This window comes from Vibrio penaeicida (assembly GCF_002933855.1).
GTDB classification, from domain to species: domain Bacteria; phylum Pseudomonadota; class Gammaproteobacteria; order Enterobacterales; family Vibrionaceae; genus Vibrio; species Vibrio penaeicida_A.
Genome location: NZ_BFAQ01000004.1, coordinates 1,050 through 58,720, shown reverse-complemented (window position 1 = coordinate 58,720; position 57,671 = coordinate 1,050). Strand labels below are relative to the sequence as shown.

Annotated in this window: 51 protein-coding genes (1 of these 51 only partly in view); 18 read left to right on the top strand and 33 right to left on the bottom strand. The window is 43.7% G+C overall.

Annotated elements, in window-relative coordinates:
* Positions 1-585: the 3' portion of a LysR family transcriptional regulator gene (locus VPNCDNU1_RS00555; protein ID WP_104398547.1), read on the top strand. It extends 303 nt beyond the left edge of the window; only the last 585 of its 888 coding nucleotides appear in the window; its start codon lies beyond the left edge, outside the window; its stop codon occupies positions 583-585.
* Positions 586-696: 111 nt separating this feature from the next.
* Here the strand turns inward: VPNCDNU1_RS00555 and VPNCDNU1_RS00550 are convergent, their stop codons facing one another.
* On the bottom strand, positions 697-2,544 hold the full coding sequence (locus VPNCDNU1_RS00550) for a sigma-54-dependent Fis family transcriptional regulator (protein ID WP_104398546.1): 1,848 nt from the start codon (positions 2,542-2,544) through the stop codon (positions 697-699).
* Positions 2,545-2,791: 247 nt separating this feature from the next.
* Here VPNCDNU1_RS00550 and exaC point away from each other — a divergent pair, with 247 nt between their 5' ends.
* Both exaC and VPNCDNU1_RS00540 read left to right on the top strand, forming a co-directional pair.
* Positions 2,792-4,312 carry an acetaldehyde dehydrogenase ExaC gene (gene exaC, locus VPNCDNU1_RS00545; protein WP_104398545.1) on the top strand — a complete coding sequence of 507 codons (1,521 nt, stop codon included), beginning with the start codon at positions 2,792-2,794 and terminating at the stop codon, positions 4,310-4,312.
* Between the two features lie 217 nt (positions 4,313-4,529).
* On the top strand, positions 4,530-6,350 hold the full coding sequence (locus VPNCDNU1_RS00540; RefSeq protein ID WP_104398544.1) for a putative bifunctional diguanylate cyclase/phosphodiesterase: 1,821 nt from the start codon (positions 4,530-4,532) through the stop codon (positions 6,348-6,350).
* 49 nt (positions 6,351-6,399) lie between these two features.
* Here the strand turns inward: VPNCDNU1_RS00540 and VPNCDNU1_RS00535 are convergent, their stop codons facing one another.
* Entirely contained in the window at positions 6,400-6,708 is a 309-nt protein-coding gene (locus VPNCDNU1_RS00535) for an isoamylase early set domain-containing protein (protein WP_104398555.1), read from the bottom strand.
* 531 nt (positions 6,709-7,239) lie between these two features.
* Between VPNCDNU1_RS00535 and VPNCDNU1_RS00530 the strand changes: the two genes are divergently transcribed.
* Positions 7,240-7,725: a MarR family winged helix-turn-helix transcriptional regulator gene (locus VPNCDNU1_RS00530; RefSeq protein WP_104398543.1), complete on the top strand. Its 486-nt coding sequence runs from the start codon at positions 7,240-7,242 to the stop codon at positions 7,723-7,725.
* A 224-nt stretch (positions 7,726-7,949) separates the two neighbouring features.
* Positions 7,950-8,264 carry a Rieske 2Fe-2S domain-containing protein gene (locus tag VPNCDNU1_RS00525; protein ID WP_104398542.1) on the top strand — a complete coding sequence of 105 codons (315 nt, stop codon included), beginning with the start codon at positions 7,950-7,952 and terminating at the stop codon, positions 8,262-8,264.
* A gap of 23 nt (positions 8,265-8,287) precedes the next feature.
* On the opposite strand, the gene VPNCDNU1_RS00520 is transcribed toward VPNCDNU1_RS00525, so the two are convergent.
* The 12 genes from VPNCDNU1_RS00520 to VPNCDNU1_RS00465 form a co-directional block, all read right to left on the bottom strand.
* Positions 8,288-9,502, bottom strand: coding sequence for an NAD(P)/FAD-dependent oxidoreductase (locus VPNCDNU1_RS00520; RefSeq protein ID WP_104398541.1), 1,215 nt, complete (start codon positions 9,500-9,502; stop codon positions 8,288-8,290).
* Entirely contained in the window at positions 9,499-10,551 is a 1,053-nt protein-coding gene (locus VPNCDNU1_RS00515; RefSeq protein WP_104398540.1) for a sterol desaturase family protein, read from the bottom strand. The genes VPNCDNU1_RS00520 and VPNCDNU1_RS00515 overlap by 4 nt, the downstream gene beginning before the upstream one ends.
* Positions 10,552-10,586: 35 nt before the next feature.
* The gene (locus tag VPNCDNU1_RS00510; protein ID WP_104398539.1) at positions 10,587-12,095 is read right to left on the bottom strand and encodes a sugar ABC transporter ATP-binding protein; all 1,509 of its coding nucleotides are present in this window, start codon (positions 12,093-12,095) and stop codon (positions 10,587-10,589) included.
* A 52-nt stretch (positions 12,096-12,147) separates the two neighbouring features.
* Positions 12,148-13,158 carry an ABC transporter permease gene (locus VPNCDNU1_RS00505; RefSeq protein WP_104398538.1) on the bottom strand — a complete coding sequence of 337 codons (1,011 nt, stop codon included), beginning with the start codon at positions 13,156-13,158 and terminating at the stop codon, positions 12,148-12,150.
* 68 nt (positions 13,159-13,226) lie between these two features.
* Positions 13,227-14,267 (bottom strand): sugar ABC transporter substrate-binding protein, encoded by a 1,041-nt coding sequence (locus VPNCDNU1_RS00500; RefSeq protein ID WP_104398537.1) that lies wholly within the window; start codon positions 14,265-14,267, stop codon positions 13,227-13,229.
* A gap of 145 nt (positions 14,268-14,412) precedes the next feature.
* Complete coding sequence (locus tag VPNCDNU1_RS00495) at positions 14,413-15,369, bottom strand: ABC transporter permease (RefSeq protein ID WP_104398536.1); 957 nt, start codon at positions 15,367-15,369, stop codon at positions 14,413-14,415.
* A 125-nt stretch (positions 15,370-15,494) separates the two neighbouring features.
* On the bottom strand, positions 15,495-16,481 hold the full coding sequence (locus tag VPNCDNU1_RS00490; protein WP_104398535.1) for a TRAP transporter substrate-binding protein: 987 nt from the start codon (positions 16,479-16,481) through the stop codon (positions 15,495-15,497).
* A gap of 13 nt (positions 16,482-16,494) precedes the next feature.
* A complete protein-coding gene (locus VPNCDNU1_RS00485) occupies positions 16,495-17,766 on the bottom strand; it encodes a TRAP transporter large permease (RefSeq protein ID WP_104398534.1) in 1,272 nt (423 codons plus the stop codon).
* Positions 17,763-18,236, bottom strand: coding sequence for a TRAP transporter small permease (locus tag VPNCDNU1_RS00480; RefSeq protein ID WP_104398533.1), 474 nt, complete (start codon positions 18,234-18,236; stop codon positions 17,763-17,765). Before VPNCDNU1_RS00480 ends, VPNCDNU1_RS00485 begins: the two co-directional genes overlap by 4 nt.
* Positions 18,237-18,251: 15 nt before the next feature.
* Entirely contained in the window at positions 18,252-19,259 is a 1,008-nt protein-coding gene (locus VPNCDNU1_RS00475) for an Ldh family oxidoreductase (RefSeq protein ID WP_104398532.1), read from the bottom strand.
* A gap of 33 nt (positions 19,260-19,292) precedes the next feature.
* Positions 19,293-20,309 (bottom strand): zinc-binding alcohol dehydrogenase family protein, encoded by a 1,017-nt coding sequence (locus VPNCDNU1_RS00470; protein WP_104398531.1) that lies wholly within the window; start codon positions 20,307-20,309, stop codon positions 19,293-19,295.
* 25 nt (positions 20,310-20,334) lie between these two features.
* Positions 20,335-21,813, bottom strand: a complete 1,479-nt coding sequence (locus VPNCDNU1_RS00465; protein WP_104398530.1) for a mannitol dehydrogenase family protein — start codon at positions 21,811-21,813, stop codon at positions 20,335-20,337.
* A gap of 341 nt (positions 21,814-22,154) precedes the next feature.
* Here VPNCDNU1_RS00465 and VPNCDNU1_RS00460 point away from each other — a divergent pair, with 341 nt between their 5' ends.
* A complete protein-coding gene (locus tag VPNCDNU1_RS00460; protein WP_104398554.1) occupies positions 22,155-23,249 on the top strand; it encodes a mandelate racemase/muconate lactonizing enzyme family protein in 1,095 nt (364 codons plus the stop codon).
* Between the two features lie 87 nt (positions 23,250-23,336).
* Here the strand turns inward: VPNCDNU1_RS00460 and VPNCDNU1_RS00455 are convergent, their stop codons facing one another.
* Positions 23,337-24,017 carry an FCD domain-containing protein gene (locus tag VPNCDNU1_RS00455; protein ID WP_104398529.1) on the bottom strand — a complete coding sequence of 227 codons (681 nt, stop codon included), beginning with the start codon at positions 24,015-24,017 and terminating at the stop codon, positions 23,337-23,339.
* Between the two features lie 369 nt (positions 24,018-24,386).
* Here VPNCDNU1_RS00455 and VPNCDNU1_RS00450 point away from each other — a divergent pair, with 369 nt between their 5' ends.
* Together VPNCDNU1_RS00450 and VPNCDNU1_RS00445 are read left to right on the top strand one after the other, a co-directional pair.
* Positions 24,387-25,856 (top strand): aldehyde dehydrogenase family protein, encoded by a 1,470-nt coding sequence (locus tag VPNCDNU1_RS00450; RefSeq protein WP_104398528.1) that lies wholly within the window; start codon positions 24,387-24,389, stop codon positions 25,854-25,856.
* 17 nt (positions 25,857-25,873) lie between these two features.
* Complete coding sequence (locus VPNCDNU1_RS00445) at positions 25,874-27,493, top strand: GMC family oxidoreductase (protein WP_104398527.1); 1,620 nt, start codon at positions 25,874-25,876, stop codon at positions 27,491-27,493.
* Positions 27,494-27,617: 124 nt separating this feature from the next.
* Here the strand turns inward: VPNCDNU1_RS00445 and VPNCDNU1_RS00440 are convergent, their stop codons facing one another.
* The 7 genes from VPNCDNU1_RS00440 to VPNCDNU1_RS00410 all read right to left on the bottom strand — a co-directional run bounded on the left by VPNCDNU1_RS00440 (position 27,618) and on the right by VPNCDNU1_RS00410 (position 34,134).
* Complete coding sequence (locus VPNCDNU1_RS00440; RefSeq protein ID WP_104398526.1) at positions 27,618-28,247, bottom strand: bifunctional 4-hydroxy-2-oxoglutarate aldolase/2-dehydro-3-deoxy-phosphogluconate aldolase; 630 nt, start codon at positions 28,245-28,247, stop codon at positions 27,618-27,620.
* A 180-nt stretch (positions 28,248-28,427) separates the two neighbouring features.
* The gene (locus tag VPNCDNU1_RS00435; RefSeq protein WP_104398525.1) at positions 28,428-29,360 is read right to left on the bottom strand and encodes a sugar kinase; all 933 of its coding nucleotides are present in this window, start codon (positions 29,358-29,360) and stop codon (positions 28,428-28,430) included.
* 819 nt (positions 29,361-30,179) lie between these two features.
* Positions 30,180-31,232: a 3-deoxy-7-phosphoheptulonate synthase AroG gene (aroG, locus tag VPNCDNU1_RS00430; RefSeq protein WP_104398524.1), complete on the bottom strand. Its 1,053-nt coding sequence runs from the start codon at positions 31,230-31,232 to the stop codon at positions 30,180-30,182.
* A 274-nt stretch (positions 31,233-31,506) separates the two neighbouring features.
* Positions 31,507-32,529 (bottom strand): GGDEF domain-containing protein, encoded by a 1,023-nt coding sequence (locus VPNCDNU1_RS00425; RefSeq protein ID WP_104398523.1) that lies wholly within the window; start codon positions 32,527-32,529, stop codon positions 31,507-31,509.
* Positions 32,530-32,745: 216 nt separating this feature from the next.
* Positions 32,746-33,141, bottom strand: a complete 396-nt coding sequence (locus VPNCDNU1_RS00420) for a DUF3224 domain-containing protein (protein WP_104398522.1) — start codon at positions 33,139-33,141, stop codon at positions 32,746-32,748.
* A 137-nt stretch (positions 33,142-33,278) separates the two neighbouring features.
* Positions 33,279-33,722 carry a hypothetical protein gene (locus VPNCDNU1_RS00415; RefSeq protein WP_104398521.1) on the bottom strand — a complete coding sequence of 148 codons (444 nt, stop codon included), beginning with the start codon at positions 33,720-33,722 and terminating at the stop codon, positions 33,279-33,281.
* A 7-nt stretch (positions 33,723-33,729) separates the two neighbouring features.
* Positions 33,730-34,134 (bottom strand): DUF1801 domain-containing protein, encoded by a 405-nt coding sequence (locus tag VPNCDNU1_RS00410; protein WP_104398520.1) that lies wholly within the window; start codon positions 34,132-34,134, stop codon positions 33,730-33,732.
* 236 nt (positions 34,135-34,370) lie between these two features.
* On the opposite strand from VPNCDNU1_RS00410, the gene VPNCDNU1_RS00405 reads away from it, so the two are divergent.
* From VPNCDNU1_RS00405 to VPNCDNU1_RS00390, 4 genes are all read left to right on the top strand, one after another.
* Positions 34,371-34,670 (top strand): hypothetical protein, encoded by a 300-nt coding sequence (locus VPNCDNU1_RS00405; protein WP_104398519.1) that lies wholly within the window; start codon positions 34,371-34,373, stop codon positions 34,668-34,670.
* Complete coding sequence (locus tag VPNCDNU1_RS00400) at positions 34,667-34,978, top strand: hypothetical protein (RefSeq protein WP_104398518.1); 312 nt, start codon at positions 34,667-34,669, stop codon at positions 34,976-34,978. Before VPNCDNU1_RS00405 ends, VPNCDNU1_RS00400 begins: the two co-directional genes overlap by 4 nt.
* Before the next feature lie 245 nt (positions 34,979-35,223).
* Entirely contained in the window at positions 35,224-35,652 is a 429-nt protein-coding gene (locus VPNCDNU1_RS00395) for an MAPEG family protein (protein WP_104398517.1), read from the top strand.
* 56 nt (positions 35,653-35,708) lie between these two features.
* On the top strand, positions 35,709-37,025 hold the full coding sequence (locus VPNCDNU1_RS00390; RefSeq protein ID WP_104398516.1) for an alpha/beta fold hydrolase: 1,317 nt from the start codon (positions 35,709-35,711) through the stop codon (positions 37,023-37,025).
* A gap of 31 nt (positions 37,026-37,056) precedes the next feature.
* Here the strand turns inward: VPNCDNU1_RS00390 and VPNCDNU1_RS00385 are convergent, their stop codons facing one another.
* From VPNCDNU1_RS00385 to VPNCDNU1_RS00375, 3 genes are all read right to left on the bottom strand, one after another.
* Positions 37,057-37,719: a hypothetical protein gene (locus tag VPNCDNU1_RS00385; RefSeq protein ID WP_104398515.1), complete on the bottom strand. Its 663-nt coding sequence runs from the start codon at positions 37,717-37,719 to the stop codon at positions 37,057-37,059.
* A gap of 83 nt (positions 37,720-37,802) precedes the next feature.
* Complete coding sequence (locus VPNCDNU1_RS00380; RefSeq protein WP_104398514.1) at positions 37,803-38,573, bottom strand: class II glutamine amidotransferase; 771 nt, start codon at positions 38,571-38,573, stop codon at positions 37,803-37,805.
* Positions 38,574-38,684: 111 nt separating this feature from the next.
* The gene (locus VPNCDNU1_RS00375) at positions 38,685-39,584 is read right to left on the bottom strand and encodes a LysR family transcriptional regulator (RefSeq protein ID WP_104398513.1); all 900 of its coding nucleotides are present in this window, start codon (positions 39,582-39,584) and stop codon (positions 38,685-38,687) included.
* A gap of 99 nt (positions 39,585-39,683) precedes the next feature.
* Between VPNCDNU1_RS00375 and VPNCDNU1_RS00370 the strand changes: the two genes are divergently transcribed.
* The 3 genes from VPNCDNU1_RS00370 to VPNCDNU1_RS00360 are packed head-to-tail and all read left to right on the top strand — an operon-like array spanning position 39,684 to position 40,600.
* Positions 39,684-39,974 (top strand): putative quinol monooxygenase, encoded by a 291-nt coding sequence (locus tag VPNCDNU1_RS00370; RefSeq protein ID WP_104398512.1) that lies wholly within the window; start codon positions 39,684-39,686, stop codon positions 39,972-39,974.
* Positions 39,975-39,984: 10 nt separating this feature from the next.
* A complete protein-coding gene (locus VPNCDNU1_RS00365) occupies positions 39,985-40,224 on the top strand; it encodes a DUF2798 domain-containing protein (protein WP_104398511.1) in 240 nt (79 codons plus the stop codon).
* Positions 40,217-40,600, top strand: a complete 384-nt coding sequence (locus tag VPNCDNU1_RS00360) for a RidA family protein (RefSeq protein WP_104398510.1) — start codon at positions 40,217-40,219, stop codon at positions 40,598-40,600. Before VPNCDNU1_RS00365 ends, VPNCDNU1_RS00360 begins: the two co-directional genes overlap by 8 nt.
* Before the next feature lie 117 nt (positions 40,601-40,717).
* Here VPNCDNU1_RS00360 and VPNCDNU1_RS00355 read toward each other — a convergent pair whose 3' ends face one another.
* Complete coding sequence (locus VPNCDNU1_RS00355; protein ID WP_104398509.1) at positions 40,718-42,565, bottom strand: M3 family metallopeptidase; 1,848 nt, start codon at positions 42,563-42,565, stop codon at positions 40,718-40,720.
* Positions 42,566-42,794: 229 nt separating this feature from the next.
* Between VPNCDNU1_RS00355 and VPNCDNU1_RS00350 the strand changes: the two genes are divergently transcribed.
* The 3 genes from VPNCDNU1_RS00350 to VPNCDNU1_RS00340 all read left to right on the top strand — a co-directional run bounded on the left by VPNCDNU1_RS00350 (position 42,795) and on the right by VPNCDNU1_RS00340 (position 45,061).
* A complete protein-coding gene (locus VPNCDNU1_RS00350; RefSeq protein WP_104398508.1) occupies positions 42,795-43,277 on the top strand; it encodes a GNAT family N-acetyltransferase in 483 nt (160 codons plus the stop codon).
* Between the two features lie 197 nt (positions 43,278-43,474).
* Entirely contained in the window at positions 43,475-44,614 is a 1,140-nt protein-coding gene (locus VPNCDNU1_RS00345; protein WP_104398507.1) for a DUF418 domain-containing protein, read from the top strand.
* A gap of 9 nt (positions 44,615-44,623) precedes the next feature.
* Entirely contained in the window at positions 44,624-45,061 is a 438-nt protein-coding gene (locus tag VPNCDNU1_RS00340; protein WP_104398506.1) for a YtoQ family protein, read from the top strand.
* 112 nt (positions 45,062-45,173) lie between these two features.
* On the opposite strand, the gene VPNCDNU1_RS00335 is transcribed toward VPNCDNU1_RS00340, so the two are convergent.
* The 7 genes from VPNCDNU1_RS00335 to VPNCDNU1_RS28985 form a co-directional block, all read right to left on the bottom strand.
* Positions 45,174-49,175 (bottom strand): hybrid sensor histidine kinase/response regulator, encoded by a 4,002-nt coding sequence (locus VPNCDNU1_RS00335; RefSeq protein WP_104398505.1) that lies wholly within the window; start codon positions 49,173-49,175, stop codon positions 45,174-45,176.
* Between the two features lie 143 nt (positions 49,176-49,318).
* Positions 49,319-54,238 (bottom strand): RHS repeat-associated core domain-containing protein, encoded by a 4,920-nt coding sequence (locus tag VPNCDNU1_RS00330; protein ID WP_104398504.1) that lies wholly within the window; start codon positions 54,236-54,238, stop codon positions 49,319-49,321.
* 178 nt (positions 54,239-54,416) lie between these two features.
* On the bottom strand, positions 54,417-55,442 hold the full coding sequence (locus tag VPNCDNU1_RS00325; RefSeq protein ID WP_104398503.1) for a hypothetical protein: 1,026 nt from the start codon (positions 55,440-55,442) through the stop codon (positions 54,417-54,419).
* A gap of 19 nt (positions 55,443-55,461) precedes the next feature.
* Positions 55,462-56,013: a hypothetical protein gene (locus VPNCDNU1_RS00320; protein WP_104398502.1), complete on the bottom strand. Its 552-nt coding sequence runs from the start codon at positions 56,011-56,013 to the stop codon at positions 55,462-55,464.
* A 150-nt stretch (positions 56,014-56,163) separates the two neighbouring features.
* Complete coding sequence (locus VPNCDNU1_RS00315) at positions 56,164-56,412, bottom strand: phosphopantetheine-binding protein (RefSeq protein ID WP_104398501.1); 249 nt, start codon at positions 56,410-56,412, stop codon at positions 56,164-56,166.
* Between the two features lie 9 nt (positions 56,413-56,421).
* The gene (locus VPNCDNU1_RS00310; RefSeq protein ID WP_104398500.1) at positions 56,422-57,183 is read right to left on the bottom strand and encodes a hypothetical protein; all 762 of its coding nucleotides are present in this window, start codon (positions 57,181-57,183) and stop codon (positions 56,422-56,424) included.
* Positions 57,180-57,671 (bottom strand): beta-ketoacyl-[acyl-carrier-protein] synthase family protein (locus tag VPNCDNU1_RS28985; RefSeq protein ID WP_371410771.1); only part of this gene is annotated, 492 nt, incomplete at its 5' end. The genes VPNCDNU1_RS28985 and VPNCDNU1_RS00310, both read right to left, overlap by 4 nt.

Here is a 57,671-nt window from a genome sequence, read left to right as displayed (position 1 = left end):
GTTGGTTCGCGATTTATTGTTCGATATTTGGATGACTTCCTCACCAAGTACCCAGACATCAAAGTTCAACTGACCACAACCGTACCCGGCCAGTTACCTGAGCTGGATCTCGATGTATACATCAGCCGAGAACTTGAGCAAATGAACTCACTCAGCTTCATTGCCACTCCGCTGTTTGAATACCCATTTGAGTTCTTTGCCTCGCCCCATTACTTGGAGCAATTTGGCACACCAGAACAAGTCGAGGATTTAAAAGACCACAATATGCTGATCTGGGGAGAACAATTGGAGCGAGAGTTTTTCTTTGAAAATAAGAAAAAAGTCACCTTCAAAGGTAATTTCGCCACCACCAATCCTGAAGCCTTATACCATGCCGTTAAAGTGGGTATGGGAATCCTGATTTCCAGCAAAATGATGATTCGAGATATGCTGGATTCTGGCGAAGTAGTGCAAGTGCTACCTGGCTTAAAAACCGAAACCACCACCATATATGCCTACTACCCTAAACTCGATTACGAACACACCCGCACGCAGCTTTTTATTCAGCACCTAAAGCAAAGACTTGAACAGGAGAAAGGGCACTAGCGCATATCAGAAAGCAGCTCGTTATCGGAAAGCGGCTCGTTACCAGAAAACTCATAATTGTTAGTAAACCAATAGTTGTTAGCGAACCAATAGCTGCTAGCAAACTGGTTGCTATACGTGACCTAGTCGCTTGAGTTTTCGATACAACGTTTGTCGGCTGATACCCAGCTTTTTCGCTGTCCGACTCACGTTCTCACCTTGTTCTGCATACACATTTAAGAGCTTGGCATCGGCGAGCTCGCTCAGTGTTCCTTCTGGATTAAAATGCACATCTGGTTTGCTAGAGTTAAGCGTGTTAACTAAGTGTTCAGGCAAATGGGAAACCCGCAATTCAGCAGCTTCCTCCGAAAGCAAGGTTGCGACTTTCAACACATTGTCTAACTCACGTAAATTGCCCGGCCAAGAATAACCGTCCAAAAACGCCAGCAACTTAGCAGACAAGACTTGCTCGCCTTCAGAATAGTTTTGATGAATGCGCTGAATTAACTCGGTTCTGTCTTGTCTGTTTCGCAATGGTGGAATATTGAGGATGAGTCCATTCAATCGATAGTAAAGATCTTGTCGAAATTCACCTTTCGAAATCATGGTTGGCAAGTCTTTGTGAGTGGCAGCCACAATTCGAACATCGACAGGCACGGCTTTTGTCGCACCAACAGGCATCACTTCACTATCTTGTAAAACGTGTAAAAGCCGACACTGAGCACCGAGTGACATATCGGCAATTTCATCCAAAAACAGTATGCCTTTATCAGCAGCTCTCACCTTGCCCATCGCCCCTTTGGGGTTTGATCCGGTAAACGCACCTGCTTCATATCCAAACAACTCGGATTCGATTAACTCATTGGGTATTGCACCGCAATTCACAGCCACCAACGGTTGATGGGAGCGGAAGCTGTGTTGATGAAGCGCCTTAACCAATTCACCTTTACCTGTCCCCGTTTCTCCGTGGATAAGAAGACTGATGTCTTTATCTATGAGCTTACTCGCTTGTTGCCAAATCTTTGCCATGGCATCGTCGCCAAAGTGCAAATGAAAGCCTGGTTTCTTTTGGCTAGCAGCGCCATTTACAGTGAGTGATTTGAGGCTAGACGCAGAAGGCTTTGAATCGACAACTTGAGCACCGAGCGCTTTGAAAGGTACGGCATCAAGAGTGATGTTCTCCGTACGAAAAACCATAGGGTTCACATCATCTGAAAACGCGTCACTATTAAGTAATCCTTCCAACGGCAACCCGACGATCTCATTGGATTGCAGCATGCGACTAGCAAACTGATTGTGAGCAATCACTACCCCGCTATCGTCTGCGATAACAACACCTTGCCAGCCCGTGTTCAATAAAGATTCACTCATCGCAAATTCAAGCCGAATACGGGAATCTTGCATATTGTTCAACAACCAATTCTCAGCTAATTGACCCATGTTACGCAGCAAAACCTGAGTATCTTGCCCGTGCACCGCTTGTTCGCTGGTGATATCCAGCACCCCAAGCACCTCACCAATCCCTGATAAAATAGGGGTTGCCGTGCAGCTAATAAAGCGATGTTGGCGTATAAAGTGCTCACCACCAATCACAGAAATGGTTCGGTTTTCAGTAATGGCTGTGCCAATGGCGTTAGTACCTTTTAAGCGCTCCTGCCAACACACTCCCAATTCCAGCGCAATATTGTGTAGCCTGTCTTGAAAACTCATTTGCCCCCAAGACCCGACAATCACGCCTTCTTGGTCGGTCAAAATTAGGCGGCTATCCGTTCCCTGAAACACTTGCTGAAACAGCGGATACGCGACTGTCTCAACCGCATTGATTAGCTGCCTAGCACGGTATTTTTTATCTGATAACTGCGCACCATCCAATCGGATGTGCTGAGGTTTTTTGGTTGTAACAAGACCAGCAGATTCGCTTCGCTTCCAAGATTCCACCAACCAATTTGAACTAGGAATATTTTTTATAGAGTCGTGCATGACAACTGCTCCATATTGAGACAGTACCTGTGTTCCAAAGTGTGACAGTTCAGCAATGCCTCAGGAGGGAACCCTTATTTGCTGCTTGCCCACGCCTAAATGTTAACCACTTAACAATCATAACGTTACATTTCATTAACAACAAACTTTTCTGGATTGGCGTAAACCTTGCGATTTAAACACCAAGATACGCTTCTCATATTTCGACTTAATGCTGAGATAAACCTAATAAAAAAGGAATAGAACAATGATCTACGCTCAACCCGGAAAAGAAGGATCGGTGGTCCAGTTTAAAGAACGGTATGACAACTACATTGGTGGAAAGTGGATCAAACCCACTCAGAACGAATACTTCGATAATATTTCCCCAGTAAACGGGAAGCCCTACTGTCAGGTCGCACGCTCAACTGCTGAAGACATCGAATTAGCGTTAGATGCTGCGCACCAAGTCCGCGCGCAATGGGCAAATACCAGCGTGACGGAACGATCCAATATTTTGCTGAAGATTGCTGATCGTATTGAAGAAAACCTAGAAGCATTAGCCGTCGCAGAAACATGGGAAAATGGCAAACCCGTGCGTGAAACTTTAAATGCTGACTTACCCTTAGTCGTCGACCACTTCCGCTACTTTGCAGGGTGCATTCGTGCGCAAGAAGGAACGTCAGCTGAGTTGGATAAAGACACCGCAAGTTACCACTTTCCAGAACCTATTGGTGTGGTAGGGCAAATCATTCCGTGGAATTTCCCAATGCTCATGGCCGCTTGGAAACTGGCTCCTGCAATGGCGGCTGGTTGTTGTGTTGTGCTTAAACCCGCGGAACAAACACCCACATCAATATTGCTTTTAATGGAAGTGATTGGCGATTTGATTCCACCAGGTGTGATCAACGTAGTAAACGGGTTTGGATCTGAAGCAGGACAAGCCCTCGCCACCAGTAACCGTATCGCCAAACTGGCGTTCACAGGATCAACCGAAGTCGGAAATCATATTCTCAAATGCGCGGCAGACAACTTGATTCCTTCTACTGTCGAATTAGGCGGAAAATCGCCAAACATCTATTTTTCTGATGTTTTTGATTACGAAGACGAATATTTAGACAAATGCGTTGAAGGCATGTTGCTCGCTTTCTTCAACCAAGGAGAAGTGTGTACCTGCCCATCCCGAGTATTGATTCACGAATCTATTTACGACAAGTTCATCGAAAAAGCCACAGAACGCGCCAAAACGATTAAGCAAGGCAACCCTCTTGATACCGACACCCAAGTGGGTGCACAAGCGTCATTAGAGCAGTTTGAAAAAATCCTAAAATACATGGAAATTGGAAAACAAGAAGGGGCAGAAGTATTGATTGGCGGTAAGAGCTTATCCCAGGAAGGTGACTTAGAAAGCGGTTATTACATCACGCCAACGATGCTCAAAGGCAACAATAAAATGCGCGTGTTCCAAGAAGAAATATTTGGACCAGTCATCGCTATCACCACCTTTAAAGATGAAGATGAAGCCCTTGCCATAGCGAATGACACAGAATACGGACTAGGGGCCGGCGTGTGGACTCGCGACACTAACTTAGCTTATCGAATGGGTCGAAATATTGAAGCGGGCCGAATATGGATTAACTGCTACCACGCTTACCCTGCTCACGCGGCGTTTGGTGGTTACAAAAAATCCGGCATTGGACGCGAAACTCACAAGATGATGCTCGATCACTACCAAAACACCAAGAATATGCTCGTGAGCTACAGCGTAAACCCACTTGGCTTTTTCTAAAACCTTTCCTTTTACCAATAGCGGTCAAATATGACCGCTATTTCATAATATTCTCAATAAAGAGTCAGATCGGGATTTTTTTTACTCGTGCCACTTTTTCCATCTTATACTTCTGTTCTATAAGAATTTTATATTCACATTTTATAAAATAACGTGCGGTTTGCATGTTCATATCAGATGAATAAGTAATCACGTCAATGCTGGGTTTTGACACATCATGGAAAGAAAGGACTTCAATGATACAACCATCAGTATGAGTGACATCAATACCATACTCCTACTTGATGGAAATGAGCTTTTAGAGCAAACATGTATGTTGCTCCATAAAAAGCTGAACTCGTTTTGTACTTGTATCGTCGAATTGAACGAAATCAATCGCATTGCCGCAACCTTGGCCTATGTTCAAGAAGGCGATCTGATGGGCGATCTGGAGTACGACATTAAAAACACGCCTTGTGAACAAGCCACTAAGGCCGACAAAGAGTTCTGTTTCTATCCTGAACAAGCGTACAACCACTTCCCTAACGACCCTTTTTTAGTCGATCTCAAGCTCGAATCTTATCTGGGTTATCCACTAAAAAATCAGCAAGGGAAAACATTGGGTATTCTCATATCCACATTTAAAATCCCAGTCGGCGATCCCAAACCCATCATTCATTACCATAAACTGTTCTCTAAAATAATTATTCATCAATTGCGTGCCAAGTGGCTGGTTGAACAAACGGATACTTTGCTTAATCAGCTAAGCGAACAAACCAAACGAGACAACCTAACCAAACTCTATAATCGTTTTTCTTTGTCGCATCAATTGAAACATTTGATGGTAAATGAAGGTAATACTTCTAGCCTTGTGTTAATTGATATTGATGGATTTAAGGAGATCAACGACTTATACGGTACGCACATTGCCGATAGAGTTTTGTTACATACCACCCAATCTATTCGACGTTGCTTTGATCAAGTCGACACCATTTATCGTATCGGTGGGGACGAATTTGCTGCCATATGCAGCAGTGAAAACGTGGAAGCGTTCGCCCGCTCGCTCGTCGATGTGGTCAATGCTGGGTTCAACTACGAAGCGTTTGTTCTCAACTTCTCTATTAGTATTGGCATCGTCAGCTTTGAAGATGCCGAAAATGGCGACGACTTACTACTTAAAGCCAATCTCGCCTTGAAGCTATGTAAACAAAGCCAGCAGTGCGACCTTCAATTTTACGATAGCCACCTGAGTGCCATGCACCTTAGGCGCTCGCAAGTAATTGAAGCGCTGACACACGATCTGAGTTCAACCGTTGAGAACAGCGCACTAAGCGTTGCCTTACAACCTATCGTATTGTTAAACGGGGAAGCATGGCGCAAGTTTGAAGTGCTGGCTCGCTGGAACGACCCTAAGTTAGGCATTATCGCCCCTGATGAGTTCATCGAAGCCGCAGAGCATACGGGTATGATCAGCAAATTGGGTGAAAGAGTGTTCGAACTTGCCTGCGAGGCAAAAGTCTTTCTCGAAAATGCATTAGGGTATTCCATCGAACTCAGCGTGAACTGCTCGGCAAAAGAGCTCGCTCAACCCAAGCAATACCTAACTCAGCTGTCTAAAAGTTTAGAGCGCTACCACTTTAGCGCTCATGAATTCACCATTGAATTAACCGAAACAGTGCTCATGACTCAATCAGGTGATATTCGTTTGGCAATGAAAGGGTTACACGAACAGGGCTTTAAGATTGCTTTGGATGATTTTGGGACGGGCTATTCCAGTTTGAACTACATTCATCGATACGATATCGACTGTATAAAGATAGACAAAACATTTGTGCAAAACATGCTTACTAATTTGAAGTCTGAGCGAATCGTCAAATTGATTGTGGAGTTAGCAAAGCAGTTGCAAGTCAGCATCATTGCCGAAGGTGTGGAAACAGAGTTAGAGCTAAGCAAGTTAGTCGATATGGGGTGTTCATCAATTCAGGGATACCTTTTCTCTTGCCCTCTCTCACCGCCACAACTATTACAAAAGATTGAATACTTAAAACCCCGAAGCTGAATCAGTTCGGGGCTTTATTAGGCTCGATTTCCACCACCTATGCTGGGAATCATTTCACCGAGCGTTCTCTGGTCGAAACCAAGCAATTGTCCTGACCAAATGAGTTTGGTACATACTTGTCTGCATTGGCGTCATTAACCCAATTTGATTCATTCACAAGATACCGAAACTCAAATTCTTGGTCTTTGGGTAAACGCGTTTTGAACTTAAAGATTTTGTCTTTTTTATTGCGCTTCATTGGCTCGGCTTTCCAGTCAAGAAAATCCGCAACAATCGCAACGGAACTGGCTTCTTTCTCGTCCAGCTCAAACGTCACTTCAACCTCATTCTTAGTCTTAAAAAACTTTTTGTTAATCACAACCAACTCCATACTATTTCGTGTTTTCTAATTTTAATAACTCAACTAGTTTCATAACGCAAGACAACATACATTTTTTGTCTGTGTTAGAAATCTCGGCAGTTCAGAGTTGTTCGAATGAGAACTCGCTCAATAAACCACCAAGTTTGAGTGTAGATGGCGATCTTCCAAACGGAAACAAAGGGGCCAAATTTAACGCTCTGCACATCGATGAAACTGCGTTTATACTCATTAACTTGAAGTGGAATCAATTTGAATTTTGAAACAAGGTTGAGGATGCGCCAATGCAGTTAGATGGAGATCTTACGTAAAACCAATATGAATAAAGACCCTATTTTTTAAGAGGTGACGTTGATATGATTCTTTGATGTCAAAAGATTCAAACAGTTACATAAACTTGATCCGAATAGGTTTGAAATTGGATGCAATTTCACATAAAACCAAACGTTCATCGATCGCAAAAAAATAGTTTACTGAGTAAATACCTTTTACTTCGAACCTTGATATGCTTAAGATGTTGCAATAGATCATATGAATAAGTCGAGGGCCAACAAAGTGGCAGACAATAAAAAACCTAAACCTTACGAAACGACTGCTGGAATTAGCTGGATTGCAACGCGACAAATGCAAAACCGAATTCAATTAGAAATTCAAAAGCTCTACAAAGAAATCAATGTCGAGCAGCTTCTTGTGTTAATGGAGCTGGATTATGAAGATGGCCTTCGCCCAAGCGTGTTAGCAGAAAGACTGCAGCGCAGTAAAGGCACAATGACCAGCTTAATCCGCCACGCAGAAAAAAATGAATACATCGCCTCGACCCCAGATCCAACGCATAAAAATGCCAAAAAGATCTTCCTTACGTTAAAAGGCAAAAAAGTTCACGACGAGCTTTCAAAAATCATCAACAACGAGCTGCAAGAAGCCGTTGCCCACGTAAGTGAAGAACACCAACAGATCATTCATGAAGCGATGAAAGGTATGGTCATGCGCTACAACCCAAGTATTTTCGAATACTAAGTTGCGAATACTAAGTTTCGAATATTAAGCCTCTACTGCTTAAAATCCATCTTTTAGTGCCAGCGTAATGCTGGCATTTTTATATTCTCCATACCCAAATGACATCAAGGTGCTTAGTATTGTTTCAACCTTGAAACTCTTCCTGTTTCCGCTCAACCATTGGTGGATTTCCATCCAGATATGGTATTACCATAATATAACTTTTGGTAGTACAAGGATGCACTATGGAAGAGCAATATTATGTCTGTGATGAACAAGACATGGATCTAGAAAGCGTAAGAAGGTTTGATTTAGACAATAAAACGTACGCGATATACAGAAGTCCCGATGGGGATTTTTACGCAACTGCGGGCTTTTGCACACATGAAGAAGCGCACCTATCTGAAGGGTTAGTCGATGAGTATGAAATTGAATGTCCGAGACATTTCGGTGCGTTTGACTATCGTGATGGTATTGCGACCGTGGCACCAGCCTGTATTGATCTAAAAACATACCCTGTTGTCGTTAAGGATAACAAGGTATACATAGAGTTAGGGTAGCCATGAGCTACCCCATTTCTTTACTATTTAAGCAACGATTTTAGCGCTACATCAGCATCTGCCAAAACTGAGGCATCTAGCTTAGCCCCTTTTGAAATGAGCTTTTGAGCCATGCGCACATCTCTCGCGATAGCATTTCCTTTAGCAATTCCTGAAACGCACATCAGGCGTCCATCATCACTTAATGAAAAATGAAGCAACGCTTCGTGGTTGAACTCTCTGATAACGCTCGTTGTGCCTAATGATGGATACCCAGCGACTTGGAGAGTAAATTCATTTTGATCAGACCAAAAGTAAGGGACATCCGTATACATACGTATTTCACCCGCGGCGTTTGCTCCTGCAACCGTGCCTTGCTGCCCCGCGGTTAACCAAGACTCTAACCTAAGCGCAGACCCTATTGGAGTGCGATAACAACAACAGTCTCCCGCAGCAAAGATATAGGGGTCGGATGTTTTTAACTGCTCATCCACCATAATACCGTCTTCACATAGAATGCCCGCTTGGTCTGCTAGTTGTGTGTTGGGTATTGAACCGATACCGACAATCGCATGATCAGCCTCTACGATATCACCGTTTCCCAAGCTGATTGATACACTATGTTGACCAACCTGAAGAGTGCTATTGCTTTCTCCCAAGTGAAATGTCACGCCATTCTCTACATGGTATCGATAAAGCACGCTGGCAATTTCAGGTGGGATCGATCGAGACAAAATTTCGGGCGCGCGTTCAATCACGGTTATCTGAACTCCAATGGCTCGTAACGATGCCGCTAACTCCAACCCAATAAACCCAGCGCCAATCAGTAATACGTGCTTTGATGAGCCACAAGTTTGCTGCATGTTTTGAGCATCAGATAGCGTTCTAAGGTAATGAACACGTGGGCTAATTTGAAGATTGGGCAACGTTCTCGGTTTCGCCCCAGTCGCGAGAATCAAGCTTTGATAGTGCACCGTTTGATGAGTACTTGTCGTAATGGCTTTATCATTAACATCAATCGCTATCACCTCCTCGCCAAGCTGCAAAGAAACACGATATTCTTCATAAAAGGATTCTGGGAACACGGCTTTTTGTTCAATGCCGCTCGGGCCCCATTTAGATAAAGTCGGCCGTTCATAAGGTAAAACTGCCTCAGCTCCATACAACAAAATATCGCCACTAAAACCTGATTTTCGTGCAGATATCGCAGCAGATGTACCTGCATACCCAGCGCCGATAATGACTATAGGAACACTCATTGCTTATCCTTACTATCGGCAGATTGATTCGGACTCGGTTCCCGAGAACGGCGCTTCGCTTTTCGAAACGATTCTTCTGCTTCAGGTGAACCGTTATGGAAACTGCCAAACCACTTGTCCAATGGAATGATGCTTTCACCAAAATTCACGGTGTGATAACGGTGGTGCATGTAATGCATAATCTGCGCATTCTTTACACTCAACTCATCGCCCAAAACAATTTCATCAAATCCAGAATGCCCTTGTGCTGGCGTTACCCCGGTATGAATTCCGTTAAACAACATGTGGAATGGATGGCTAGGCACAATTAAATGAATGAGCATACAACTGAAGTACAAAATATGCTCAACCGGATGCATCGCCATGCCAGACCAAGGACCTATGTTGACGTTTTTATGATGCAGATAATGCACGCGCTGATACAAGGGTTCCCAATGAATCAGGCGATGGATCCAATAGAAGTGGAACAGACGCCAAACGGGCATTAAAACCAGCCAAAGCACAAACCAGATGGGGTTGGATTGAAAATCAATGTAAGGCAGTAAACTATTGGCATACATCCACCAAAGAATCACTTCATAAGCCGTCCAGATGGTGCAGCCTGAAACAATGCTCCAAAAAATATTGTCATGAACCTGATCGTTAAACAAAAATAATGGATCATTTTTTGCCATCCACCGACCGTTGTATTTGAATTTTCTGCCCTGTTTTTTGTAACCGTATAACCACATATGAAGTGCACCAGCAATCACGGTTAACAACACAATATTCCTGATGAGTATTTCTATCACCCAATCTACAGAAAAGGTTTCCATGCGGCTCAATTCAGGAGTGAAATACATCATCACAATCACCGATAGGGCAACATAACCAATATTCCACGGGAAAATATAACCAGGCATCCCTAAGAACCACTTTACAAATTCTTTGGGTTTTGGTGGCCATACAAAAACCGGTTCTTCGTATACCGGATTGCCTGAACGCCACTCGCCTCTTCGGTCCCGAACTTGGTTATGCTCGTCCAATACCTCTTTTGATTTCCTTGTCATTATTTTCTCCTAAATGCACGTCCACCGCGCACTCTTTAGCTGGCTGACTTCACACCCGCCATATCTGCCAGCATTTGTTCTTTATCCATATCTTGCAGACCATACTCCGTAACCGTTCTGCCTTCGTACATTGTCAGCACTCTATCCGCTAGCATGATGACTTCATCAATTTCATAAGAAAGCACCAATATGGCGACACCCCGACTCGCCAAATCTTCGATGATTCTGTAGATGTCTGCTTTAGCATGAACATCAATTCCACGGGTCGGCTCAAGCAAAATCAGAAGCTTTAAGTCTTTATCTAGCCAGCGAGAAAAGCAGATTTTTTGCTTATTTCCGCCACTTAAAAATTGGATCTCTTGGGCCGGTGATTCTGTTTTTGTGCCGGTTTCTAGAATGGCGTTTGAAACCACTTCTTCCACATCATGTTGTTGGATGAGACCGCTTTTTGTGCGTTTATGAATAAATGGCAACACAATGTTAGCTTCCACTGAAAGGGAGGGAAGAATGCCATTTTTGTCGCGGTTCTCAGAGACAAAACCCATCCCGATATTCACTGAGACATCCGGACCTTGCCCACGCTTTAGACGCTCGCCTTGATAGAAGATGTCGCCAGTGTAGTGCTTATCCAAACCAAATATGGCTTTAGCAACATCGGGGGCACCACACCCCCTTAAACCTGTCATAACCACAATTTCGCCGCAGCGCACATCAAAAGATACGCCTTCAAAGCTACCCGCTTTTGATGCATTCTTTAGCGATAGCAGCACTTCGTCGCCGACGCGTTTTTCAGGTTTAACGAAATCATCCAAATCGTCTCCTGTCATCGCTCGAATAACATTGTTTTCAGAGGTATCAACCACTTTGTCGCTCAGCACAATTTTGCCGTCGCGCATCACTGTGACTCGATCAGCCAAACCGAAGATTTCAGGCATGTGGTGAGAGATGTAAATAATGCTGATGTTTTGTTGTGTCATCTTTTCCACAAATTCAAACAGCTTTAATTTGTCCTCTTCAGATAACGCAGACGTCGGCTCATCCATCACAATTAACCAACTGTCGGTCATGATGGATCGAATGATTTCTACAATCTGTTTTTCACCCGAATTCAAAGAATGCACAGGTGCCGCTGGGTCTATCGTTAGCCCAAACAAGTCCAATTGGGCTTGGACTCGGCGAATCATCTCTTTTTTATTGAGAAAGGGCGTACCTGAATAGTGAATTTCTCGCCCAAGGAATATATTCCCAAACACCGTTAACTCATTAATAAGGGAGTATTCTTGGTGGATGGTACTGATGCCATGTGAGTTCGCATCCGAAGGCTTTTCAATTCGAATAGGCGAACCATTCAATAAGATTTCCCCTTCATCAGCAGAATAAACGCCCCCTAAGACTTTGGTTAGCGTCGATTTTCCGGCCCCATTTAGCCCAACCAATGCGTGAACCTCACCCGACTGACAAGTAAAATCGACGGCATCCAGCGCTTTTGTCTCAAAAAAACGCTTACAGATGTTGTTCATTTCGAGCCGTTTTTCGCTTTTCATGCTGCCATTCCTTTTCTGTCTAAAAGCTTTTCTTCATCCATTGAAATACTCGCTATGCTTTCGCGTTATGTCGGCGTTGGCTCAATGTGTCTATCAAGACGACACCCAGCAAAATAGAGCCTTTTATAACACTCTGCAGATACGGATTTGTATTCGTCAAAATCAACCCGTTAACGATAATCCCGTAGAGTAGTACGCCTAGAATGGTGCCAAATAAACGTCCTCGGCCTCCAAATAAACTGGTGCCTCCAAGTACGACTGCGGTTATGGCATCAAACTCCAGATAGAGACCAGCCCATGGTTGACCCGATGAAACGCGCCCGACAGTGACGATCGCCGCCAACCCAGCCATTAAGCCACCCAACATATAAACAGACATGATGGTTCGTTGCGGTCTTCTGCCGTTGACGTAAGCCGTATCCTCATTGCTGCCAACAGCGTACACGTCTCGTCCATATGCCGTTCGATACAGTAACGTAGAGAGCGCAAAATACACGAGGGCAACAAACACAATCACCACTGGGAAGGAACCATAAGACGTGCCGCCCAGCCAAAGAAAGACGGAATCCGTGACATCAATAGAATCGGCATCATAAATCACCAACGCCAGCCCTCTGGCAAGAGCCATGGTCGCCAAGGTGATCATAAATGCACTCAACTTGAGCTTTCCGACGAAAAACCCGTTGATAAAACCGATCGCAACACCCGCAACGATAGCAGCAATGAACCCCAATAAGGGAATGCCTGTTGTGGTCAGCACTATCACCCCTACGCCACCGGAAAAGGCGACATTGGATCCGACAGAAAGATCGATACCCGCCGTGAGCATGATGTATGTCATCGCCATACTCACCAAGAAAAGTACCGCAATACTTCGAAGCAAAATCCCTATGTTAGCGAGTGAGTAAAAGTTTTCGTTCGCAATGCTGAACCCAATGGCTGTAATGACAATCAACCCAATCAATAATATGTAACGGGTTTTGAACGCGTTTCCATTATTGTTGGTGGTTTTAGAGCCTATCGTCGCCGATGCAGCAGGCGCTTTCGTTACCGTTTTTTCCATCCTTCATCACCTAAATCAATACTCTGAATGTAAAAGAGGGCTGCCAGATCGCCTGACAGCCACACACATTACTTCACAGAGTCAGGTCCAAATTCCAGATACCCAAACTGCGCAACTTCCAACGCTTTTTCCACATCGTAAACAACGATGTCTTTTGGAAATCCATTTTTCAGAGCTTTTTCATGGTTGGCTTTTGTCATCACTAATGGCGTATAAAAATCGTAAACTTTCTCGATTTTCTCGCCTTTGTGAATTCGATACGCCATTTGAACAAAGTTCCAGCCCTCACGTGTTCCGCTAAGCAATATATCGGCTTTAACAGGGGAGTTTTTGGCTTTCATTTGTTGAAGGATAGGGATGTCGCCATCATAGCCCCAAAACGTGATGTTATTGACGCCACGGTTTTGAGCAATAGCAAGAGAAGGGTATAGGTATCCGTCCGTTACAACAGAAATGGCATCCAGCTTCGGATACTTGGTGTACCAGTTTTCCGCAATACTTTGCGCTTTTATGGTATCCCAATCCGCTGGTTGTTCGGCAACGACTTTAACGTTCGAGTGGTGACTCAATCCCTTGAGAATACCTTCTCGGCGCGCTTCGCCCGATGGGTTACCCGCTTGACCGAGCATAATAGCAACCGTTACGTCACCTTCAAGTAGCGCGCCAAGAGCTCGCCCTTGATTGTAGCCGTTGGTCACATCGCCAAGTGTAAAACTGTAATCCGCCGAGTCCATCGGACTATGAACTGCCACCCAAGTAATGCCCGATTCTTGTGCCTTTTTCACCAAAGGTTCAACGGCGTCCACGTTAATGGCATTAACGAACATAACATCAGGTTTTTCATTGATGGTGGTTTCAACTTGGAGCAGCATTTTTTCAAGGCTACCTTCCGCACTTAACCATCGACCAGATACATCGCCAAACGCTTTATCGTATGCTTTTATGGCATCTTCAAAACCAGATAACCAAGCCACATGATAGGGGGCTACGTGACCATCATTGATGAACACAATATCCAAACCATCGTCTGCATAAGCTGGCGAAAGCAAGCCAACAGACACGAGTGCAACTGCCGCCGCACGTTTTAACTTCTTCACAGTGTTGAGCATGACAATCTCCTTATTGTCGTTAGTGATCAGCGGCAGTTATATGGCTTAGCCTGTAAAAATCGGTCGCCTGACTGATCGGGAAAGGGTCTCACTGCGCCCTTTCAAAACTATTCGTGTTTAATCAAACTATTGGGCTCCGTTTGAGTTAGTAGCTAGAAGACTGGCGTGATTGCCAAAGTAGCCAGTTCATCGCGAGTGCCGCGATGATGACGGTGCCTTTGAACACCAAGTGCCAAACGTCTTCTACATTCAAAAGATTTAAACTGTTGTTAATCACACCGATAAAGAGTACGCCCCAAAAAGCGCCTCCTATGGTGCCTCGCCCTCCTAAAATGAGGGTGCCACCAATGATGATGGCGGCGATACCATCCATAAGGATGCCGTTTCCATCCAACCCGGGTTGTACAAACCCCATTCGGGTAGACAGCACTAAGCCTGCAAACCCACTGCATAATCCAGCAAAGGTAAACACGCCCACTTTGACGGCATCCACATTGATACCTGACAGTTTCGCGTTGTCTTCATTGTTACCTATGGCGATGATGTACGCGCCGATTCTAGTGTGGTTGTATACAACGTACGCAATAACATAAAGCACGACCAAGAATAGAAACGAGATGTAAAAACCGGCGAACTTCTCTGCCCCTACAAAGCGGAAGAAGTCGCCTACCAAAAAGATCATCTGACCTCTGGGAATAATTAACCCCGACAGACCTGTCGCGATAAAAAGGGTAGAAAGTGTGACAATAAAGGCTGGGAGCTTAAGGCGAGAAACAAGTAATCCGTTTGCTAATCCCATCGCAACCGAGCAAACTACAACGGTCACAATGCCCCACTCTACACCTCCGGTTAACCCAAAAAGAACACCAAGCACAATGGAGAACAGAACGGACCCCATCCCAAGAGACAAATCAATGTTCCCTGAGACCACCACAAAAAACTGCCCTAACGCAATCAAGCCAATAGGTACAATTTGCCGCGATATTGCCGACATATTGTCGAAACTCATAAAGCGTGGGCTGATCAAATAGAACACGATACAGCACGCAATAGTGACAAATATGATGTTCTTTTCCATGATGGTTCGTACAACGGCGTTCATTCCATTCTCCTTGCCATAAGCGAAGCCTTCATTGGCTTCGCGTTCCCTATTTGGGCGCTCAGTGTCCTTTTACATTATCTAAGCGGTACAATATCTAAACGTTACATTGCCTAAACGGCGCTTGTTTACTGCGCTCGAATTCGCTTAGTCATATCCTCCGCCCACGGGTGTCTTTTAAACATGTTTTGATAAAGCGGTTTCATTGCGTCTTGGTTCCATTTCACTAACTCATCGCTAGGGGTAACAACCTCAACACCTTGTTCAACAAAAAACGCTTTGGTTTGGTCGTTGTCTTTTACTACCGCGCTCCAAGAGTTCGTGCTGTATTTGCTTGCGGCATCAGAAACGATTTTTTGTTGCTCTTCCGTTAGGTCTTCATAAAACGCTTTATTGATCCCTAGATTGAGCGATGTGAACATATGATTGGTTTCAATGATGTACTTTTGCACTTCATAAAAACCCTGAGCTTTGATAAGGCTCATTGGGTTTTCTTGTGCATCAACCACACCTTGTTCCAATGCCGTAAATACTTCAGTAAACGCCATAGCTTGCCCGTTAACCCCAAGTAACCCAGCCATTTCTAAGAACATGGCAACGTTAGGCACTCGCATGCGCAAACCGCCGTAATCTTCCGGTTTTTCAATTTTCTTGTTGGATGAAATGACGCGAAATCCAGAAACCGAATACGCCAAGTGTTTTACACCGTACTCTTCAAATACTTCTGCAATTTCAGCACCCACGTCAGAGTCCAATACCTTTCGAGCGTGGTCGTAATTACGAATAAGAAATGGGGTTTCAGTAAACCCTAATTTAGGGTCTAGGTTTTGCATTAATGAGCCAAATAACGCCACTTCAATCGTACCATTTCTCATGCCATTAATCAGTTGTTCTTCTGAACCTAATTGGGCGTTAGGGAAGATTTTCACATCAATGTCGCCATTGGTTTTTTCTTCCACTTCTTTTTCAAATTGTTTTAGGGCAATGTGTTGGGGATGAGACTCCGCAAAGTAATGACCAATTTTAATGGTCTTGTCCGATCCAAACAGAGCGGCGTGCGAAGCTGCACTGACCAACAATAAAGGGGTTATCATCAGAGTTTTCATTTGTTTCATTATAATTTCCTTATCAACCAATCCATTGGATAGGCAGTGTTACGATTTCTGGCACGAGTACCAATAAGAACAAGATGGCAATATGAACAGCGAGGAAAGGTAAGATTCCCCGTGTCAATTCACCCATTTTTATCTTGGAAATACTTGAACCAACATAAAGTACCGTTCCAATTGGTGGCGTAATCAACCCAATACTTAAGTTGATGACCATGAGCACCCCGAAATACACAGGATCAATCCCGAAGGATTTAACCACTGGCAGCAAAACCGGGGCAAAAATGAGGATGGCAGGCACGAGATCCATCACGCACCCGACAACCAACAAGAACAACATAATTGTGAGCAACACTACGGTGCCGTTATCCGACACACTTTTCAGCAGTTGAATCAACTCTGCAGGGATCTGAGCAACGGTAATCGCATAGCCCGATACCATTGCAGCAGAAGCGACAAACATAACGATGCCAGTCGTTTTTACTGTTGACCGAAAAATCTCGGGCAGCTTGCTCAATTTTAATTCACGATAAAACAGAGATATAACGCCAGCATAAATGGCAGCTATAACACCAGCTTCCGTCGGCGTAAAAATACCGCCTCGTAATCCAACAATGATGATCACAGGCAAAAGCAGAGCCCAAAACGCATCTTTGAACTTGTTCCAGCGCTCAGACCATGGTTTGCGATCAAACACCAAAATATCGGAATCTCGGTACAAGTAAGCCCACATAGCAGACAACCCAAGTGCCATCAATATCCCGACTGGCGCACCACCAATAAATAGCTTGGTGATAGAAACGCCACCAATCACACCAAAAATGATCATGGGGATTGAAGGTGGAATGGCCAGAGCGACAATACCAACGGCACACACAAGACCAGTTGAAGATTTTGCGGTGTAACCTTTAGACATCATCATGGGAATCAATATAGCGCCCAATGCTGCGGTATCAGCAACAGCAGATCCAGACAACCCAGCAAAGATAAGCCCAGATATGATCACCACATATCCCAGTCCACCTTTTATGTGACCAACAAGGGAGATAGCAAAATCAACGATTCGTTGAGAGACGCCCCCTTGCTTCATGATCTCACCAGTCAGAATAAAGAATGGGATTGCCATCAAAGCGAAGTTGTTCGCGCCATTAATGAAATACTCCGCCATGGTTTGGTGATCGTACAAACCCACCACAAACAACAATACGGCAGCAGAACCAAGCAATGCGATAGCGACAGGGACGCCACTGAACAACAAACCAAACAAGGGAACTAAGAATAGCCAAATCATGCGCTTTCCCCTTCTTGGTTATTGCGTTTACGAACAAACACCAATATCAAACTGCAAGCCACACAAGAGATAACACCAGCTAGGTAGATAATAGAAGTGGGTAATCCGGTGGAAGGCAAACCTTGATTTTGAGTCAGTACCATCAGTTTCACACCACCTATTGCGCAAGCGAGTAAGATAAGCACAGACACCAGTATACGAATGAAACCCACGACTTTTGCTGCTCGCCCTTTTAAGCGAGAAGCCAAAATATCCACGGCAAGATGCTCGTTTTCTTGATAGGCGATAACAATGCCTAAAAACACCAACCAAACAAACGTAATACGTGACACTTCTTCCGACCAAGCTAGACCAGAATCAAAAACATAACGCAATACAACGTTGGCAAACACCAATGTCACCATCGCGACTAGCGTTATCATCGACATCGCGTCGACACTAAAACGGAATAATTTACGGCTCAATTCCATTGTTATGCACCCTGTTTACTTATTCTGACTTAAGTAATCATAGACACTAGCAGGCACTGGAATGCCTTCCTGCTCGCATCGTTTCTGATAAGCTACCTGAGGCTCATTAGGTGCAAGGATTTTGTCTACACCTGGTGCGGTTGGCGCTTCATGTAGTTCTTGGACCATTGCCGCCATCATGCCTGCAAAGGAATGTCCTCCAAACTTGGCGGGATCGATCACAATGACCAAGCTCGCCAATTTGCGCATCTTGTTATAGTCGTCATACATACGAACAATGTGGTTGCTGTAATTAGCTCCCATTAACACTCCGGTAAGCGCATCTATCGCGAGCGCGATACCGAAGCCTTTGTGACCACCAAAGGGCAGCAGCGTTTTTGCCTTATGAGGATCTGTGGTTTCGTTACCATCCTCATCAATGGCAAGCCCGAGGCTAATGCTATTACCCGTTTCTTTTGCGTGTAGCAGCTTCCCATATGCGGTTGCACTGGTTGCCATGTCTACAATTACAGGTTCACCGTTTTCGACCGGAAACCCAAATGCAATAGGGTTGGTTCCAAAGAAAGGTTTTGCGCCACCATAAGGAGCAACACACGTATCCGTTTGAGTCATGCAAATACAGATTTTCCCTGCATCTGTGGCTTGTTTTGCAAAGTAAGACAATGCGCCACAATGGCTGGTATTTTTTATGGAAACAAAACCAAGCCCCGTTTCATGCGCAAGCTTAATAGCAAGATCGGTCGCATCGATTAATGCGGTATGACCCATTCCGTCATCAGAATCCAGCACAGCAACGGAAGGAGAGATAGTGTCGATTTGGTAGTTTGGGCGAATATTCATTCCACCCTCTGCAATACGCTTGCAATAATGTTCTACACGCATTACGCCGTGGGAGTGCACGCCTCGAATGTCGGCATGTACGAGTACATCGCTCACTTTGCTGGCTTCTTTTTCTGATAGACCGGCTTCTGTCAGTCTTTGGTATGCCAGTTGATGTAGGGTTTCAGGGGCTATTTTAATCATTGTTATCTCACGTCCTTGTTTCGGTTGGGCGATTTAGTACTTCACTACGCCTTTGATCAGGGTTGGGTTACTCGCAACTACGGAAGCGTAATCTTCACCAAAGGTGTAAAAATCAAACTCCTGATTTACCATCATTTCTTCTTTCAGTTTACCGCTATCAAATAGAGACATGACTGTTTCAAAATCTTCTCTAGTGGCGTTTCTACTGCTGATCAACGTGGTTTCTTTCTTATGGAAAGTTGGGTCATCAATTTGTAAATCGCCAATATAAAGGCCGATAAACACCAACTTGCCGCCATGGCGAATCAAATTTACGGAATTGGTCATCGATGCCTTGTTGCCTGTCGCATCCATCACCACGCTGGCTAACTCGCCAGAAAAACATGCTTTTAGGTCGTCATAAAAGTCCGGAGATAATGGGTCGAGCGCTTTCACACCTAGCGACTCCTCTACATATTTGCGGCGGCTTTCACTCACATCCGCAACCGCTACCTTCGCCCCTTGTGCTTTCGCAATTGCCGAAGTGCCTATTCCTATAGGACCCGCTCCAACGACAAGAACATTCTCTCGACTTGCCAGTTGTGCACGTCGAACAGCGTGTGCGCCAATTGCAAAACATTCGGTGAGCGCTGCGGTAGAATCAGAAATTTTGTCGCTCACTTTCACTAGATTGCTTTCCAATACTGCAAGGTATTCGCAGAAGCCGCCATCTTGGTGAACACCGTATAACGAGACATTTTCGCAACAATTGGTTTTACCGTCTGCACAGGCACTGCATGAACCGCAGGCGACACAAGGAATAACCGACACTCGCTCACCAATAGTCAGATTGGTGCAGTCTTCACCGACGTCCACAACCACACCACACAATTCATGTCCTAGCACTCGTGGATAAGAAAAGAAAGGTTGGTTCCCGGTATAAGCGTGAATGTCCGTACCGCAAATGCCAGCGGCTTTCAATTTAATTAAAGCTTCGTTAGCGCCTTGTTTGGGCATATCTCGTTCGATGTATTCCATATCGTGAGGGGCATTACAAATTAGAGTTTTCATTTGAATCCTTTGCAATTCTAGAGTTCTATTCAACGTTTAAAGCGTTGGAGAGATTGGATGAATTTGAAAGTAATGCAGTCAGCGCATCTTCCATTCCCTGCGTTTTAATTTGGGTATACCCATCACTGATGGCAGGGAGCAATTGTGTTAACAAAACGTCGTCGCGATTAAAAAACCCCGATGCGACAAGTACATTTCTGCACCAAACTTTAGGCTCATGCTGGTCTCTTAGAACCAGTAACGTCGCTAGGTTTTCCGATTTAGGATCGCTAAAACCGTCTTGGAAAAATTGCTCCACAAATCGAACCCACGCTGACAGCAAGAAAATATGCGTGTCTACCGGCTCTCCTTGTTCTTGAAGAAGACGCATGGGTTGAATGATACGAACGGGAATTTTCTGGCTGCTGTCCATTGCGATCTGGCTGAGCAAATGCACGATATTGGGGTTTTCGAAACGCGTGATAAGCGCTTGAGTGTACTCGTTGATATCTATGTTAAGTTCGGGATTCAAGGAGCGCTTCTGAACATTCATCAAAAGAGATACTGCCGATTTTAGTTTAGGATTCGCTATGCCTTGGCTTACAGATTCTATATCCATCAATGAGCCGATAATCGCCATAAAGGTATGGCTACCATTCAATAACCGAAGCTTCATTTCTTCAAATGGAATAACATCTTCAACCAAGTTAGCGCCGGCTTTATCCCAGTCTGGTCGCCCAGAAACAAAGTTGTCTTCAATCACCCACTGTCGGAAAGATTCACCGATGACGCCACACTTATCTTGCTTGCCGACACTTTGTTGCAACTGTTCTTTTGATTCATGTGTCATGGCAGGGACGATTCTGTCCACCATTGTGGAAGGGAAGCTCACGTGTTCTTTCGCCCAGCTTGCGAGCAATGGGTCCATTTCATACAAGAAGTCCATAACCGCCGCTTTTAACACCAGACCGTTTTCAGGCATGTTATCGCATGAAAGCACACTTACCCCCGCTAACCCTTGGGTGTAGCGAAGCTTTAACGCCAAAGCAATTAACCCTATCGCAGACTTGGGTGCGTCAAAATGGGAAAGGTCGTGTGCAATATCGGGGTGATGCAAATCCAACCGACCAGTTAATGGGTCGACACAGTAGCCCTTTTCAGTAATGGTCAACGATACGATTCTCAGATCATCATGACCAAACCAACGCAGAACTTTGCCAAGACCTTCATGTGCAATATCTGTCGCTCCTATTACGGTGCGAACCAGTCGCGTCTCGCTTCCTACTGCATTCGTTTCTAAAACACAGAATTCAAACTCTTGATCAGTGAGGTCTTTTGCAATCGATGTGCTGCCTCTCAAGCTCACTTCCGCTATTCCCCACAGCGCTTCCTGACTCAGTTCGTTGCATATATCGTTGTAAACTGCTTGGTGCCCGCGATGAAACGCACCACACCCAATATGAACAATGCGAGGTTGCAGTTCATCACGCGAGTAGGTGGTTTGGGAATCACATTTGAACGTCATGTTCGGGCATCTCCATTTGAATAGTTTGTCTTTGCTGGTTACAAACTACACGTTTGGACTAACCATAAAAAGAGATGCGAATCACAAAAACGTATTTGAAAGGGTCTAAAACAAACCAAAAGCCGATCTCAATCACGAATAATGAACCAAAATTAATTTTTTCGAAGCAAAATTAGTCTCCGCATGCCTATTATGCGACTAAACCAATCATTTGGTCACAATTATCACAACGATAACAATATATGGTAATACCAAAATTAAGTATGCATACGAATGAATGCATGAATGTTCCCCGCTTTAACAAAGCGAAAGGAAGTGGGAACAAAGTTCAAGGAGCAAACATGAAAATCGCATCTATACACCATCAGCTTTTTAACGTTCCTCTATCAGAACCTCTGGCTGACGCGATGCATGGTGTACACACGCATTTCCAATTGGTCACTTCAACCATTACGCTAGAAAATGGCGAACAGGGGACGGGATACACGTACACGGGGGGCGTTGGCGGACATGCTATTCTGGCTATGTTAAACGAAGACCTCTCACCCTTTCTAATAGGAAAAAACGCATCAAACATCGATAAGCTATACGATGAAATGCAGTGGCATGTGCATTATGTCGGTCGCGGAGGAATTGCATCTTTTGCTATTTCTTCAATTGATATTGCGCTTTGGGATCTCAAGGGAAAGCAATTAAATCAGCCACTTTGGAAAATGGCAGGTGGAAGCAGTGATCGATGTCAGGCCTATTGCGGCGGAATAGATCTGCTTTTTAGTCAGGAGAAGCTACTCAACAATATCCGCGGCTATCTTGAAATGGGCTTCAACGCGGTAAAAATTAAAGTCGGAAGAGATGATTTATCAGAAGATGTGGAGCGAGTAAAAGCGGTGCGCGATCTTATCGGACCCGATGTGCACTTTATGGTGGACGCTAACTATAGCCTAACACTGAGCGATGCCATTTCTTTTGCTCATCAAATCAAACCTTATGATATTACTTGGTTTGAAGAACCTATCATTCCCGACCATTACAGTGGTTATGCCACTATATATGAACAAACTGGAATCCCTGTAGCCATGGGAGAAAACCTACACATTATTCATGAGTTCGAGCACGCAATAGAGCACTCGAAACTTTCGTATGTTCAACCGGACGCGTCCAATTGCGGCGGTATAACAGGTTGGCTACGTGCGGCAGAATTAAGCAAAAATAACCATGTCGTCGTGTGTTCGCATGGAATGCAGGAGTTACACGTTAGCCTAGTTTCTTCCCAAAGCAGGCACGGTTGGTTGGAAGTACACAGTTTTCCTATTGATCAATACACCAAACGCCCCCTCGTGGTTGAAAACCATTTGGCCGTCGCGCCGTCCAACGCTGGCACTGGTGTAGAGTTTGATTGGGATAAGCTAAAACCTTATAAGCAGACTTGCTCTTAGAGTTTGTTGCTCTCATTTTGGTCCAAAAAAAAACACACTCCTTGGAGCGTGTTTTTTTATTACCTGACGATTATTCGAATAGATCGGCTAGTCGGCGGAGTGAAGCATCACACTTCGAACATAGTCCCATGCAATTTGTAAATGTCGCTCAAGCGCTTTTTCAGCACCATCTGGATCGCGGTCGACGATTGCTTCGAAAATCGCTTCGTGCCCTGCATACATAACTCGGTTGATGTCTGCTCCACGCTCTTGACGACGCCAATTACCCGTTAACCAAGATACAAACGTGTTGTGAATCATCGGGTAAAGCGGATTACCTGGAATTCCATATAAGACGCGGTGAAACGCAATGTCGGTTGCATGAAATAATTCGGTTTGGCCAATGGCGTTCTTATTCTCCAGTAAGGCTGCTCTCATTTCATCAATATCTTGCTTCTTTGCGTTTAGCGCCGCATGTCGGACCAAAGCTGACTCAAAAAAAACGCGGCTTTCATACAAACTTTTTAAACCGTCATCATCGGTTAACAAGTTATCCAAAGTGCTTCGGAAAGATTCAATAGAATTGCCATAATTTTGCCTACGAATAATCGGCCTGTGACGGGGCTTCGTTTCGAGCAACCCTTTTCCAGCAAGTTCAGCTATGGCTTCACGTATCGCGGTTCGAGATACTCCGAATTCTTCCATAAGCTGTCTTTCTGGAGGTAAGCGATCCCCTTCGTTAAATACGCTGCTTAATACCTTCTCTTCTAATCTTTTCGAAACCAACACTTGTTAAACCTCGGGGCCATTTTGGTTATTCCAAACTAACCTAAGACTACACCCAGAGCGGATTTTGAGTCAATTTACCCGTTCAATTTTGCTCGTAAGTATCACTATAAATTAGGCTCCTACAATATTGACCTTCAAAGAATCATGTAATAACTCATTGTATAAAATAGAATTTATATGAATCTATGCAGATTTAATCAGGCTTATTGCATCGTGAAACGACCTTTCATTTTGTGACACCAAACCTATAATTTTGGTTGTTTTTTGGTCTTTTCTTGGTAGGATCAAAAAATACAAAGGTCAATAAATAGGCATTTAGTCGTCATTATCGAATAGAAAATTACGATATGGTCATACCAAGGAGAGGTTATGAAGTCGGTTAGCGATACTTTGAACACTATATCTGCGCCTAAGATGTTCGTGAATGGCGAATGGACAGCGCAAAGCGCGACAGATTGGTTGGATGTTGAAAACCCAGCGAATGAACTGATCATTGCCTCTATCCCTTCTGGTAGTGCTGATATCGCCGCGTATGCCGTCCAGAGCGCCAAAACGGCTCAGTCTGGTTGGGCTAAACGTCCTGCCATACAACGCGCCGAGTTAGTTGATGCTCTCGCCAATCTGGTTATGGAAAAACAACAACACCTCGCCACCGTGATTACCTTGGAGCAGGGCAAGCCGCTCAATCAAGCCATGGGGGAAGTCGCGGCTTCAGCCAATTTTTTACGCTATGCCGCCTCAAGCGCACGACGAACTGAAGGGCATATTTTTCCCTCAGATATGGAAAACGAAGAAGTTTGGATTCGCCGGTCTCCTCACGGCGTGGTAGTCGCGCTTACCGCTTGGAATTACCCATTGGCGTTAGCCGCCAGAAAACTGGGGCCCGCCTTGGTTGCGGGTAATACTGTCGTGGTAAAACCGCATGAGGTCACGCCACTGGCCACAATAGAATTGTTCAAGCTCATTGAGCAAGTAGGGTTTCCAGATGGCGTTGCTAACCTAGTGTTGGGTGGTGGGCGAGATCTAGGTGAATCCTTAGTCACCAACAAAAATACCAGCTTAGTCACCATGACAGGAAGCGTTCGAGCGGGTCGGGAAATTTACCGTTCGGGTGCTGAAGACATTAAAGTACTGCGCCTTGAATTGGGTGGGAAAGCACCTTTTATTGTTATGGATGACGCCAATATTGATGACGCAGTAGAAAGCGCTCTCATTGCGCGCTACACGAACTGTGGGCAAATCTGCACCTGTAATGAACGTATGTATGTGCACGCCAAAGTTTACGATCAAGTGGTTGATAAAATCCTGAAAGGTGTTCGAAAGTTGACTCTCGATAACCCAATCAACAATCCAGATGTCGGACCAAAAGTCAGCAAGCCAGAGCTCGATAAAGTCTCTGATCAGTTGATGCGTGCAAAACAAGAGGGAGCGGAGGTACTTGCAGGAGGAAGCCGCCCAGACACACCTCAATTTGAGAAAGGTCATTGGATGACACCCACCGTTGTTTCAGGGGTTACAAATGATTCAGTTCTGGTCCAAGAAGAAATATTCGGTCCTATTTTGCCTATCGTGAAAGTCGAGAGTTACGAAGAGGCGCTGGATCTAGCCAATGCGACGGAGTATGGACTTTCCGCGTACTTGTACACGCAAAACTTCAAAAGAATCATGAACGCACACGTCGATTTCCAATTTGGTGAACTTTACATAAACCGAACTTGCGGCGAGCTCGTGCAGGGATTTCATACAGGTTGGGGACTATCAGGGTTGGGTGGTGAAGACGGTGTGTTTGGTTTGGATAACTACTATCGCAAACAAACATCGTACGTGAATTGGCGTTGATAAGCTGGAGACGAAGAATGGATTCTACGTATGATTTTATTGTAGTGGGTGGCGGCGCAGCGGGCTGCGTTGTTGCAGCGCGATTGGCAAAAGAGAGCTCGGCGAGTGTGCTAATCCTTGAAGCTGGGCATTCTCACCATCATCCTCTTTTGGATATGCCTCCGGGTATATTCAAAATGATCAATGGCAGTAAGTTTATGTCTTATCACCACACAATCGCTCAAGAGCACTTGGGCGGTCGGATTCACGATATTCCGCAAGGAAACGTGCTTGGCGGTGGCTCGTCGGTAAATGCACAAGTTTACATGCGAGGCAGACCGTCAGATTATAATGAATGGGATGACATCTTAAAAAACAACCAAACAAAGGCAAGTTGGAACTGGGATAACGTACTTCCGGTGTTTAAAACGATGGAAGGCAATAACCGTTTGAATGACGAACATCATGGGGCAGAAGGACCGCTTTTGGTTTCAGATCCTGGCTACATTACGCCTATGTCACGCTGGTTTGTTCAAAGTATGCAAGCATTAGGTGAGCCCTATAATCATGACTTTAATGGCGAATCTCAACGTGGTGCTGGTTTTTATCAATTCATGAACCGAGATGGAAAGCGTTGCAGCTCAGCTTATGCGTACATCGAACCCAATCAAAACTTACCAAACCTAACGGTCGCGTTAAATGCGAAAGTGGATAAGGTTGTCATTGAAAATAACAAAGCTCGATCTGTTATCTACACCAATGAATCAGGAGAGAAGATTGAAATACTGGCGAGTAAAGAGATAATTCTAGCGGCGGGTTCACTTATTACTCCTAAAATTTTGATGCTTTCAGGTATCGGAAATAAGCAAGATTTAGAGCAGCACGAAATTCGTTGCCTTGTTGATTTACCGGGTGTTGGGGAAAACTTAATTGATCACCCAGAAGTTCCTGTTGTGGGTATTGCGAATGGTCCCTACGGGTATGCTCGACAAGGGAAAGGCTGGCGCATGTATCGAAATGGTCTGCAATTTAAGCTATTTGGATCGGGTCCGATTTTATCCGCAGGTGTCGAAGCCGGTGCCTTTGTGAATCCTCGCACCCCAACAGATACACCCACAATTCAAGCATTCTGTGTGCCTGCGGTGTATCTTGATCGCGATATTTTAGACACCGTTGATATCGATACCTATGGCCTGACCGTTACCACCGTAGTCATCAAGCCAAAATCCCGGGGCTGGGTTAAGCTCGCTTCAGCTAATCCATCGGATCCACCGTTGGTCTCACCGAATCTTCTTAGTGAAAAGCAAGACATGGATGAAATGATTGCAGCGCAACGCTTTTTTGTTCGCGCTTTTCAAGAGGGGCCACTGGCTAGCAAAATAGAACAAGTTGCCGTGCCTTCACCTTCAGATTTATCCGATGAAGCCATAATGGAACACTGCAAAAAAACGGTTAAAACCAACTACCATCCAAGCGGGACTTGTAAAATGGGGGCAGACGATGACCCATTAGCTGTGCTTGATGCTAAGCTCCGTGTTAGAGGTATTAATAATTTGAGGGTATGCGATCTTTCCGCTATGCCAAATATAAACGCAGGAAATACAAATGCGCCGGCTATGATGATTGGGTATCGTTGCGCGGAATTTATACTCAAATAACCTGTTTGTAATTTAATAACCTGTTTACACTCAAATAACCTAAAGGTGCCTAGGTCTATTACCTTTATAAAATAAAAAAATAAAAGGAAGAAAAATTCTTCCTTTTATTTAATTGGAATATTACTTATTTATTAACTAGCTCAACCGCTTCTCGCGTTAATTTAGCTAATTCATCCCATTTACCTTCTTGAATCAATTTTTTGTCCACCATCCAGGTTCCACCACAGGCAATAACGCGAGGAATGGCAAGGTAGTCGTTTACGTTCTTTGTATTGATCCCACCTGTTGGCATCAACTCAATATCGGTATAAGGCGCAAGAAGGGATTTCACCATGTTGATGCCACCAGAGGCTTCGGCAGGGAAAAACTTCAACGTTTTCAAGCCCAGTTCCAATGCCGCTTCAATCGCGCTTGGATTGTTTACACCGGGTACAATTTCAATGCCTTCTTCTTGGCACGCTTTTACGGTGTTTGGGTTAAGACCAGGTGAAACAATAAAAGAGGCACCTGCTGCTTTTGCCGCTTTTACTTGCTCTACATTCAAAACAGTACCCGCTCCGATCAGCATGTCTGGCTGCGATTTTTTCAACAAGCGAATGGCTTCAACAGCGGCGTCGGAACGAAACGTAATTTCTGCCACTGGCAAACCATTTTCCGCCAAAACTTTGCCTAGCTCGATAATATCTTCAGCCTTATCAATCGCAATGACAGGTACAACTTTTAACGCTTTTAACTGTTCACTAATGGTACTCACGGTGTCTCCTTAATTCTTCTTGAGGTTATCTTCCCTAATGACAATATTGCCGTTCATCGGGTATAAAATGTGGGTGTATCTGTTCGGGTCTTTTGACCTAAAACTTTTAATTTTCAATCTATTAACTTTAGATACAAAGCTAGAAACTTTAGCTACAAAACTAGAATTAGTAATTAAAGACTAGTTTGTGGCACTTTTGGGTACAATTGCCCCTTTGTGCTGTATCACCTTTCCTGCAAGGATATTACCTTGCTTGCAACATTCAGCTAGGCTCTCACCATTTAAGTAGGCTGCAAAGAAAGCACCGTTAAATGAGTCCCCCGCTGATGTAGTATCGACCACGTTCTCAACCGGGGAAGTCGGGACTTCTACAGGGCAATTCGAATCGGAAAAGTCCTGTGCTAAACAGCCTTTCTCACCTAATCGCACCACAGCAATGCGAGCGCCTAATGCTTTCAAGCGCCGGAATGTATCTTCTGGGGTTTTATCTCCCCAAAGCACTTGCTCATCATCGAATGTTACCAATGCTATATCGGTGGTTCCATATATGCTGAGGTAGGCTTGCTTTACACTCTCTTCGTCTTTCCAAAGTGCAGGGCGATAGTTACTGTCAAACGCAACTTCCGTTCCTGATTGACGAAGATCCTTCAACCATTGATACAGTTTGGGTTTATCTTCATCCGGCAGAATAGCGAGACTTATCCCACTTAAAAAGGCAACATTCGATCCTGTTGAAGATTCCTTTAAATCATCAAACTTTGGATGTTGGAAGAGGTATCTTGCTGCAGACTCATTGCGCCAATAGAGGAACGTTCGCTCCCCTTCACTATCCAATTGAATAAGATAAGCACCAGGAACTCGGTTGGTATCTTCTAACACCCAGTCAGTGTTAATACCTTCTTCTTGCCAGCGTTTTTTTAGCCCACGACTTAAAGCATCAGAACCTAACGCCGTTAGGTAGGTAACATCGATTTTGTTGGGGTACTTTTCTCGCTGACGACACAAATAAACCGCAGCATTAAGACTATCGCCCCCAAATGTCTGCCACATTGCACCAAATGGCTCTCCATTTAGCTCAATCATGCACTCGCCAATTATTGAAATTCGTTTCATTTTCAATCCATAAAAATTAAAAAAATCATTTTTAAACCATTATTTCATTTTAACCAATATAGAGTTTCTAAGATATCATCGATAGCTCGATCAAAGAGCTCTGTTTTATTTTTGATACGTTAAATGTCTTAAAATTTGATCCCACGCACTCATTCATTGCTTAACTAGAAAAACTCACCATTCGCCGAGTTACCTTGCTCTTTTTAATCACAAGTGGTTTGAAGTGAAATAAATTGAGAAATACAATCAAAAAATCACTTCTTATTAGCGAGTCAATTTAATGTATAAGTAACTAAAATTATTGATTATATTAACGGAAATTGTGGCTAGTAAATTAGACATTGAACCATTTAAATTTCAAAAACAAATGAAGTCGGCGAAGCTCGTATAAAACTGACTGAATATGTTGAAAATGCAGAACTAATATAATACCAATCTTAGTAAGTAATTACTCATTCTAGCTTGTTAAAACACTCGATAACTGCGTTAAAAAATTTGATTGTAGAATAACTACTTATCGAAATTTTTTGCCTTGTTCTCAAGCGTTTTTCCTTCGCTATTTATGAACACTTACTGTGATTGGTATAAAATATAGCTGTACACCAAAAAAACTCGCAAAAAAAGCCAGCAAAATGCTGGCTTCTGTCGAATCGATATATACTCAAGCTACCTCAAGATGCTAGGTTCAGCGAGAATTGCTTGGTTTTCAGGTAAGACACCGATTGGAAGATCTAGTGGTTCTAAATCAAGAATCGGTAACGCTGCATGGAAATCAAGCAAACTCGCCCTTGGGAGCTTGAGTATAAGAACGCTTTACAGTTAGGCGTTACGACGCGCTTCTACTGCATCAGCAAGTTGGCGGAGCACTTTTTCTGTGTCGTCCCAACCAATACATGCATCTGTGATCGATTGACCATACGTTGCCGCTTTACCATCAACCAAATCTTGACGACCTTCAACAAGGTGCGACTCAATCATGACACCAAACACTGCCTTTTCACCACCAGCAACTTGAGCGCAAACATCGTCGGCTACGTTCATTTGACGCTGATATTGTTTAGAACTGTTAGCGTGGCTGAAATCAATCATCACTTTTTGAGGTAAGCCCGAGGCAGCTAACTCATCTTTTATTTTCGCAACGTGTTCTGCACTGTAGTTTGGCTCTTTACCGCCACGCAGAATGATATGGCAATCAGGGTTGCCCGCCGTTTCCACAATGGCTGAATGACCGTACTTAGTCACCGATAAAAAGTGGTGTGATGCGCTTGCACTTCGAATTGCGTCTGATGCAATCTTAATGTTGCCGTCTGTACCGTTTTTAAACCCAACCGGACAAGAAAGGCCAGAAGACAGCTCACGGTGAACCTGAGATTCAGTTGTACGCGCACCAATCGCGCCCCAGCTGATTAAATCCGCCACGTATTGCGGCGTGATCATATCTAGGAATTCACTCGCAGTAGGCATACCCATGTCCGTTAAATCCAACAGAAGCTTGCGACCGATACGCAATCCATCATTCAACTTGAACGTGTCGTTAAGGTAAGGGTCATTGATTAAACCTTTCCACCCAACCGTGGTACGAGGTTTTTCAAAATAAACACGCATTACGATTTCTAGGTTGCCTTTAAGTTCATCACGCAGTGTTTTTAGGCGTTTACCATATTCCAGTGCCGCTTCCGTATCGTGAATTGAGCACGGACCAATGATGACTAAAAGTCTGTCGTCTTTATCTTCTAAAATGTTGTGAATCGCTGTACGCGCTTCAAAGGTGGTTGAAGATGCAACTTCTGTGGTCGGATACTTCTCTAACACTGCAACGGGGGGAAGCAGTTCTTTGACTTTATTAATTCGAACGTCGTCGGTTTGGTACATACTACATCTTCCTGTCTTTTTCTTATTTATACTGTGGAACGGCACAGCACACTTTGTTACAAAGTCCTTAATAGTGTTAACTTATCTGCTAAAAATACGAACTTCAACGATTAATTTCACTCAAGCCATATTTTTTATCACTTTTCCTTTTTGTTCAGTCACCTGACATGGATTGTGGTGATGTCATCAAGTGCAGTCATCACTTAACGCATAAAAAAACACTCGCACATAGGCGAGTGTTTAGAAAAATTCATTTTTATCTACGTAGCAATCACTATTTAGGGATAGGCATTACTCGATTCCGCCCCAATCGCTTAGCTTCGTACAACTGAGTGTCTGCGCGTTCTATCAAGCCATCTGGCGCTTCGCCTTCTTGGAATTCAGCTACACCAAATGAAGATGTAATGCTACCAACCTGCTGACCACTGCGTTTGTCTTTCACGCTAATTTTCTCAAAGCTGGTTCGTACCGATTCCGCAAAGCGTATTGCCAACCTTAGCTTTTTATCTGGAACGATAAATGCGAATTCTTCACCGCCGTAACGATAGGCTGCAATGCCATCTCGGCATGCCCCTCTTAAGCGCTTGGCTATTGAACGAATCACCGCATCGCCAAACACATGCCCATACTGATCATTAAAAGATTTGAAATGGTCTATATCGAGTATGATTAAACTGAACGCACTGTTGTTACGACAAAAAGTAGAAAGATCTTTATCAAACGCTCTGCGGTTCAATAAGTTGGTCAAACCATCATAAAGCGCATCTTTTTGGAATTCAGCGAGCTGAGATTTTAGCTCCCCAATTTCTTTACTTGCCACATTAAGCTGACTATTCAAAAACTGCGTTGTTGAACGGATATCTTTTGATTCAGTGATCAGGTTACGCACTAACCCCATTACTTCTTCAAACGACAAACCTTCATCTTCCACTCTTGAAAGGTTGTCAAAGCTTCTGTCCATCTGCTTTTGGAAAGTACTGGTGTTTGCCAACGTGTCATTCATAGAATGCGACACTTCGGTTATGAGCTTCTCTAAACTTGTGCGAAGCTGCTGCACATCAGTTTCTTGCTTGCTGGCTACGTAGTTTCTGTACAGCGCTTCCCCAGTCGCTGGCGGGCAAAGCCCACAATCAGACACCACTTGATCCAGCTCTTTATTAAGTTCCGGCAAGGAGTTATCAACATACGTATACCACAAGGCATAGTTAGTCGGTGTAGTAGGAACTTGATTTTTGATCATCAAAGGAACGGCTTTTTTTAGGTTCTCAGATGCTTTTTGAATGTCTTTTTTACTCATGCGTTATCACTACTGTCGTGCGCCTTTGTCGTCGGAACAAGTATAGATCATTCTAGGCGCTATTCATTGAACGTCCAATAGCTAACATCAAACCATTTTGGTAATAAACTCAAGAAAAAGAAGTCAAAAGCGTGTCTCCAAGCACTACGAAAGAACCAGCATGGAGAAAAAGGCGGGGTAAATTATGAGCAATAGTGAACCGTATGAATAAAAGGCTTAATTAAACTTCAGTGTAAATTGATATAAGGCTTTTCCAGATTCTTCCGCATGAAAATGCCCATTGCCTTCTACCCCTTTTAGCTCACCTGTGCCAGAATCGCGCACAACAACCATTTGGCTACTGGCGACACCTTTTTCAAACTTCCCATTGTGCTGAACAACCAAGCAACCGGCTTTGCCATCAATAGTTCCAGTTATGATCTCATAGCCGACAAACACAGCATGATCAGCAGTTTGATGGCACATGAGATATTGAACCTCACCGGCACCTTCAATGCCACCTCGATAATTTTGGGTTACCGCTGCGAGCGATTGCTTGAATCCGCCTTCACGTTGCACATAGGTGCTTTCATCCCATGCCGTAATGCGGAATTCACCGGAAAAAGATTTCATATGACACTCCTTGTCACTTGGGTATTTCAAATCCAATTTATCCTTGCCTCTTTTCTCTGGCGAGTGCATCTATAAGAAATATTTAAAAAAGAAGCCAATTCTTAAAAATAGGACAGCTCACTGTTTTTCTATCTGAGCTAACTAAGTTTCGACCACACTTGATAAAGCCCTGTAGCGTGCGTTACTCCAACCACTGTGCAAATAAGCGAGCTCACCCACATAAAGGTTTGTTGTTCACGTAGCTCAATGAAATACGGGTGATTAACCATGTTAATCGCAATAATGCCGAAAATGCCTCGGGCTAAATAAACGGTCGTGATACCAACCAAGACCCATTTCGTTAAGGGTAAAGGGACGATAAGTCCTGCTGCCGACAACGCATACACTCCCCAAATGGCTAATACGGTTGCGATGCCAGCCGTCACAACATGTGGATACCATCGACCTTGTTCTGCCATTTGAGCCATGCCTTCTCCGGCACCAAAAAATCGATACCATTCTGGTCCACCGAGTACAATGCAACCGTGCATAAACGCCGCAAAAAAACTCATAAAAGCCGCAGCAATTAAAACATTATTCATGGGGCTTTCAGGCTCCTAACAAAGGTTTGTTTTTGAGTTTATGGTAATTAAGCGCAAGGTATAAGCAATGCTTCAGGGGGCATTCTGCGAGCGGTTTATCTATACGAAACTCAATGGCACGATTGCCTTGAAAAGTCAGCTCATCACCATACAGCTCTCGGAAAGTTTCCACTAACTTGGTTTGGCAATGAAAGTAAACGCAGTAAAGATCTGGGGCACTTTGTTTCCAACCTAGCCTTACGGTACTGCCATGCCGAGAAAGATAGCTTGGCTCTCCCCATTTCAGGGTTTCTTCTATCTCCCCTAAGTTTTCCTCTGCTGCAACGTCATACAGCAGAGCTCTTACCTGCATAAGTCGCTGTCGAATGTCTTCGGGGTAATGTTCAAAAACTTTACTCACATCCTGATTCATTACGTTCTCCTGCTCTGCCTTTTAGCCGCTAAGCCAGTGAATTTGAATAGCTTATGTTAAGAGAGGCTGAGCCTGTATCATGTTCACAAACTTTACCTTAAGCCAACCTAAAACGGATTGCCCTTACCCCCTTACAAACGCTTACACTGTTCAATATTTCAACGTGTTAGCATGCGCGCCATCAATGACTAAGATATGTGATATTTATCGCATTGTGATGAAGTTTTGGGGTATTTATGTCACCAACATTTTCGAATGACGTTTCTGAGAAATGCACGCTTAATACAGAAGACAATCTGCAACGCTCAGAGTTGATTCAACGAGACCTCACTGTGGGTTGTACCAACGTCTGTGAAATGCAGGCTTTAATGGGCATAGCGCAAACCATCATTCATCACAAAGAAGATCTGGTCTCACACGTTTATGAATATTGCTCGCACAAGCTGGCATTTTCGTTTTCTAAAGGTGTTCTAGTGCTCAAGGAACGCGGCACAAAGAGGAACAACACATTTCATTTTGAGGACATTACGTCATGAAAAAGTTCTTTTCCGTTCTACTTGCCGCTTCTGCAATGTCTGGTTGTGTATCAACTAACCCAGAAGACTCCATTATTCCTACAATGGACAGCATTGCAGGTATCCCATTTGCAGAGGAAAACAAATGCGAAACTGCGCTGGATGAAATGTACATGCACGTTTATAACGATAGCCCAGCAATGGTATTCAGTGTTGGACAGCGCCATGGCTTCACTAACGATCAAATCAATGATGCGATCAAAGTAGCAAACAACAACGAAGACAGAGAAGTCTACATGCACACCATGTCAGAAAAACTCTGCAAATAACTCTCCTCATTCATTTCTCTCTTAGCCGCTCATGTAGCGGCTTTTTTTGTACTATTCTTCGGAAGATAGCCCCACCCTAGTGAACGGCATTGATTATTTATTCGTAGTATTGAAAGGATACTAATTTAAATTGCGCGCAATCTATTTACTTTTTAGTTGTGCACAATTAATATGCCTTCAAAATAAACATTGCGCACAATCTAAAATTCAAAATACCGCCTAAATTCAAAATATCGAGGATTTTTATGTTTGCTGAACTTTTTTCCCAGTACTCTTTCACGCTATGGGGCTTGTGGGTGATTCTATTCACTGTATTAGTTCAAGCCATTGTAGCTTCTGTTGCTCATCGCAAACAATCACACTATGTCCCTGGAATTGTAGACAGCCAACTGAGCCACGAATCCTTTGTATTTCGAAGCCATCGCACCCATCAAAACTCGCTCGATAATGTCGCTGTATTTGTTCTCCCAGCTATCTTGGGAATATTCGCTGGTATGTCTTCAACAACACTGGCAGTTTTCGTTTGGATTTACGCCATCGCACGCTTGATTCACATGGTGCTGTACTACGTAATTGCAACAGAACGTAACCCTAGCCCACGCAGTTATTTCTATATGATTGGTTTTATTGCAAATTTAGGATTATTCATCGCTCTTGGATTGAACGGCTTCTAACAAGCGCGTATAAATTTTGCTACTCTCTGCTTGCTTTCATATGGAAGGAGAAGAAAGTGCGATCAGAATTTATTGAAGGACAAGTCCGTTTTCGTCCTCACACCTTTGAGTTGCCATTGGACTATCAACAGCCCAATGGCGACACTATTTCCGTTTTTGCCAGAGAACTGGTCGACATCAATAAAGACAGCGAATCACTGCCGTGGCTGGTGTATTTCCAAGGCGGTCCTGGCTTTGCCTCACCAAGGGTTGATGGCAGTTCAGGTTGGGTGAAGCGCGCACTTCAGCAATTTCGTGTTTTACTGCTAGACCAACGCGGCACTGGCAATAGCAGCGTCGTTACGCTTCAAACCTTAGAAGGTCAAAGCCCAGAGCAGCAAGCACAATACCTAAGTCATTTCAGAGCCGACAACATCGTTCGTGATGCTGAAGCGATTCGTGAGCAATTTGGTGTTGAGCGCTGGAGTATTCTTGGGCAAAGTTTTGGTGGTTTCTGCTCTCTGACCTATCTGTCTATGTTTCCTGAGAAACTAGATCGTTCTCTAATCACAGGCGGCGTTCCTTCACTCGTTCGTCACGCCGACGACGTTTATCGTGCAACATATCAACGCGTGACAGACAAAAACAATGCGTTCTTTGCGCAGTTTCCAGCAGCGCAGGCTCAATGCCAGAAAATCGCAGACTTCATTCTAAACAATGATGTGATCTTGCCAAATGGTCAGACATTTTCCGTAGAACAATTCCAGTTAATTGGCGCTAATCTTGGCCGAGGTGGCGCTAACACGCCGATGTATTACTTGCTGGAAAATGCATTTGTCACGGTAAATGGTGAAGAGACACTGAGTTTTGGCTTTTTGAATGCCATGCTTCAAGACCAAGTTTTCCACACTAACCCGATTTACGCTGTGCTGCATGAGTCTATCTATAACCAAAGTGAAGCATCGTCTTGGTCGGCACATCGCGTGAGAGATGAATACCCAGAATTCCACTACAACACGGGCAAACCTTTCTTGTTTACCGGTGAAATGGTGTATCCATGGATGTTCGACCAATTCCAAGGTTTACAGCCACTCAAGCAAGCCGCAGATTTACTGGCAAATAAGAAAGATTGGGGCAGCCTGTATGATGTGGAAAAGCTGGCGAGCAATACCGTGCCTGTAGCATGCGCCGTGTACGCTGACGACATGTACGTTGAAATGGATTATAGCCGCGAAACTCTTGCTGGCATTCCAAACAGCAAAGCTTGGATCACCAATGAATACGAACACAACGGCATCGGCGTTGATGGTGAACGCATTCTCGGCAAACTCTTAGAGATGACAGACGCGATTGCTCACTTACCTCCGTCTACTTCAGCAACTTCGAGCAGCTAAAATGAAAAACCTCCCATTTGGGAGGTTTTCTTTATTTAACAAACCGCGTCGGTTTCACTTTGATGAGTTTTTCCACCTGTTCACTCGGTGTTTCAGAGAGTGGCTGTGAAGCGGAATTAGCTAGATAACGAACCACGACGGATTCACTGACATCAAAGGGTTCGTCTGTCGCGACATCGACGTTCTTCGCGCGATCCGCAATGAAGATATAATCCAATTGCTCGACCACTTTTTCGTTGTGCTTTAACCGGAACAAACCCAGATAATGGAAAACGCCTGTGCCTTGGGTCGTCACGGCGTAGGGCGCGACAAATGTCATCGCTTCTGATGGATCACCATAGTTCAACGGGGTAATTTTAAAAAAGTTTAATACGACCTCACCACGTTGCCCATCAACCGAGTAAAAACCTTTAGCTCTCGAATTTTCAAGTTCACCAACCACTTGGCTTAAGTGCGCTTTAGACAAGCTTTCAGGCACACTCACTAACCATGGCTGTGCATCTTTGAGTGCAAACAACTTGTGCATCACTGTATCGGTTTCGTCAGCTTGCTCCGTTTTGACCGTGACACCTTGTTTCACATAGATTTCTTCATCAGTTAAGCTAAAACGGTAAACGGCGGCAATAATGACCACGATCAGAAGCACTATTGGAATCAGCAGAACCAAAGGGATTGGTAACAATTTTTTCGACATGAAGGTACCCAGAATTGACAAATACTAAGCGCCAGTGGGCACTCTATACTGGTCGACATTTTACCCTGAAATGCAACGCACACTTAATGATTTAATTCTTTAATTTCCACTTTTTGTTTATGCACTGTCATTAAGCGAGCTTGATCGACCGAATACCAAGCTTGGCGCTCGCTATCTAATGGTTCTGACGCAACCACAATGCCCTTTTCCATCATCTTATAAAACAGTGTGGGCGCATGATCGTCAGACGCATACCGAAATGCCCAAATCGTCTCACCGTCCGACCAGCTCGCACTGATTCTCAGCGGTTCTTCAATTTTTTCGCTCAACATCAGTGATTCTATCAGTTCCAATGTTTTGCCTATTGCTGCACTGGGTTCATCTTCCATCAAACCATTTGCGATCAACAATAGAAACAGCAGTTCACTGTCCGTTTGCCCTTGCCTACAACCATAAAGAGATTTAGGGATCAAACGTTCAATATGCCAACGCAGATCGGTGTAACCACCTATTTGACCATTGTGCATAAACAGCCAATTTTTATAGCGAAATGGATGGCAATTTGTACGTGCGGTTTGCGTACCGGTTGAAGCGCGAACATGAGCAAAAAATAGCGGGGATAGAATATGTTCCGATAAGCTTTTTAAATTGCAGTCACTCCAAGCAGGCAGTACTTCGCGGTACAAGCCAGGGTCGTCTTTTACCCCATACCAACCGACACCAAATCCATCCGCATTAATCGCCGTAATGGATTTCCTTGCACTCATACTTTGTTGTACCAACGAATATTCTGGTGCAAAAATTAAGTCAGACAGGTACGTTTCTTTTCCTTGATAAGCTAGCCAGCGGCACATGTTTACTCCTAGATCGAACTTGATAAGTTAATTTATTCTCCTCTTGAACATCATAGTAGATTTCACCATCTACCGTCTTTAGTTCAGGTAGCAAAACCTACCTTTATCTTCTTAAAATGACGTTAATGAGGTGAGAGCATGTCCAATGTATTGCTGTGCGTGCTCTTTAAATGCTCGGGCTTTTGCTCCAAGCAGCCGCCCACTCGGCCATATCAAATACAAATCGCGCTGTGGTCCTAGCCAATCAGCCAGTGGCGTACACAGCTCACCACTGCGTAGGAGATGATGCACTTCAGTTACCGGCAACAAAGCCAGCCCAAGCCCATCACGAGCAAACTGACTAGCAAGATTAATGTCGTCCACCTTTAAAGACGAGTTTTGGCGAATAGTAGCCAATTCCCCCGTCCTTTTATTTTTAAACTTCCAGACGGGTAAATGAGCCACTGTAATGCAGCGATGATGATAGAGATCGTCGAGATCATTAAGCGGTGCACTTTCAGCTAGATACCTCGGTGATGCAACCAACAATGTTGAAATTGTTCCAGCTTTAACCTGATAAAGCCTCGAATCTTTTTGAGGACCAGCACGTAGCGCGATGTCTGCTTGTTCTTCGATAATGTCTTTGTTGTCGTTGTTCAGCTTCAGATCCAACAGAATATCTGGGTATTTTTTAGCAAACTCCGTCCACATAGGCTGAATAAAACCTATCGAAATATTGGTCGGAGCCAACACGGTTAATGAACCATTCATTGATTCAAGTTCGTGGCTCAACCCTCGTGTTTTCACTTCAAATTCAGAGACTAAATCTGAAAAAGACTGGTAATACACCTCACCTTCCGCCGTTAACCGGAACTGACGCGCAGATCGATGAATAAGCTGGCAGCCTACTTGCTCCTCCAATTTTTTAAGCCGACGCGTCACGGTGGCCGGAGGGATGTTCAAAACTTTAGAGGCGCCCACAAGCCCTTGCGCTCTAACGATGTGAATAAACAAAGCAATGTCATCAAGCATAATTTCATTAATGGAATTGGTGATTCATTTTTTAACCATATTCATCTTTTATGGAATTATCTACTCTTTTATTGGAATTCAAACCAGTAAGGGAAAAGCATGAAAACACTATGCGTAAGTGCAGGTCTATCACTTTCCAGTGACGCACCAAGGGAATATGTTTTAGAAGAAGCACGTAAGCTTGTAGCTGCCACTATCAAAGAGTCTGGTTGTCAGCATTTTGAGCTTCTGGAAAATAAAGATGAAACGAACAAGTTCACTTTATGGGAACGCTGGGACAGCGAAGAAGATTTAAAAAATCATTTCGAGCAACCCCATACAAAAGCATTCTTAGAAAAGAATCTCACTCAGGTCGATTATATCGAAAAACTTTACTCGCTTTCGGAGTAAGGGGGCAAAGATGAAGCATCGAATTATTTTTGGTTTGCTGATGTCCTTGGTGTTATCGAGCATGATGACGCTTTGGGTAACGTGGCTCAACCTTGGGTTTCAGGAACATTTCTTTACGTCTTGGAGAACAGCGTTTCTTTTGGCTTGGCCCGCTGCCGCTGCCATATCCATTGCGCTAGGACCCACAATTCAAACACTCACTCAAAAATTATCCAACCTGTCATTAATCAAAGGAGGGCAACATGTCTGACTCAAGGCTTATTCGACATCATTACCCAAAGCTAGGTGATACTGTCGGCCCCTATGTCCATGCCATTGAGCATAACCAAACCCTTTACACTTCTGGCTTTACCGCGTTTGGCAGTGCAGCGCAAACAGAAAATATTGGGCTCCAGCTAAAGGATATTTTCCAGCAGCTTTCCATCATAGCTAATCAGCACCAATCGAATTTGGGTAGCCTGATCAAAGTCACGATTTTTATTAATGATTTAAAGGACTTACCTCTCGCACGTGAAGCACTAACTGAAATCTACGGTGGGCAATATCCGGCGAGCTCTCTTGTACAGGTAGCAGGACTATTTCACCCAGATTTGAAAGCTGAGGTTGAGGCAACGATAGCCATTTAGAAAAGACACGGTTTAATCATTTATATAAAAAAGTGAGTAAAAAGAGCCAGTAAAAACTGGCTCTTTGTGTTTCTTTCCGATTTTGTTATCAACCGTCAGAGTTAAGTATCGTGGAAATTATCGACCGTAGTTTTTGACAATATACGCTTCAAAAGCATCGCACATTTCCGCGTCAGAACTTGCATTGGAAGCAAGCTCTTTATCACCGTCTACTACTTTTATTTTGGCTTGCAAGGAAAATACATTAGCGCGATCACGCGTTGCTAAACCTTTGATTTTCTTTTGTTCTTCTTGCCACGCTTCATCCACCGACAAGTTACACACGTCGGCTAGGTATTTCGCGTTAAAGCCTTCGCCAGTCAAGCTTACAATGGTGTCGTTGTGAGACGTGCTGTTGCCACCATGCCAGTAATGCTTGGCTAGGAGCGGACCAATTTCTGGGTTATCCGTTAAATAGCCGAATTTCTCAGTAAAATATGCTCGCGTCTGGTACACCGCCATGTGAGCCAATAGGTAACCCTGGTAAGCACATGCTGACTCATCCGACAACAAGTGAGGAATCGCAAGCAATGGACGCGGGCTACACTCTAGTCCAAGAATGTTCTTTTCACAGTCACGAGCTAACTGAGTGATGTTTTCAGGCGTCAGCTCTTCATCGGTCAACTCATAAAGCGCTCTTTCAAAATAAGGCACAACAAGAATGCTGCGTTCTTCATACGCTTTAAAAGGCTGGCGGCTATCAATCATCGTCTTGATGAGCTCATCTGGAACTGGGTTGCCATCGTTATCGAGCGCATACTGCTTAAGCCAATCGGCATCTGTCAGCAAGCTATCACAGAACATAGACTGCGTTTCGGCATACGCCATAGAAGTGGGTGCGAATTCTTGTGAAAAACACGGCGCATTCAGCTTCACATTGGCAAAATGGGCAGCGTGTCCACCTTCGTGGAACAAGGTATTAATGCCATCATATCCACTGCCAACTTGGTCTGGCTTTGCATTACTGGTGAAGTTGACTTGAGCTGGAACCCACTGGTCTTGATTGTAAAAAGAGGGAACAGGACCATGACAGAAGCCATTCGGGTATTTGCCTTTTCTATCCAATAAATCCAGCGTGAGCTCAGCGTCTGAATATTCGATATTCAAACGGCCAAATGATTCCACCCAACGGCGTAAAGACTTGGAGAACGGAACGTACGGGTCCAAATCACGCATCGCATCACCCGCAAATGAGTAGATGAAGTTATAGCCCGACAGTGCACTTTCCCCTTTCTCAACCGCCAGGTTTTTCAAGCTGTTGAGGTGAGCTTCACGCGTACGAGCTTCAAAGTCGTCTAAAACGCTGAACAGCTCTTGCGTGGTCATTTTCTCCATTTTTAGGATGGAGTAATCAAAAAAGGTCTTGTGCCCAAGAGAGCGAGCAAACTCATTGCGACGCTTCACCAGCTCAATGAAACCATTGTTGAGTAACCATTGCTCTAGATCCAGAAAAGCGGAATGAGCCGACTGTCGAACGTTTTCGTTTTCATTCGCGCGAACAGCAGCGCCAACCACAGGCAATGAACCTTCTACAGATTTGCCATGCTCATCAACATAGGTCAGTGCGTGGTTTTGGTTACGCTCAAATAGGTCGAACTCAAACTTGATCAAATCCGCTTTTAGTTGTTGACTCTTTTCGCCTTCAATCGCGTGGGCTTTAAACGTAGCAAGCCAACCTTTAAGACCAGCTATTGTGCTTTGTTTTTCTTGCGCATCGCTGATGTTCTCGGCGGCGTCGAGCTGTTGATTGATTTCACCAATTTGCGATGCTTGGCTCAGAAATTGAGTCCACTCGGTTTGTGCTTTAGAAGAACCTTCGTGGTCATCACTGATGCCCATGTACGTTTCCCAGAAAAAATCTTCTTTAGTGCGGTGAATAGCCAGATAACGTTGGTTCAAGTCGTTTAGGTATGCAGTTGCCGACATGTTGATCCTTCAAGCGGTTGTATTTATTTGCGCGGAATTATCGCACGGAGAGCACCGCTAAAATAGTGAGCTAAACGAGTATTTTGAGAAACCTATGACTAAAAGCCTCAAACACAACCACATAAGATACTGAATAATAAGTTTTTATTTCATTTCCCCACTTGAAATTACAACTATATCCCCCCATTAGTTGTTATCAGGGAATCAGTATTTAAGGGATTAGATAACAATGACTCAATTCTCCATTCGCAAAGCTGTGGCTGAAGATTCCAGTCTTATCGTTCAATTTATTCGTGAGCTTGCGCGCTATGAAAAAGCGGAGCATGAAGTCCAAGCCACGGAACAAAGCATTCGAGAAACCATTTTTGGAGCAGGATCCACAACTTACGCTCTCATCTGTGAACTTGATGGACAAGCAGTCGGATTTGCCGTTTACTTTTTTAACTACTCAACTTGGGTAGGGAAATACGGCTTATACCTAGAAGATCTGTATGTTACACCCGATGCACGCGGCACCGGGGCAGGAAAACACATTCTTAAACATTTGGCGCAGGTTGCTGTTGCAAAAGATTGTGGTCGATTTGAATGGAATGTATTGGACTGGAATCAACCTGCAATCGACTTCTATGAATCTCTTGGGGCGAAGCCTCAAAGTGAATGGGTCGGCTACAGATTAACAGGGAAAGCACTACTGGATCTTGCTGAGTCCTAGTACTCAAACTGACTGAACCACTTTTACAGCTTTACCAATTTTTTCAGCTTTAGGGTGTATTAACCTTTCACTTGCTACGTTTTAGCCCTAAGCAAACACAAATAATTGCGTCACAACGCATATAGTTTCGTTTGTGACACATAGCAAACCTGTGCTTGCTTAGATAATGAAGTTAAAAAGTCAGTAAGGATATTAACGTGCGTATTCAGTCCATCGATATATTACGAGGGATCGCCATTTTGGGGATCCTGTTTATGAACATCTATTACCACGGCTTTTTTGCCGCCGGATACGTTTCTCCCGAGTTACCTCCCATCAGTGACACCTTCATAAATTTGTTTAGTAGTGTATTTTTTGATGGTCGCTTTCGAACCTTATTCTGCCTACTTTTTGGTGTTGGTTTAGCGATTCAATATCGCTCATACAAAAAGAAAAAAGTTTCCCCAAAGGACGCAATTAAACCAAGAATGAAATGGCTGATGCTATTTGGTTTACTGCACGGCCTGTTCATTTTCGGTGGTGATGTATTATTGCTTTATGGGGTAACGGCTCTTTTTGTCTTGAAATCACTTGATCTTCCGCTGAGAAAACTCCTTAAGAAGTCTTACCGATATTTGATCATCGGTGGTGTGCTGAACCTCAGTATCGCCTTTGCGTTTCTTTTCTTTGAAGAACCACCACTGGTTCAAGGATCACCAGAATTCATGGAAGTGTATGACCTATGGTTCGGTTCCTATGGCATACAGATGCTCATTCAGGGCGGGGTTGCACTCGTTATTGTATTAACGTCACCTCTTTGGATATTCTGGCAAGTAGCTGGCTTGATGATGCTCGGGGCTTTCTTATTTCGAGTTGGTTTTTTCTTCAAAGGTTTTGATAAAAAAACGTTCCGCTTAGTCGCACTTGGAGGCATATTCTTTACGGCGTTAGACTTGGCTCTACGCATATACCTTCCAAATCAAACGGCAGAGCTTGGAGCGATTGTCGCCAGTGTCTCTGCGATTTTTGTCGCACTTATCTATGCTCACGCGATCGTCAAACTCGTCGCCAACCGAAACACCGTTCTTCAGGTATTTGCTGCGCCTGGTAAGCTTGCTTTCAGCCTGTATATATCACAGTCGATTGTTATGGCCATACTGTTGCGCTGGACATTCACCGAGTTCCATTTAACCGCAACTCGATTGGATTATATCCTCATTGCACTTGCGTACACCGTTGTGCAGATTGTTGTTGCCCATCTGTACTTGAAGGTCTTTAAACAAGGTCCTTTGGAATACATTTGGAGAAAAGCGTACACTCGAAGCCAAGTAAAAAAGCAGTTAATACCTGCACATTAAGGAAGAATTATGAGTTTTAACGTTTATCTTTCAGGTGAAATACATACAGATTGGCGAGATCAAATAATCGAGCAATGCCGTGATGCGGGGTTAGAGATCACCTTCTCTTCCGCTGTGACTCATCATGAATCAAGCGATGCCGCTGGCGATGTACTTGGCCCCGAAGACAATGGCTTCTGGCGTGATCACAAATCGGCAAAAGTGAATGCAATTCGCACTAAGAACGCCATTGAGAAGTGCGACTTGGCGGTGATTCGTTTTGGTGAAAAGTATCGTCAGTGGAATGCTGCATTTGATGCTGGCTACTGTGCAGCGTTAGGTAAACCCTATATAACATTGCACGATGAGGCACTTATTCATCCACTGAAAGAAGTGGATGCCTCGGCTCAGGCTTGGGCAACATCACCAAGCCAAGTAGTCGAAATACTTAAGTACCTTCTCACTTAAGTATCTTCTCGCTTCAGAAATAGGTCTGTTAAACCTAGTAGGAAAGTAAACGGAGCACAGGATGCTCCGTTTACTTTTTATGTTTTCTAACGTGTTGGTTTTTTATTAACCGCTAGTGATTCTGGCTTCGGAATGACTCCAACAACGTTGCTGCCATTGAAAAATCATAACTTTCAATGGCTAAGACTAACGCTTCAAGCGTTTCTTTATTTTGTGGAGAGGCGTCTAACAAATGCTGAGCTAATTGCACTGCACTTGCATCGTATCCTTCAATGGCCACCGTTAGTTGGCTCAGTACCTGGTCTACATCCGCATCAAATTCAGCCGCTTCTTTCTTTATTCCATACTTTGATGTATACGCCAATAGCTCTTTTTGAATACAAGAAGCTCGCTCGTCCATGTCATCAACCCACTCCGTCGGGATCGCCTTTTTCTCTTTAGCATTAGACTCGATTCGCTCTGCTATTTCTACCAGAGCAGAAATTCTTAGATTCCCCGCCGAGCCACGAACGGTATGGGCAAATCTTTCTATATAAACCCAATCTTTTAGCTCTGATTTTTCTCTGAATACTTTCAAATCTTTTAAAAGATTTGAAAGCATTGAATCGAGCAAATTCAAATATCGCTCTTGTGTTATTCCAATCTCTTCGGCCGCGTCATCAATATCGACACCCCCAATGTCTTCGCTTTTGTGGGTGTTTGTTGAGCCTTCGCTTGGTGATGTTTTAGAAGGTGACGTTTTTGAAGACGATGTGGAGGAAGGTATAACTGAAGATTCCTCTGCAAGTACTGGTACATTCAAATATTGCTTAAGGACGTTGTAGAGTCTAGATACGTCAATGGGTTTGGTGACGTGATCATTCATGCCTGCGTTAGTACAGGTTTCAATGTCTTGCGCCATCGCATTAGCTGTCATGGCAACAATCGGCAAGGTATACCCATCTTCACGTGCTCGTTTTGTTGCTGTAACGCCATCCATAATGGGCATCTGCATATCCATCAATACAATGTCGATATTCTCTTTTGAAAGGGCATCCAACGCAATTTTACCGTTCTCAGCAACCGTGACTTCACATCGTGTTTTTTCTAGCAGTCCTATCGCCACTTCCTGATTAATTTCATTATCTTCCACCAATAAAATACGCTTGCCAGATAAATCTGGCGTTTCTATTTTCGCTCGATTTCGTTTGACGAGGTTCTTTGCTTCTATGCCATACGCATCCATGATGGCATCCAATAAGGTGGAAGGGTTGACAGGTTTGAGTATGAACCCATCGATTAGCGGTGAGGCTTCTTCATCAACTCCGACTTCCCGCCCATATGCAGTCACCAAGAAGCGTTTCAAATCGGTAAAGCGTTCATCTCTCGGCAAGCGCTTTAACAGTTCAACCCCGTTAATCCCCGGCATATTCCAATCGGCAAACACCATATTGAACTGTTCGGTATTAAGCAGTTCAATTGCATCGTACCCATTAGTTACCGATGTAACACTGAACTCCATCGCTTCCAACAGGTTTTCCATAATGCCTCTAGCGGTATCATTATCATCAACCACTAACGCTTTGCGTTCTTTTATTGGTTTCAAAGGTGCCGAGATATCACGCATCTTGGCACTTTGAAGACCGCATTGAATGGTGAATATAAACTGAGAACCTTCACCCACTTTTGAAGTAACGGTCAGCCCCCCTCCCATCAATTCGACCAGTTGTTTACTGATATTCAAACCCAAACCTGTCCCCCCATGTTTACGAGTTGTGCTCGCGTCTGCTTGGGTAAAGGCTTCAAATAATTTCGCTAACTTATCCTCTGGGATGCCTTCGCCCGTATCGCTCACCACAAAACGAATCTCGGCATTCTTATCATCCTGTTTATCAAGAGTGGCTTTTACAATAATCTCTCCCTCATGGGTAAATTTCACTGCGTTACCACACAAATTGACGATAACCTGCCCGAGTCTTAGCGGATCGCCAATTAAGTTGATCGGCATCGTTGGGTCGATGTCTAACACCAGTTCAAGGTTTTTCTCTTGCGCTTTCACGGAAACAATGGACACCACATTTTCCAGTACATCATCCAAACAGAAATCAATGTGCTCAATATCAAGCTTCCCTGCCTCAATTTTTGAGAAGTCGAGAATGTCATTAATAATGCCGAGAAGGTTTTTCGCGGAATCATTTATTCGATTCACGTACTTTTCCTGAATGCTATCAAGTTCGGTGTTTAGCGTCAGGTGAGCCATCCCCATGATGGCATTCATTGGAGTGCGAATTTCGTGGCTAATGTTGGCAAGAAACTCTCCTTTGGCTTGGCTCATTGCATCTGCGCTCTCCTTCGCTTCAACAAGCGCGTTCTCCATTTGTTTGCGTTCGGTTTGGTCAAGCAATATCCCCACAATTCCGTTCACGTGACCTTGGCTGTCAAGGAAAGATGCTTCATACACCAACATTTCTAACTGTTTCTGATTGGCTGGCGTAATCTGGACTTCGTAATTGGCATTGCTTTCTTTTTGGAAAAGAACTGGGTGATGTTCACCAAATTCTGGGACGGTTTCCCCAAAAATCATGTTAGGAGTCGAGCCTAATATTTGCTCCTCGCTCAATCCCATCAGTGTTCTGAATTGGCTATTAATGGTAATAAACTCACCAGTGTTGTTCAGGCAGTACATTGGGTTTGGTGTCGCGTTTAGGATTTGCTGATTCAGTTGAGACTGTTCCAAGGCTTTCTGTTCGGCTTTGCGTTGCAGCTCTAAGTTGCGGCTCAATTGAATGCTTATTGATAGGTCATTCAGCATTCGGTTTAACCATTGTAAATGAATGTCGTCGAGGCTATGCACTACCCCAATTTCCATCACTGCAATCACTTTTTCCTTTACCAACAAAGGCAAATAGTACATTTCATTTAGAGACAATTGCCCACCATTGTAAGGCACCACGAACGCCCCATTTAACTCTCGTATTACCACGGGTTCTTTGCTACGAGTCACCCCCATAAGCGTCGAGCTTTCTTCTTTAATAACCGTACTTTGGCTTTCTCCGTCACCTGAACCGGATATCCGTGTAAGCGCATTGTTTTCGAAAATGTAGATGCCGACCATCTCAACGGGGAAGTGCTGCATTAAGAAGTGTGTCACGCGGTCGCACAGCAAGGACGTCGATTCATTGTTGCGCAATACAATGTTGAAATCTTTCACCAACGTATTGTTGCTAAGCTGCTCTGAAATATGATGAAAAACCACATTTAAGCTATCAATAAAATACTGTAAATCTCCGTAGGCACGTTGGGTTAAAGTGAAAGAAAAATCTTTGTTTTCTACTTTTTCGACGACCGTTTGAGAAAGTTTACTTAGAGGGCTGATATAGAGGCGCCAAAGCAATATAAACGACACACCAATAGCGGCAATCAACGCAAAAAACAGGACTAAGCTGACTTGCTCGTTCGAGTGTATAGCGGCTTCATTTGCCATGATTTCAGAATTAAGCCGCTTAAGAATTGAATTGTGGGCTGAGGAAATTGCCGCCATTATTTTTGCTTTTTCAGAAAAATACTGATCGCTGTACAACAGTGAACGAGCGCGATCTAAGTCCCCCACTCCAGTCAAGACCCATTGCCCATTTTGGTCTTGCTGCCGTCCTTCAATAGCATTAAATGCATCCACTTCAAGCCCTACCAAAGCGTTCGATAGCGCGAGGGCATTATTCAATTCGCTGAATTCAAATGCTTCAATACCGGAATCTTTTAACCTTTGTACTAACGTAGGCCCGCTAAACGCTGACTCCGATGAAGGCGATTGCTCTTGCATAGAAACAATATCCCAATACTCGTATTGATTTCCCTTTGGTATTGGGGTCTTACCATTTCGCACATCCAAAACGTGGTTAAAAAGTCCCTTCCACTTTTCGTTGCCTGTCGCACCATAGGCTCTTGCAAATTTGGTTAGGTGATCAGAGCTTCCTTTCAATTCCAATGATAACCGATAGAAGCTCGCCAACTGAGATTGCAAACTTTGCGTTTTTTCATGCAATTTCGTGTTTGCCTGATTCAATGAAAAGATCGCAACAGACACGATTCCCATGATAAGAAACAACATGGAAAACAACATTCTTATTGATTTCATAGCTCAAAGCCTTTCGGATTATTTTTAGTTAGGGCTACTTTGAATGTAGTAGTAATAGCTAATATTTTGAAAGGCGTGCATGGATATAGGGATAGCTAGACCATTTGTTTGCCCAGCCTATCCCTGTTTATCTATTTAAAACCTTACACAGTAAGTCTTCTACGCATGAGCTTGCGAGCGGTAATAGCGGAGTCCATAAATTGGTTGCCTTGGCTATTTCTTAACGACGAATTTACCTCGACAGCACGATGAGGTGGATTCGCGGCAATGGCATTATCTTCAAGTTTCTTCACCCGACGAAGCGTAACTGGTGAATCACTATCTCCTCCTTTGCCAGAACTACCTGAATCCACATCCCATGATTGACTGTATTTCGCTGAGTAGGATGAGCTCGCCATATTGGCAATTCCAGATGCAGCGCCAACAGCACCAAAACCTATAGAAACCCAACCCAATACGTTTGCCGCATTCGCGTTTTCATCTGCAAGTCCGGCTGCCGCCATTCCTGTGGTATTAGATACTAAGTTTGAACCTTCTGAGACCGCAGTTAGCGTATCACCAAGCCCCCAACTCGTAGACGTTGCCGAGCGAGTCGATGCTTTACCTACATCAGTAGCAGACTCCGTCACCGCAGACGCGGCTTTTCCTGCGGTTGACGCAGAACGTGCTGCAGTCGATGCTAATTCCGCAATGCCACCAACGGCACTTAGTATCCCTAATCCTTTAGAAGCCCAGTTTAAAGCCTGTGATGCTTGCGGATCTTTTTCTTCCAAAGCGGCAGAGGCGATACCAGTTGCATCAGCAGCGAGACCAACAACGGTAGCGGTGACACCCACAGTACTGGTCGTCGCAATCGCACCTATCGCACCACCTCCAGCAACCAAGCCTGCACTTACGGCAGCACCTGCACCTAGCGTGACAATACCAATAAGGATGCCAATAGAACCCAATACAATTCCGGCTATTCCTTGGCTGCTGAGATGCCCGTTAGGATCCAGCCTATTAATTGGATCGCTTTGGCAATAGACGTAAGGGTTAATGCCACCTTTGCCGAATGGGCTCCAGTTATCTGGAGAATGGAAACGCATTAATACTGGGTTGAAGACGCGATAGCCATTACCCAAGAAATACCAACCCGTAATAGGGTCGACTTGCGCACCATTAAACCCTGGCAGGTTGGACATTAGGCTTCTGAATCCGTATGGCGTGTAGCTGAGTGAAGATAATTCCCCTTCTTGCTGTGTTGCCACAACGGTATTGTGATGATCTTGCACGTATTGGCAGTAAGAGGTCTCCTCTCCCGCTATACTCTGATGCCCTAGACGGTGTTCATCACTGCATAAATAGGTGACCTTCTCATCTTCAAACTGCGCATTAGTCACTTTACCTGACGAATAAAATTGTTTGTTTTGAGTGCCATCCGCCAATGTTTGCGAAATGAGTTTGTTCATCGCATCATATTGGTAGGTGCATATCAAATCACCGTTTGCGTTGTTTACCTGAGAGATACGCCCCGCATCATCGTAGATTAACTGTTGACCTTTCTCGTCTTTAATGAGGTTTCCATTTGCGTCGTACTCAAGCTCAACGCTACTTCCATCCAACGATATGGTCACTAGTTGAGTCGGGTCGAAATCGCTAAACTGGTAGTTAAATGTTTCGGCGCCATCAACGTATTCATTATCCAACTGAATAATGTTGCCCCACTGATCATATTGGTAGGTCTGTTGGCACAAGACACGGTCAGATTCTGTAGTTGGCGACAGCTCTCCTTCGCACTGATACTGGCTTAAACGCTTGGTGTTATCGTACGAGTACGATTCTTTTAACACCACAACGTCATCAATTGTCGTCACTCGTAGATTAATTTGGTTGTCTGTTGTGTACGTCAGATCCGTGGTATGAACGGAGCTTTCGCTAGTCACTACCCGCGAGGTTTCACGACCAAAATCGTCATACGTGAGCTGGGTTTCTAGCTGTAGACCCGCATTTTCGTCATAAGTGATTGTCGTAACAAGCTGGCCTAGTGCATTGTATTTGTACCCAGCTCTTTGTTGACCTTGAATGGACTCAATTAACTTGCCGTTGTCATCATAAATATAATCATGATGATGACCAAAACTGTCGGTGTGGCGCTGAATCAAACCTGCCATAGTGTAAAGATAAGAACCTGAAGATACCGTGCTATCTTGCTGCGTCATCGATTCCTGTTTAAGTACACCCGATGGGAAGTAGTCGAATTCACTTTTAACATTGTCTTCCGTTGCCGACAAAAGAACGCCGGATTGTGGCTGATAGGTGAAGTTTTGCTGGTTCGATGACGACTTAAATTGGGACAGCACGCCGCCTAACTGCATTAAGTAGGTGAGATCTTGCTGCACACTTTCGGGTGTCGTCACACTACTCGGCTTATCACCACCTTGCTCGTATTCATAAGTGCTCTTTCGACCACCTACGGTATCAGAGATTGCTCGACCAAGACCGTCGTAAGACATCTCGCCTAAAGTGGTATCATTCACTTGAACTAAAGCAGGTAAAACTTCGTTACTGAATTCAGCATAAGTGGTTTTTAAGACAGTTTGGTCAGGTAGGGTTTTAGTCACAACACGATCGAAAACATCGTAAGTACTTTGGGTGATATTTCCAACCGCATCGGATTCTGAAATCAAACGTCCAAAACCATCATAACCGTATGATAGTTGGCAATAGTTCGTCTCGTCTTTGTTAATCTGAGTCACGGTTGCAGGTTGTTCAAACGCATTCATTGTCGCTTTAAAGATACCTTGACCTTCTAAGCCTTGCGCAACGGTATTCTCGATCGGGTCATGGATTTCCAATTCAACGCGCCCATCACTGTGAATGGTCCGGCATTGATTTCCCCAATCGTCAAATTCGTAGCTTTTGGTTGAAATTTGAGGAACGGCAATCCGAGCTGGTGAATCTAAAGACAAGTCCCAGAACCAATCTGAGGATTTTTCTTCCACGACACGGCCAAACACATCGTATGTTTTAGCAAGCACTTCTCTATAAGTACCCGAGTACTTTGTATTTTTGCTGTTGGTGCTGTCGTCGTCCTGTTCTTGAATAGAAACAACACGACCTAACCCGTCATAAAACGTTTTTCTGCCCACACCGATGGCATCGGTCTCCTCCATAATCGGCCAGATATTGGTGTCGTCTCCTCTTGGGTAAATGTACTCATATGTTCGACATATTTCTTCTGGCGTATTGGGTGCTGATGCTTGTTTGGTGACACGACCTAAAAGGTCATACTCTTGAATAGTAACTATCTGGTTAACATCAGTGTTTTGCAATTGGCGTTGAGTGTATATGGACACAACACTCTGAGATTGCATAGTTGAATTGTCGTACCCAGTGATTAACGCATCGGTTGTAATAGTGCCCGCTTCATACAGGTGGGACATTTGGATATTTGAGGTTTGCCCATCCATGACCGACGTTATCGTTGATAACAAGCCATGAGTATTGGAAGTCGTATCATCAACATAAGCAAAGGATTTTGATACTTTATCGTTGATCTCTTCCGTTGCTTTGACAACGTAAGCACTGATGTGAGCTTGCTCAAAAGTCCCTAACTCGCTGTAGGTATAGGTTGTGACTTTGGGTTCGGTTTCCACTCCCTCAATAGAAACAGGTGTTTGAGTCAGAGATTTTAAAAAGCGCGTAAAGCCAAGTGGGTCGGCTGGGCAGCCTTCACTCGCTTCGGTGCCAGTGTAGTAAACATAGTCTTTCTTAATGCCTGAGGCTTCTATTGTTTGTGTTGTATTTCCCCAATCATCCGTAATCGTTTCTACCTGCTCAGTTCTTGTCTTTTCCGTAACCAAGTCTTTATAGGTTGTAGTAACTAAGTGTGGCTGCTGCAAATTGGCGGGTTGATCATCAAATTGCTTAGACGGGTCTTCGTTATATTCAATTTCAGTTATGACTTGTGAGTTAAGCTGCGTTTTTCTCTCTTTGGTCATTAAGTGGAACTTGTTAAAGAAGCGCTCTGTCATCGAAACAGTATTACCCGCTTCATCAAGTAACTTTTCAATAGATGAATAGGTATAGTCTCCCAACACGAGGTAAAGGTTATCTTCATCTGTCGCAAAATCGACCTTGCCAGAAGAGTAACCCAAAAAGTTGTTCACGGTGCTGTATTCGTATTTCTTCGTGACGGGCGGCTGACCATTCCCAGGAAAAGTCTTATGCACTGCAGCATAAGGGATTAGATAGTCTTCTGTTGCATGATGCCCCTCTGACACATAAGAAACGGTTTCAACTGACGCAGCAGGCGTACGGAAGGAAGTGATAACGGGGAAGGCTTCTTGTAACAGATCATACTCTATTGCAAATTTCGCATATTCATCCGGCGTTGAAGGCTCTTTGGAATTATCATAGGGAACCGTAACTGAAACCAGATAATCGTTACTGTAGCGCATCGCGATCTTCGCTGTTATACCCTTATCTTCTGGGTACTCGAAAGATGTACACAAGTTGCCATTGTAGTTTAGCGTAAGGTGAACAGACCCTGTTTGGCGGTGACTCACTTCTGTCAAAAACTGTTCGCCGTCTATGAGTTTTCCATATGAAAATTCAAACGCTTCTCCATTTGGAAATTCTAATGCAATAATTTTTGCAACATTACTGCTGCTGGGTTTAAACAAATGCTCGATGGTTCCGTCTTTATTGATGACAGTAAAGTTTTTGTCATCCACTTTATGAACACGGAAATCTTGCAACTTCTGATCTTTAAAATAGAGATCATTACCACTAGGAGGGAGCGTTTTGGCTTTATAGCTTTTACCATCTGCTTTCGTTAATGTAAGCCCAACAGTATCAAGCGTAGACAACGCTAAGCGCCACCCAAGACCAAACCTTTTATTTGAAAAAGATAAAGGTGAAAAAGAAAGGCTTAATGCCTGTTCAAAGCCACTAATATTATGAGGTCTAAGTGTAATTAAATTAATTGTTGCACTGTATTGACCTGTTCTTGAATCTACACCAGTAGAGATATAGGAGCTAAAATTAAATGCGTTTGAATATATATTATCGTTACTCATGGATACATTCCTTATAAACAATAACGTAATTTGAAGAACATACAGAAAAGCGTGATCAGGAATAAGCTGATCACGCTAATAAAAATAAGCTTTTAATATAAAATGAAGATGCAATAAAACACCGGCTACCAAAATGGCATTAGCGATATATTTTTGTATTTATTAAAAGCACGCCACGTTACAAGCTTGCAATCGTCAAAGAGCGACCTGAATCAGATGGTGAAACCTTAAACTTATGTTCCGAACCGTAGTTATCGACGATATCAATGGTCGCTGTTCCAGAATACGTGTCACTTGTCCATGAGCAACCATCGACTTGCAGTGCGGATGCAGAAAGCTCAGTGTCGGCTACCGTCACGGTATAATCGTGGCTTTGAACACACCCACCTTCCATATTGTCACGCGCATTCACGTTATGTGTACCGCCTGAGAAAGTACGACCGCGAGTCAAGAAGCTATCGTCGCCATTTTGCGTGCCCAGTGCGTAGAACGAATTCTGCGAACCAGTGCGCTGCACTATTTTCAAGTTGTTTGGTAGAGTCCAAAAATACACATTAATTTCTTGAGTAATATCAGGCTTGTACTCGTCATAGACTTGATGCTGCTCAGTTTGAATCGTTTCATCAAGGCTAGATGAACTGATCGAAAATGGAGGAATGGCGGTGAGGTTGATTGAACTGTCGTAAACGTTATCTCCTACAGACATATTTGTTGTTAATGTTTGGTCGGTTTCGTTTTCTAAGATCATTTTCGCCATCAGCTTTTCTGTTCCTGTGAGAGAACCACTCACATAGCGCTCAAAGACTTCTGGTACATTGTTATTGTCATCTTCTGTTCCCGCAGAAAGAGGCAAAGCTTTAGCATCAGGAAACGCATCAAACATAACGCCAGACTCTTCAAGAAAACGGCGGCTTACAGAAGCACTTCTTGTGTCTGACATCGTACCTAGGTTGTATTTGGTATCCCTTACGTCAGTCGTTGTCCATTCAGTAGGCATACCCAAGTTATCGTAGTTGGTATCTGCGCTGAATTTAGCTACTTTAATTGAATTGATTTCAGATGAAGTTAAAGGCTTTTTAACGTAATCACCATTTTCATAGGCTTGCTTCAACACAGAAATCTGTACTTTGCATTGGTGACGCCCATTGGCATAAAAGCTTTCACCAACCGCTTCGATTTTAAAAGTTGTAACGTAGTATTGCATATATCCTCCAATCGTTAATTTATGCAGTTAGTGACAAAATATCTAAGTCAAAACCGTAGTACGGACCATTAAGCTCTTTGATGGGAGTGATACGATAAGCTTCTGAAAGCTCGTCGTTATATTCTACCAACGTATTCACGATGAACTTGCTGTACTCACCTTCAGCACGGAAAAGGAATTGTTTGGTTGAAGGGTTATCTGAGGCATATTTACAAATGGCTGCTCTCAAGGATTTAATGAACAACGCACTGTCTTCTTTTAAATCAAAAAGATTCGTATCCGAAACCGTCATTTCAAGATAATTGTTGTCAGTAAGACGGTATAAATTGATTTCTCGGTAGTCGCGGCGAGGTAAGAAACGTTCATTAATACCTAGCTTGAACGCCTTTGGTTCAGCCTCTGGATCCAATATGTGCTTAGGCAATTTAAATTCGAGAAGCATTCTTCGACCATTAACCAACAGTGGTAAATGCTCGCGCCCAACCGAAAAGTAACAAGGGCGACCTACCCAAGTGTTCCCTTCAGCTCCATTAAATAGTGCGGACACTCTACCTTTTTCTAGTACTTTCATAGTGTTCTCTTATTTACTGATTGAATAAAATAAATACTTAGTCATCATCAATATAAAATATGATGAATTATAATTATTTATGTCTAGGAAACTTTATTCGCGTCTATTCCACCCTTAGCAGTAAGAGCTAGGACTTGACGAATAGATTAACTATTTATTATATGAGGTAACGTATTCAGAAAGTTCTTGTATTGTACTAATAGATAAATCTGAAAACTTTTCCTCTGGAATATTTACGCCATATTCACTCATGACGTAAACTTGAGTTTCTATATAGTCTAAACTATCAAATTCAAGAGACTTAAATGAAGATTCAAAGAGTATTTTTTCTTCTTCAATATCTTTCATCATTAATATTCGGTTTTTTATTCCTTTAAATATATCAACAGAAGTGATCATATCTTTTCTCTATTCAATCATTGGCTGCATGTTTGATACTAGCGATGTTCTAGCGGTAAAAAGACATTCTTCTCCGTATAAGCATCGATAGTTTAAAATTCTTACGAAAGTATCATTACCATTTTTAATGGTTATTGAAGGTTGAATAAAAATCTTAAGGTCACACTTTTTAGAAAGGTCAAAGTTCGATCCAATATTAAATTCAACTAATTGCCCAGTATGAAGCGTTTCAGAATGTTCTAGATAATCTTCTAAATTGCAAAATTGATAAGGTTCAAAGTTTAGAAAGGATTTTGATTTGATAACCGAGCTAAATACAAGTGCGTTAAAAAAGGTCAATAAAGACAGGTTAAATGGAAATCTGTTATTGAAATCGACATATTTTTTGAAAACATCACGATACTTTATGGGTATTAACTCTGTATTTTCTTTATTTTTCCATTCGAGCATTGTGTCCTTGAGCAAATACTGACCAGAGACAGTATTTGTCCCCTTATCATCCAGCAATTTCAAACTATCGCCATTATTGACGAGTTCATGTGGTAAAGAGGTATATACGTGGTGTCTAAATACTGCGGTGATTGCGAGTGATTGAACACCACCACTTTCACTCGTCAACAAGATATCATCACTCATCATAATAAAGCTCAACATGCCTTGCACTGGTCGCTTAGATTGGCTCGGTCCTTGGTAATGAATGGCGTTAAAATCGCCAGTGAATTGGGACCAATTTAGAATATCTTCTGTTGTAAATCGCAGTGGTTTTTTCATAGTGTTTTCGCCAAAACTAACGAAGCATTATGACCACCAAAACCGGCGCTTGTATTCAAACAAGCCTTCGCATTCGTATTTCGTTTGTGCTGATTAGGTAGGTAATTAAGATTGCACTTTGCGTCAGGTTCATTCAAATTCAACGTCGCAGGTAAGCAGTTATCTTGCATCGCTTTCACGCACACTATGGTTTCAAAACTGCCCGCCGCACCAATTAGATGCCCGGTATAGGATTTGGTGCTAGAGATCGGAACCTGTTGGGCACTTTTTCCAAATGCGACCTTAATCGCTTGAGTTTCTTGTAAATCATTTAAGGTTGTGGACGTACCATGAGCATTAATGTAATCGATATCATTCGGCGTCAAATTAGCCTGTTCGATCGCCTTCATCATAGACAAGGCTCTTGGTTCAATGCAGTCAGACGGTTTGGTTAAGCTAAACGCATCAGAGAAATGAGCATATCCCTTCACTTCTGCAAGAATCATTGC

What these genes read in the sequence shown, in the direction of transcription:
- VPNCDNU1_RS00550 (WP_104398546.1), bottom strand. Translation starts at nt 2,544, where the DNA reads ATGCACGACTCTATAAAAAATATTCCTAGTTCAAATTGGTTGGTGGAA.
- exaC (WP_104398545.1), top strand. Translation starts at nt 2,792, where the DNA reads ATGATCTACGCTCAACCCGGAAAAGAAGGATCGGTGGTCCAGTTTAAA.
- VPNCDNU1_RS00540 (WP_104398544.1), top strand. Translation starts at nt 4,530, where the DNA reads ATGGAAAGAAAGGACTTCAATGATACAACCATCAGTATGAGTGACATC.
- VPNCDNU1_RS00530 (WP_104398543.1), top strand. Translation starts at nt 7,240, where the DNA reads ATGAATAAGTCGAGGGCCAACAAAGTGGCAGACAATAAAAAACCTAAA.
- VPNCDNU1_RS00525 (WP_104398542.1), top strand. Translation starts at nt 7,950, where the DNA reads ATGGAAGAGCAATATTATGTCTGTGATGAACAAGACATGGATCTAGAA.
- VPNCDNU1_RS00520 (WP_104398541.1), bottom strand. Translation starts at nt 9,502, where the DNA reads ATGAGTGTTCCTATAGTCATTATCGGCGCTGGGTATGCAGGTACATCT.
- VPNCDNU1_RS00515 (WP_104398540.1), bottom strand. Translation starts at nt 10,551, where the DNA reads ATGACAAGGAAATCAAAAGAGGTATTGGACGAGCATAACCAAGTTCGG.
- VPNCDNU1_RS00510 (WP_104398539.1), bottom strand. Translation starts at nt 12,095, where the DNA reads ATGAAAAGCGAAAAACGGCTCGAAATGAACAACATCTGTAAGCGTTTT.
- VPNCDNU1_RS00505 (WP_104398538.1), bottom strand. Translation starts at nt 13,158, where the DNA reads ATGGAAAAAACGGTAACGAAAGCGCCTGCTGCATCGGCGACGATAGGC.
- VPNCDNU1_RS00500 (WP_104398537.1), bottom strand. Translation starts at nt 14,267, where the DNA reads ATGCTCAACACTGTGAAGAAGTTAAAACGTGCGGCGGCAGTTGCACTC.
- VPNCDNU1_RS00495 (WP_104398536.1), bottom strand. Translation starts at nt 15,369, where the DNA reads ATGAACGCCGTTGTACGAACCATCATGGAAAAGAACATCATATTTGTC.
- VPNCDNU1_RS00490 (WP_104398535.1), bottom strand. Translation starts at nt 16,481, where the DNA reads ATGAAACAAATGAAAACTCTGATGATAACCCCTTTATTGTTGGTCAGT.
- VPNCDNU1_RS00485 (WP_104398534.1), bottom strand. Translation starts at nt 17,766, where the DNA reads ATGATTTGGCTATTCTTAGTTCCCTTGTTTGGTTTGTTGTTCAGTGGC.
- VPNCDNU1_RS00480 (WP_104398533.1), bottom strand. Translation starts at nt 18,236, where the DNA reads ATGGAATTGAGCCGTAAATTATTCCGTTTTAGTGTCGACGCGATGTCG.
- VPNCDNU1_RS00475 (WP_104398532.1), bottom strand. Translation starts at nt 19,259, where the DNA reads ATGATTAAAATAGCCCCTGAAACCCTACATCAACTGGCATACCAAAGA.
- VPNCDNU1_RS00470 (WP_104398531.1), bottom strand. Translation starts at nt 20,309, where the DNA reads ATGAAAACTCTAATTTGTAATGCCCCTCACGATATGGAATACATCGAA.
- VPNCDNU1_RS00465 (WP_104398530.1), bottom strand. Translation starts at nt 21,813, where the DNA reads ATGACGTTCAAATGTGATTCCCAAACCACCTACTCGCGTGATGAACTG.
- VPNCDNU1_RS00460 (WP_104398554.1), top strand. Translation starts at nt 22,155, where the DNA reads ATGAAAATCGCATCTATACACCATCAGCTTTTTAACGTTCCTCTATCA.
- VPNCDNU1_RS00450 (WP_104398528.1), top strand. Translation starts at nt 24,387, where the DNA reads ATGAAGTCGGTTAGCGATACTTTGAACACTATATCTGCGCCTAAGATG.
- VPNCDNU1_RS00445 (WP_104398527.1), top strand. Translation starts at nt 25,874, where the DNA reads ATGGATTCTACGTATGATTTTATTGTAGTGGGTGGCGGCGCAGCGGGC.
- VPNCDNU1_RS00435 (WP_104398525.1), bottom strand. Translation starts at nt 29,360, where the DNA reads ATGAAACGAATTTCAATAATTGGCGAGTGCATGATTGAGCTAAATGGA.
- aroG (WP_104398524.1), bottom strand. Translation starts at nt 31,232, where the DNA reads ATGTACCAAACCGACGACGTTCGAATTAATAAAGTCAAAGAACTGCTT.
- VPNCDNU1_RS00425 (WP_104398523.1), bottom strand. Translation starts at nt 32,529, where the DNA reads ATGAGTAAAAAAGACATTCAAAAAGCATCTGAGAACCTAAAAAAAGCC.
- VPNCDNU1_RS00420 (WP_104398522.1), bottom strand. Translation starts at nt 33,141, where the DNA reads ATGAAATCTTTTTCCGGTGAATTCCGCATTACGGCATGGGATGAAAGC.
- VPNCDNU1_RS00415 (WP_104398521.1), bottom strand. Translation starts at nt 33,722, where the DNA reads ATGAATAATGTTTTAATTGCTGCGGCTTTTATGAGTTTTTTTGCGGCG.
- VPNCDNU1_RS00410 (WP_104398520.1), bottom strand. Translation starts at nt 34,134, where the DNA reads ATGAATCAGGATGTGAGTAAAGTTTTTGAACATTACCCCGAAGACATT.
- VPNCDNU1_RS00405 (WP_104398519.1), top strand. Translation starts at nt 34,371, where the DNA reads ATGTCACCAACATTTTCGAATGACGTTTCTGAGAAATGCACGCTTAAT.
- VPNCDNU1_RS00400 (WP_104398518.1), top strand. Translation starts at nt 34,667, where the DNA reads ATGAAAAAGTTCTTTTCCGTTCTACTTGCCGCTTCTGCAATGTCTGGT.
- VPNCDNU1_RS00395 (WP_104398517.1), top strand. Translation starts at nt 35,224, where the DNA reads ATGTTTGCTGAACTTTTTTCCCAGTACTCTTTCACGCTATGGGGCTTG.
- VPNCDNU1_RS00385 (WP_104398515.1), bottom strand. Translation starts at nt 37,719, where the DNA reads ATGTCGAAAAAATTGTTACCAATCCCTTTGGTTCTGCTGATTCCAATA.
- VPNCDNU1_RS00380 (WP_104398514.1), bottom strand. Translation starts at nt 38,573, where the DNA reads ATGTGCCGCTGGCTAGCTTATCAAGGAAAAGAAACGTACCTGTCTGAC.
- VPNCDNU1_RS00375 (WP_104398513.1), bottom strand. Translation starts at nt 39,584, where the DNA reads ATGCTTGATGACATTGCTTTGTTTATTCACATCGTTAGAGCGCAAGGG.
- VPNCDNU1_RS00370 (WP_104398512.1), top strand. Translation starts at nt 39,684, where the DNA reads ATGAAAACACTATGCGTAAGTGCAGGTCTATCACTTTCCAGTGACGCA.
- VPNCDNU1_RS00365 (WP_104398511.1), top strand. Translation starts at nt 39,985, where the DNA reads ATGAAGCATCGAATTATTTTTGGTTTGCTGATGTCCTTGGTGTTATCG.
- VPNCDNU1_RS00360 (WP_104398510.1), top strand. Translation starts at nt 40,217, where the DNA reads ATGTCTGACTCAAGGCTTATTCGACATCATTACCCAAAGCTAGGTGAT.
- VPNCDNU1_RS00355 (WP_104398509.1), bottom strand. Translation starts at nt 42,565, where the DNA reads ATGTCGGCAACTGCATACCTAAACGACTTGAACCAACGTTATCTGGCT.
- VPNCDNU1_RS00350 (WP_104398508.1), top strand. Translation starts at nt 42,795, where the DNA reads ATGACTCAATTCTCCATTCGCAAAGCTGTGGCTGAAGATTCCAGTCTT.
- VPNCDNU1_RS00340 (WP_104398506.1), top strand. Translation starts at nt 44,624, where the DNA reads ATGAGTTTTAACGTTTATCTTTCAGGTGAAATACATACAGATTGGCGA.
- VPNCDNU1_RS00335 (WP_104398505.1), bottom strand. Translation starts at nt 49,175, where the DNA reads ATGAAATCAATAAGAATGTTGTTTTCCATGTTGTTTCTTATCATGGGA.
- VPNCDNU1_RS00330 (WP_104398504.1), bottom strand. Translation starts at nt 54,238, where the DNA reads ATGAGTAACGATAATATATATTCAAACGCATTTAATTTTAGCTCCTAT.
- VPNCDNU1_RS00325 (WP_104398503.1), bottom strand. Translation starts at nt 55,442, where the DNA reads ATGCAATACTACGTTACAACTTTTAAAATCGAAGCGGTTGGTGAAAGC.
- VPNCDNU1_RS00320 (WP_104398502.1), bottom strand. Translation starts at nt 56,013, where the DNA reads ATGAAAGTACTAGAAAAAGGTAGAGTGTCCGCACTATTTAATGGAGCT.
- VPNCDNU1_RS00315 (WP_104398501.1), bottom strand. Translation starts at nt 56,412, where the DNA reads ATGATCACTTCTGTTGATATATTTAAAGGAATAAAAAACCGAATATTA.
- VPNCDNU1_RS00310 (WP_104398500.1), bottom strand. Translation starts at nt 57,183, where the DNA reads ATGAAAAAACCACTGCGATTTACAACAGAAGATATTCTAAATTGGTCC.